Annotated in this window: 56 protein-coding genes, 1 pseudogene and 1 riboswitch (2 of these 58 only partly in view); of the genes and pseudogenes, 37 read left to right on the top strand and 20 right to left on the bottom strand. The window is 45.8% G+C overall.

Annotation, left to right across the window (positions count from 1 at the left end):
• Both LZG75_RS00865 and LZG75_RS00860 read right to left on the bottom strand, forming a co-directional pair.
• Positions 1-680: the 5' portion of a lipid A biosynthesis acyltransferase gene (locus LZG75_RS00865; protein ID WP_233934787.1), read on the bottom strand. It extends 226 nt beyond the left edge of the window; only the first 680 of its 906 coding nucleotides appear in the window; the start codon lies at positions 678-680; the stop codon falls past the left edge of the window.
• Between the two features lie 12 nt (positions 681-692).
• Complete coding sequence (locus LZG75_RS00860) at positions 693-1,553, bottom strand: lysophospholipid acyltransferase family protein (RefSeq protein WP_233934786.1); 861 nt, start codon at positions 1,551-1,553, stop codon at positions 693-695.
• A gap of 235 nt (positions 1,554-1,788) precedes the next feature.
• Between LZG75_RS00860 and metK the strand changes: the two genes are divergently transcribed.
• From metK to metF, 3 genes and pseudogenes are all read left to right on the top strand, one after another.
• Positions 1,789-2,955, top strand: coding sequence for a methionine adenosyltransferase (gene metK, locus LZG75_RS00855; protein ID WP_233924421.1), 1,167 nt, complete (start codon positions 1,789-1,791; stop codon positions 2,953-2,955).
• Between the two features lie 91 nt (positions 2,956-3,046).
• Positions 3,047-3,140, top strand: a riboswitch (S-adenosyl-L-homocysteine riboswitch).
• Positions 3,141-3,202: 62 nt separating this feature from the next.
• Positions 3,203-4,654: an adenosylhomocysteinase gene (ahcY, locus tag LZG75_RS00850; RefSeq protein ID WP_233924422.1), complete on the top strand. Its 1,452-nt coding sequence runs from the start codon at positions 3,203-3,205 to the stop codon at positions 4,652-4,654.
• Between the two features lie 33 nt (positions 4,655-4,687).
• Positions 4,688-5,527: pseudogene (gene metF, locus LZG75_RS00845) on the top strand (methylenetetrahydrofolate reductase [NAD(P)H]); the annotation flags it as partial.
• A gap of 25 nt (positions 5,528-5,552) precedes the next feature.
• Here the strand turns inward: metF and LZG75_RS00840 are convergent.
• Positions 5,553-6,170, bottom strand: coding sequence for a 5-formyltetrahydrofolate cyclo-ligase (locus tag LZG75_RS00840; protein WP_233924424.1), 618 nt, complete (start codon positions 6,168-6,170; stop codon positions 5,553-5,555).
• A gap of 147 nt (positions 6,171-6,317) precedes the next feature.
• Here LZG75_RS00840 and LZG75_RS00835 point away from each other — a divergent pair, with 147 nt between their 5' ends.
• Genes LZG75_RS00835 through LZG75_RS00825 form a run of 3 tightly spaced genes read left to right on the top strand, consistent with a single transcriptional unit; the run spans position 6,318 to position 10,293 of the window.
• A complete protein-coding gene (locus tag LZG75_RS00835) occupies positions 6,318-8,234 on the top strand; it encodes a transglycosylase SLT domain-containing protein (RefSeq protein WP_370635391.1) in 1,917 nt (638 codons plus the stop codon).
• Positions 8,231-9,142: a complex I NDUFA9 subunit family protein gene (locus LZG75_RS00830; RefSeq protein WP_233934784.1), complete on the top strand. Its 912-nt coding sequence runs from the start codon at positions 8,231-8,233 to the stop codon at positions 9,140-9,142. The genes LZG75_RS00835 and LZG75_RS00830 overlap by 4 nt, the downstream gene beginning before the upstream one ends.
• A complete protein-coding gene (locus LZG75_RS00825; protein ID WP_233934783.1) occupies positions 9,139-10,293 on the top strand; it encodes a polynucleotide adenylyltransferase in 1,155 nt (384 codons plus the stop codon). Before LZG75_RS00830 ends, LZG75_RS00825 begins: the two co-directional genes overlap by 4 nt.
• A gap of 19 nt (positions 10,294-10,312) precedes the next feature.
• Here the strand turns inward: LZG75_RS00825 and LZG75_RS00820 are convergent, their stop codons facing one another.
• Positions 10,313-11,494, bottom strand: a complete 1,182-nt coding sequence (locus LZG75_RS00820; protein ID WP_233934782.1) for a class I SAM-dependent methyltransferase — start codon at positions 11,492-11,494, stop codon at positions 10,313-10,315.
• Positions 11,495-11,537: 43 nt separating this feature from the next.
• Between LZG75_RS00820 and LZG75_RS00815 the strand changes: the two genes are divergently transcribed.
• The 8 genes from LZG75_RS00815 (at position 11,538) to LZG75_RS00780 (ending at position 23,086) form a co-directional block, all read left to right on the top strand.
• Positions 11,538-12,362, top strand: coding sequence for an SDR family oxidoreductase (locus tag LZG75_RS00815; protein ID WP_233924429.1), 825 nt, complete (start codon positions 11,538-11,540; stop codon positions 12,360-12,362).
• Between the two features lie 9 nt (positions 12,363-12,371).
• Positions 12,372-12,767 carry a dihydroneopterin aldolase gene (locus LZG75_RS00810; protein WP_233924430.1) on the top strand — a complete coding sequence of 132 codons (396 nt, stop codon included), beginning with the start codon at positions 12,372-12,374 and terminating at the stop codon, positions 12,765-12,767.
• A gap of 20 nt (positions 12,768-12,787) precedes the next feature.
• On the top strand, positions 12,788-13,693 hold the full coding sequence (gene ttcA / locus LZG75_RS00805) for a tRNA 2-thiocytidine(32) synthetase TtcA (protein ID WP_233934781.1): 906 nt from the start codon (positions 12,788-12,790) through the stop codon (positions 13,691-13,693).
• Positions 13,690-15,135, top strand: coding sequence for a bifunctional UDP-N-acetylglucosamine diphosphorylase/glucosamine-1-phosphate N-acetyltransferase GlmU (gene glmU / locus LZG75_RS00800; RefSeq protein WP_233934780.1), 1,446 nt, complete (start codon positions 13,690-13,692; stop codon positions 15,133-15,135). The genes ttcA and glmU overlap by 4 nt, the downstream gene beginning before the upstream one ends.
• Positions 15,136-16,968, top strand: a complete 1,833-nt coding sequence (glmS, locus tag LZG75_RS00795; protein WP_233924433.1) for a glutamine--fructose-6-phosphate transaminase (isomerizing) — start codon at positions 15,136-15,138, stop codon at positions 16,966-16,968.
• Positions 16,969-17,026: 58 nt separating this feature from the next.
• The gene (locus LZG75_RS00790; protein ID WP_233924434.1) at positions 17,027-18,676 is read left to right on the top strand and encodes an efflux transporter outer membrane subunit; all 1,650 of its coding nucleotides are present in this window, start codon (positions 17,027-17,029) and stop codon (positions 18,674-18,676) included.
• 176 nt (positions 18,677-18,852) lie between these two features.
• Positions 18,853-19,995 (top strand): efflux RND transporter periplasmic adaptor subunit, encoded by a 1,143-nt coding sequence (locus LZG75_RS00785; RefSeq protein WP_233924661.1) that lies wholly within the window; start codon positions 18,853-18,855, stop codon positions 19,993-19,995.
• Between the two features lie 49 nt (positions 19,996-20,044).
• The gene (locus tag LZG75_RS00780) at positions 20,045-23,086 is read left to right on the top strand and encodes an efflux RND transporter permease subunit (RefSeq protein WP_233924435.1); all 3,042 of its coding nucleotides are present in this window, start codon (positions 20,045-20,047) and stop codon (positions 23,084-23,086) included.
• Between the two features lie 10 nt (positions 23,087-23,096).
• Here the strand turns inward: LZG75_RS00780 and LZG75_RS00775 are convergent, their stop codons facing one another.
• The 3 genes from LZG75_RS00775 to LZG75_RS00765 are packed head-to-tail and all read right to left on the bottom strand — an operon-like array spanning position 23,097 to position 24,580.
• Positions 23,097-23,765, bottom strand: coding sequence for a glutathione S-transferase family protein (locus LZG75_RS00775; protein ID WP_233934779.1), 669 nt, complete (start codon positions 23,763-23,765; stop codon positions 23,097-23,099).
• A 36-nt stretch (positions 23,766-23,801) separates the two neighbouring features.
• On the bottom strand, positions 23,802-24,314 hold the full coding sequence (locus tag LZG75_RS00770; protein WP_233934778.1) for a flavin reductase family protein: 513 nt from the start codon (positions 24,312-24,314) through the stop codon (positions 23,802-23,804).
• Positions 24,315-24,337: 23 nt separating this feature from the next.
• Complete coding sequence (locus tag LZG75_RS00765; protein ID WP_233934777.1) at positions 24,338-24,580, bottom strand: hypothetical protein; 243 nt, start codon at positions 24,578-24,580, stop codon at positions 24,338-24,340.
• A 147-nt stretch (positions 24,581-24,727) separates the two neighbouring features.
• Between LZG75_RS00765 and LZG75_RS00760 the strand changes: the two genes are divergently transcribed.
• Positions 24,728-25,711, top strand: a complete 984-nt coding sequence (locus tag LZG75_RS00760; protein ID WP_233934776.1) for an MDR family oxidoreductase — start codon at positions 24,728-24,730, stop codon at positions 25,709-25,711.
• Between the two features lie 45 nt (positions 25,712-25,756).
• Here LZG75_RS00760 and LZG75_RS00755 read toward each other — a convergent pair whose 3' ends face one another.
• Complete coding sequence (locus LZG75_RS00755) at positions 25,757-25,951, bottom strand: DUF1289 domain-containing protein (RefSeq protein ID WP_233924440.1); 195 nt, start codon at positions 25,949-25,951, stop codon at positions 25,757-25,759.
• On the bottom strand, positions 25,951-27,735 hold the full coding sequence (gene aceK, locus LZG75_RS00750) for a bifunctional isocitrate dehydrogenase kinase/phosphatase (protein WP_233934775.1): 1,785 nt from the start codon (positions 27,733-27,735) through the stop codon (positions 25,951-25,953). The genes LZG75_RS00755 and aceK overlap by 1 nt, the downstream gene beginning before the upstream one ends.
• Between aceK and LZG75_RS00745 the strand changes: the two genes are divergently transcribed.
• The gene (locus LZG75_RS00745) at positions 27,727-28,827 is read left to right on the top strand and encodes an MBL fold metallo-hydrolase (protein ID WP_370634753.1); all 1,101 of its coding nucleotides are present in this window, start codon (positions 27,727-27,729) and stop codon (positions 28,825-28,827) included. The genes aceK and LZG75_RS00745 overlap by 9 nt on opposite strands.
• Here the strand turns inward: LZG75_RS00745 and LZG75_RS00740 are convergent.
• A complete protein-coding gene (locus LZG75_RS00740) occupies positions 28,742-29,230 on the bottom strand; it encodes a PhaM family polyhydroxyalkanoate granule multifunctional regulatory protein (protein ID WP_233924443.1) in 489 nt (162 codons plus the stop codon). The two genes, LZG75_RS00745 and LZG75_RS00740, sit on opposite strands and share 86 nt — an antisense overlap.
• A 77-nt stretch (positions 29,231-29,307) precedes the next feature.
• Between LZG75_RS00740 and LZG75_RS00735 the strand changes: the two genes are divergently transcribed.
• Positions 29,308-30,411 (top strand): homocysteine S-methyltransferase family protein, encoded by a 1,104-nt coding sequence (locus tag LZG75_RS00735; RefSeq protein WP_233934774.1) that lies wholly within the window; start codon positions 29,308-29,310, stop codon positions 30,409-30,411.
• Entirely contained in the window at positions 30,408-33,143 is a 2,736-nt protein-coding gene (metH, locus tag LZG75_RS00730) for a methionine synthase (RefSeq protein ID WP_233924445.1), read from the top strand. Before LZG75_RS00735 ends, metH begins: the two co-directional genes overlap by 4 nt.
• 30 nt (positions 33,144-33,173) lie before the next feature.
• Here the strand turns inward: metH and LZG75_RS00725 are convergent, their stop codons facing one another.
• On the bottom strand, positions 33,174-33,506 hold the full coding sequence (locus tag LZG75_RS00725) for a DUF1840 domain-containing protein (protein WP_233924446.1): 333 nt from the start codon (positions 33,504-33,506) through the stop codon (positions 33,174-33,176).
• 41 nt (positions 33,507-33,547) lie between these two features.
• Here LZG75_RS00725 and argS point away from each other — a divergent pair, with 41 nt between their 5' ends.
• From argS to LZG75_RS00710, 3 genes are read left to right on the top strand one after another with little or no spacing between them, the layout of a single operon-like run.
• Positions 33,548-35,299 carry an arginine--tRNA ligase gene (gene argS, locus LZG75_RS00720; protein ID WP_233934773.1) on the top strand — a complete coding sequence of 584 codons (1,752 nt, stop codon included), beginning with the start codon at positions 33,548-33,550 and terminating at the stop codon, positions 35,297-35,299.
• A 9-nt stretch (positions 35,300-35,308) separates the two neighbouring features.
• Positions 35,309-35,899, top strand: a complete 591-nt coding sequence (locus tag LZG75_RS00715; RefSeq protein WP_233934772.1) for an SPOR domain-containing protein — start codon at positions 35,309-35,311, stop codon at positions 35,897-35,899.
• Complete coding sequence (locus tag LZG75_RS00710; protein ID WP_233934771.1) at positions 35,896-36,639, top strand: thiol:disulfide interchange protein DsbA/DsbL; 744 nt, start codon at positions 35,896-35,898, stop codon at positions 36,637-36,639. Before LZG75_RS00715 ends, LZG75_RS00710 begins: the two co-directional genes overlap by 4 nt.
• A 16-nt stretch (positions 36,640-36,655) precedes the next feature.
• Here LZG75_RS00710 and LZG75_RS00705 read toward each other — a convergent pair whose 3' ends face one another.
• The 5 genes from LZG75_RS00705 to LZG75_RS00685 are packed head-to-tail and all read right to left on the bottom strand — an operon-like array spanning position 36,656 to position 41,522.
• Positions 36,656-37,438, bottom strand: coding sequence for an SDR family NAD(P)-dependent oxidoreductase (locus tag LZG75_RS00705; protein WP_233924450.1), 783 nt, complete (start codon positions 37,436-37,438; stop codon positions 36,656-36,658).
• On the bottom strand, positions 37,435-38,742 hold the full coding sequence (locus LZG75_RS00700) for a cyclopropane-fatty-acyl-phospholipid synthase family protein (protein WP_233934770.1): 1,308 nt from the start codon (positions 38,740-38,742) through the stop codon (positions 37,435-37,437). Before LZG75_RS00700 ends, LZG75_RS00705 begins: the two co-directional genes overlap by 4 nt.
• Complete coding sequence (locus LZG75_RS00695; protein WP_233924452.1) at positions 38,739-39,524, bottom strand: DUF1365 domain-containing protein; 786 nt, start codon at positions 39,522-39,524, stop codon at positions 38,739-38,741. The genes LZG75_RS00700 and LZG75_RS00695 overlap by 4 nt, the downstream gene beginning before the upstream one ends.
• 13 nt (positions 39,525-39,537) lie before the next feature.
• Entirely contained in the window at positions 39,538-40,947 is a 1,410-nt protein-coding gene (locus LZG75_RS00690; RefSeq protein WP_233924453.1) for an NAD(P)/FAD-dependent oxidoreductase, read from the bottom strand.
• Between the two features lie 5 nt (positions 40,948-40,952).
• Positions 40,953-41,522, bottom strand: a complete 570-nt coding sequence (locus LZG75_RS00685; protein ID WP_233924454.1) for a glutathione peroxidase — start codon at positions 41,520-41,522, stop codon at positions 40,953-40,955.
• A gap of 90 nt (positions 41,523-41,612) precedes the next feature.
• On the opposite strand from LZG75_RS00685, the gene rfaE2 reads away from it, so the two are divergent.
• Positions 41,613-42,104: a D-glycero-beta-D-manno-heptose 1-phosphate adenylyltransferase gene (gene rfaE2, locus LZG75_RS00680; protein WP_233934769.1), complete on the top strand. Its 492-nt coding sequence runs from the start codon at positions 41,613-41,615 to the stop codon at positions 42,102-42,104.
• On the opposite strand, the gene LZG75_RS00675 is transcribed toward rfaE2, so the two are convergent.
• Together LZG75_RS00675 and LZG75_RS00670 are read right to left on the bottom strand one after the other, a co-directional pair.
• Complete coding sequence (locus LZG75_RS00675) at positions 42,101-42,913, bottom strand: type III pantothenate kinase (protein WP_233924456.1); 813 nt, start codon at positions 42,911-42,913, stop codon at positions 42,101-42,103. The genes rfaE2 and LZG75_RS00675 overlap by 4 nt on opposite strands.
• Positions 42,910-43,698: a biotin--[acetyl-CoA-carboxylase] ligase gene (locus LZG75_RS00670; protein WP_233934768.1), complete on the bottom strand. Its 789-nt coding sequence runs from the start codon at positions 43,696-43,698 to the stop codon at positions 42,910-42,912. The genes LZG75_RS00675 and LZG75_RS00670 overlap by 4 nt, the downstream gene beginning before the upstream one ends.
• 37 nt (positions 43,699-43,735) lie before the next feature.
• Between LZG75_RS00670 and LZG75_RS00665 the strand changes: the two genes are divergently transcribed.
• The 7 genes from LZG75_RS00665 to LZG75_RS00635 are packed head-to-tail and all read left to right on the top strand — an operon-like array spanning position 43,736 to position 48,432.
• A complete protein-coding gene (locus LZG75_RS00665; RefSeq protein ID WP_233924458.1) occupies positions 43,736-44,827 on the top strand; it encodes a VanZ family protein in 1,092 nt (363 codons plus the stop codon).
• A 28-nt stretch (positions 44,828-44,855) separates the two neighbouring features.
• Positions 44,856-45,164, top strand: coding sequence for a ferredoxin (locus LZG75_RS00660; RefSeq protein ID WP_233934767.1), 309 nt, complete (start codon positions 44,856-44,858; stop codon positions 45,162-45,164).
• Positions 45,165-45,180: 16 nt separating this feature from the next.
• Positions 45,181-45,879, top strand: coding sequence for an alpha/beta hydrolase (locus tag LZG75_RS00655; protein ID WP_233934766.1), 699 nt, complete (start codon positions 45,181-45,183; stop codon positions 45,877-45,879).
• A gap of 25 nt (positions 45,880-45,904) precedes the next feature.
• The gene (locus tag LZG75_RS00650; protein ID WP_370634754.1) at positions 45,905-46,168 is read left to right on the top strand and encodes a YbeD family protein; all 264 of its coding nucleotides are present in this window, start codon (positions 45,905-45,907) and stop codon (positions 46,166-46,168) included.
• A 14-nt stretch (positions 46,169-46,182) separates the two neighbouring features.
• On the top strand, positions 46,183-46,842 hold the full coding sequence (lipB, locus tag LZG75_RS00645; RefSeq protein WP_233924461.1) for a lipoyl(octanoyl) transferase LipB: 660 nt from the start codon (positions 46,183-46,185) through the stop codon (positions 46,840-46,842).
• Positions 46,843-46,850: 8 nt separating this feature from the next.
• Positions 46,851-47,837, top strand: a complete 987-nt coding sequence (lipA, locus tag LZG75_RS00640; RefSeq protein WP_233934765.1) for a lipoyl synthase — start codon at positions 46,851-46,853, stop codon at positions 47,835-47,837.
• Positions 47,830-48,432, top strand: a complete 603-nt coding sequence (locus tag LZG75_RS00635) for a hypothetical protein (protein ID WP_233934764.1) — start codon at positions 47,830-47,832, stop codon at positions 48,430-48,432. The genes lipA and LZG75_RS00635 overlap by 8 nt, the downstream gene beginning before the upstream one ends.
• Positions 48,433-48,434: 2 nt before the next feature.
• On the opposite strand, the gene LZG75_RS00630 is transcribed toward LZG75_RS00635, so the two are convergent.
• Together LZG75_RS00630 and LZG75_RS00625 are read right to left on the bottom strand one after the other, a co-directional pair.
• A complete protein-coding gene (locus tag LZG75_RS00630; RefSeq protein ID WP_233934763.1) occupies positions 48,435-49,994 on the bottom strand; it encodes a YifB family Mg chelatase-like AAA ATPase in 1,560 nt (519 codons plus the stop codon).
• A complete protein-coding gene (locus tag LZG75_RS00625) occupies positions 49,995-50,255 on the bottom strand; it encodes an accessory factor UbiK family protein (RefSeq protein WP_233924465.1) in 261 nt (86 codons plus the stop codon).
• A 249-nt stretch (positions 50,256-50,504) separates the two neighbouring features.
• Here LZG75_RS00625 and LZG75_RS00620 point away from each other — a divergent pair, with 249 nt between their 5' ends.
• The 8 genes from LZG75_RS00620 to ptsP form a co-directional block, all read left to right on the top strand.
• Complete coding sequence (locus LZG75_RS00620; RefSeq protein ID WP_233934762.1) at positions 50,505-51,410, top strand: TorF family putative porin; 906 nt, start codon at positions 50,505-50,507, stop codon at positions 51,408-51,410.
• Positions 51,411-51,431: 21 nt separating this feature from the next.
• The gene (locus LZG75_RS00615) at positions 51,432-51,770 is read left to right on the top strand and encodes a P-II family nitrogen regulator (protein ID WP_233924467.1); all 339 of its coding nucleotides are present in this window, start codon (positions 51,432-51,434) and stop codon (positions 51,768-51,770) included.
• Positions 51,771-51,783: 13 nt separating this feature from the next.
• Positions 51,784-53,277 carry an ammonium transporter gene (locus LZG75_RS00610; RefSeq protein ID WP_233924468.1) on the top strand — a complete coding sequence of 498 codons (1,494 nt, stop codon included), beginning with the start codon at positions 51,784-51,786 and terminating at the stop codon, positions 53,275-53,277.
• Between the two features lie 125 nt (positions 53,278-53,402).
• Positions 53,403-54,701 carry a glutamate--cysteine ligase gene (gene gshA / locus LZG75_RS00605; RefSeq protein ID WP_233934761.1) on the top strand — a complete coding sequence of 433 codons (1,299 nt, stop codon included), beginning with the start codon at positions 53,403-53,405 and terminating at the stop codon, positions 54,699-54,701.
• Positions 54,702-54,704: 3 nt separating this feature from the next.
• Positions 54,705-55,646, top strand: a complete 942-nt coding sequence (gshB, locus tag LZG75_RS00600; protein WP_233934760.1) for a glutathione synthase — start codon at positions 54,705-54,707, stop codon at positions 55,644-55,646.
• A 17-nt stretch (positions 55,647-55,663) separates the two neighbouring features.
• Positions 55,664-56,110 carry a PTS sugar transporter subunit IIA gene (locus tag LZG75_RS00595; protein WP_233924471.1) on the top strand — a complete coding sequence of 149 codons (447 nt, stop codon included), beginning with the start codon at positions 55,664-55,666 and terminating at the stop codon, positions 56,108-56,110.
• A complete protein-coding gene (locus LZG75_RS00590) occupies positions 56,110-56,379 on the top strand; it encodes an HPr family phosphocarrier protein (RefSeq protein WP_233924472.1) in 270 nt (89 codons plus the stop codon). The genes LZG75_RS00595 and LZG75_RS00590 overlap by 1 nt, the downstream gene beginning before the upstream one ends.
• Positions 56,380-56,764, top strand: the start of a protein-coding gene (gene ptsP, locus LZG75_RS00585) for a phosphoenolpyruvate--protein phosphotransferase (RefSeq protein WP_233924473.1). Its footprint extends 1,361 nt past the window's final position; the window shows 385 of its 1,746 coding nt (coding positions 1-385); its start codon is at positions 56,380-56,382; its stop codon lies off the right edge, out of view.

The following is a 56,764-nucleotide window of genomic DNA, read 5'->3' as shown; positions in this document are numbered from 1 at the left end:
TCAGCACCAGCCATTTTTGCTAAGCGTGATACGGAAGTAACCGTACTCGTTGGTATTCCAAAAAAAGGTACAAACACACTGTCTTTAGGCCCCAAGTCAATATCAGGCGCAATAAAAACAAAATTACCAGCTCGAATTTCACGTAATAGATCACGTAAGCGGTTTTGCCGAGCAATCGATCTGCCGCCAAAACGCTCGCGCCATTGAATAATTTTTTGATTAAAAAAAGGATTTTTCATGTTTTGAAATAAACCAGTCCCTTTTGGTAGGTCGTGGTCAAGCGCTAGCACGGAGAGCGCTAAGATGCCACCCTCAATGCCAACAAAGTGTGGAGTGATTAATAAGCGAGGTTTACGATCACCCAATTCAATGGCTGCTTTGATGTCCACCATTGCGCTTATTTGCTTGGGGCTACCCATCCAAATTCGACTGCGCTCGATGACACTTCGTCCCAAGAGGCGCCAATGAGCTATAGCTAAGGCATCAATTTGAGCGGGTGAAAGCTGCGGAAAGCATAAGCGCAAATTGGTTTTAACCACATGTTTTCTTTCGCTGGGTAGGCGCGCTGCCAGCGATCCAAGTGCATAGCCGGTATGCACGGTGAGGGCATAAGGCATCACAGAAAAAAAACGCAAAAGACCAAGGACCAAAAAATGAAGTGTGGTTTGTAGCCAATGCATGATGAAATTTTTTTACTGAGTTGGGGGCAGTTCTGCGCCACTAGGGTGCTTGAAGCGGTTATAGGCCCAAATATATTGATTGGGAGCACGGCAGATGATTTTTTCCAAAGCTAAATTTAATTCTGCTGCAGCGAGCGTAGCGTGATCAGAAAATGTAGGTAAGCGTTCTGCATGAATAAGCCAGCCCTGCCCAAAACCCTTACGTTGCGCAGAAAATAGCACGACCGGAATCTGCTTGCGACCCGCCAGCCGAGCAGGCAAGGTAGTTGTGTAGGCGTAGCGACCAAAAAAAGGCGCCCACACACCTTCGCCTCCGCTTGGCACTTGATCTGGCAAAATGCCGATGGCCTCACCACGACTCAAGGCCCTAACCATTTGCCGAACACCATGCAGATTGGTCGGTACAAAATGCATATTGGGGTAAGCGCGCCACGATTCAATCACTTTATTCAACCAATCTTGTCTGGCAGGGCGGTACAAAATAGTGGCTGGAAAATGGTTTGCCAAAATGCGCGGAATAATTTCAAAACCACCTAAATGGGGACAGAGCATGATGAGGCCATGACCCTCGTCGATCGCTGCCTCAACTAGACTCCAGTTGCTAACCTCAGCCAAAGCAAGGGCTTTTTTGGGGTTATGCCAGATCCACAGACTGTCGGAAAGCAGCATTCCAGAACCCGGAATAGCCTTTAAATATTGGCATTTGAGCTGGCTTGCCGCTAAGGCCTCAGCATAATTAGCCTTAAAAAGGGCGCGATACTTAGCAGAGGCTAGATAAGCAACATAGCCCAAAAAGCCACCAAAACCTTGCGCAACTGCTAAAGGCAGGGCAGCCACAATGCGGAGCATGAGGTTAATTAATGGAGAAAGCATTTGATAATGATATTCATAAAGTCCGAACACAGACAAAATCAGGCTGAACTTCAGACCCATCTACTGGAGGATCAACCCCTTTAGTAAGTAGGCATTTTTTCAGTTAAAATAGCACTATCGCCGAGTTAAGACAACTTGCGGGGCGATTCAAAAATTCTGCTAAAGCGTCGCCGTTGTATTTCCGGCACGTCTGTTGTCATTTAAGTCGTGTTTATTTTTTAATAAGGAAAATGCAATGGCAAACGAATATTTCTTTACCTCAGAGTCAGTTACTGAGGGCCACCCCGATAAAGTTTCTGATCAAATTTCTGATGCCATCTTAGATGCCATCTTGACCCAAGATCCGACCGCGCGAGTCGCTGCAGAAACACTTTGCAACACGGGTTTAGTGGTGCTTGCGGGTGAAATTACCACTCACGCCAATGTCGATTACATTCAAGTTGCGCGGAATACCTTGCGCGAAATTGGCTATGACAATACCGAATATGGCATTGATTACAAGGGCTGCGCGGTTTTGGTCGCCTACGATAAACAAAGTCCCGACATTGCTCAGGGCGTCAACCATGCGGCCGATGACGGCTTAGATCAAGGCGCTGGCGATCAAGGCTTAATGTTTGGATATGCTTGTGATGAAACCCCTGAGCTAATGCCTATGCCAATACACTTGGCCCATCGTTTAGTCGAGCGTCAATCGCAATTACGCCGAGACGGCCGTTTAAATTGGTTACGCCCCGACGCCAAATCGCAAGTTACTTTACGTTACGTTGATGGCAAGCCAGACTCAATCGACACGGTCGTACTCTCGACGCAGCATGCTGAGGATATTTCCTTAGAGCGCTTGCGCGAAGGGGTGATTGAAGAAATTATTAAGCCTGTCCTGCCTAAGCATTTAATTAAAGGCGCGATTAAATACTTGGTCAATCCGACTGGCCGCTTTGTAATTGGTGGCCCGCAGGGAGATTGCGGCCTGACAGGCCGAAAAATTATTGTAGATACCTACGGTGGCTCAGCGCCGCACGGCGGTGGCGCATTTTCGGGCAAGGACCCTTCTAAGGTAGATCGCTCAGCAGCCTATGCAGGGCGTTACGTGGCAAAAAATATTGTTGCTGCAGGGCTAGCGACGCGTTGTCTCATTCAAATTTCGTATGCAATTGGAGTGGCGCACCCCACATCCGTGATGGTGAGCACGTATGGCACCGGCAAAATTGCCGATGAAAAAATTGCCCAATTGGTAGCTGAGCACTTTGATTTACGTCCTAAAGGGATTGTCAAAATGCTCGATTTATTGCGACCGATTTATCGTAAAACTGCTGCTTATGGGCATTTTGGGCGCGAAGAGCCCGACTTTACGTGGGAGCAGCGTGATAAAGCTGCCGCTTTGAAAGCCGCAGCAGGAATTTAATGTACGCTTGAAAGTCTGTTCTGATAAGGCTTTCAAGCGAACTTAGCTGAAGTTATGCAGGAAGCTAAAAAAGTGTTTACAATTTAACCAGATCTTCAAGGAGCGTTGCAAGGGGCTAATTGAATTGCCTCCCCAGGCTTGAAGAGGGCAGACCTAGTCTGCTTTTGCAACTGCGCTCGCTAACCCGTGGTCAATGGTTGGCGAGTTTACTTGCCCCAGCATTGATCTCTATTTAGCTGGAGCAGGAATGAATACCGTAGCTGATTTCAATTTAAATGATTTTGTCGCAACTCGCTGCGCAATCGCTGATATTTCCTTAGCAAGTTTTGGCCGTAAAGAAATTGCGATTGCTGAAACCGAAATGCCCGGCTTAATTGCAATTCGTAATGAATTTGCGGCAGGTCAACCACTGCGCGGAGCTCGCATTACCGGTTCTTTGCATATGACCATTCAAACCGCTGTGCTCATTGAGACCCTAGAAGCGCTTGGCGCTGAAGTGCAGTGGGCCTCATGCAATATTTTTTCCACCCAAGACCATGCTGCAGCTGCAATTGCCGCTAATGGCACTCCTGTATTTGCCATTAAGGGTGAATCACTCGAGCAGTATTGGGATTACACCCACCGTATTTTTGAGTGGGCTGATGGCGGCTTCACCAATATGATTCTGGATGATGGTGGCGATGCCACCTTGCTGCTACACCTAGGCGCAAAAGCCGAAAAAGATCAGGCAGTCTTAAACCACCCGACTAGCGAAGAAGAGACTATTTTATTTGCTGCCATTAAACAGAAACTGGCGAGTGACCCAACTTGGTACTCAACCCGTTTAGCTAAAGTTGAGGGCGTTACTGAAGAAACAACTACCGGTGTACACCGTTTATATCAAATGTTCGCTAAGGGTGATTTACGTTTTCCAGCTATTAATGTCAACGATTCGGTCACGAAAAGTAAATTCGATAATTTATACGGTTGCCGTGAGTCTTTAGTTGATGCGATTAAACGCGCTACTGACGTGATGATTGCCGGCAAGGTGGCAGTTGTATGCGGTTATGGCGATGTCGGTAAAGGTTCTGCTCAAGCCTTACGAGCATTGTCCGCGCAAGTTTGGGTAACTGAAGTCGATCCTATTTGCGCCTTACAGGCAGCCATGGAAGGTTATCGGGTTGTGACGATGGACTATGCTGCCGACAAGGCCGATATTTTTGTTTCGGCAACGGGTAATTACCATGTCATTACCGAAGAACATATGAAGCTCATGAAAGACCAAGCGATTGTTTGTAATATTGGCCACTTTGATAATGAAATCGATATTGCCGGCATTGAAAAATATCAGTGGGAAGAAATCAAGCCACAAGTCGATCATGTGATTTTCCCAGCTGCGAATGGTAAGCCAGAAAAGCGCTTAATTATTTTGGCTAAAGGGCGTTTAGTTAATTTAGGTTGTGGTACTGGTCACCCTTCTTATGTGATGAGTTCTTCTTTTGCAAACCAAGTGATTGCCCAAATTGAATTGTGGGGCGCTGTCGGTACCAAGAAATATCCGATTGGCGTTTATACCTTGCCTAAGCATCTAGATGAAAAGGTCGCCCGTTTACAGCTGAAAAAATTAAACGCGCAATTAACTGAACTTTCTGCTCAGCAGGCAACGTATATTGGTGTAAGCAAAGAAGGCCCATATAAGCCTGAAAATTATCGTTATTAAGCGAGCAAAACTTCTCAATTTGCAGAACAGGCCAAGATTATGGAACTGAGCGTCGAATTTTTTCCGCCAAAAACAAACGAGGGTGAGGAAAAATTACGGCTCGTACGCGAGCGTTTAACCGCCGAGCTTAAGCCCGCTTTTTACTCGGTAACTTTTGGCGCTGGCGGTTCGACACAGGCAGGCACTTTAAAAGTCGTCAGTGAAATTCACACGGCTGGCCAAATGGTTGCACCTCATTTATCTTGTGTCGGCAGCTCTAAAGAAAACGTTCGAATGATGTTGATGCAATATCGTGATTTAGGCATTCATCGCCTCGTCGCCTTGCGTGGCGATCTGCCTTCAGGAATGGGGCAATATGGTGAGTTTCATCATGCCAATGAGTTAGTAGAATTTATACGTGCCGAAACAGGTGATTGGTTTCATATCGATGTCGCCGCCTATCCTGAAATGCATCCGCAAGCGCGCTCACCAGCCAGCGATGTTGCTTTCTTTGCGCAAAAAATGCAGGCGGGTGCAAATTCAGCCATAACCCAGTATTTTTTTAATAGCGATGCCTATTTTCGTTTTGTCGATGAGGCTTTTGCGCTAGGTGTGACTCAACCCATTATTGCGGGCATCATGCCCATTACCAATAGTAGTCAGTTAATTCGTTTCTCTGATTCTTGTGGCGCAGAGGTACCGCGCTGGATTCGTCTACGGCTTTTATCTTACGGCGATGATGTTGCATCGATTCGCGCATTTGGTGAGGAGGTCATTACCGATCTCTGCGATCAACTGCTTGTAGCGGGAGCGCCCGGTTTCCATTTTTATGCTTTAAACCAGGCAAATGCTATTTTGGCAATTGCCAATAATTTAAGTCTCGGCCAACAATAATACGCACTCAAGTAAGCCCCAGCACTTATTGGTGCAGTCCCGATTCGGTGAGCAAATAAGTTAAGGCTTGATCGTGGGCTTGAGGCTTCCATTGAGACGGGCTTAATTCTTGCCAATCGAAGCCAACCCCAATATTCATCGTGCTTGGCTTGCGGGTTTTGAGGGCTAGCAGGGTGCGATCAAAGTAGCCGCCGCCATAGCCAAGACGCCAATAACGTGAGTGACCATTTTCTTGTGATCGCGACCATCCTACAACGGGCAGAAGAATGCAATCGGGATCTATTTTCGGGCGCTCTAGGTTGTGGGGGTTAGGCTCGAGAATGCCAAAATTATTTTTAATCAATGCATCGCCACTGCGCCATTCATAAAAATCAAGTTGCTTATTGGCTAGCCCTAAAGGCAGGGCTAACTTTCGAGAGCTAGCCTGTTGTGCCCAATGTATTAGGGCGGGACGAAAATCAACCTCATTGCGGATGGGGCTATATAGTGCAATGGATTCAATACCTGCTCCCGGCCCAGCTAGAAATTGATTTAGCGCCAAAATCAGCCTATCCTTTAAATCAATGTAGTCATTCGCGCGCGTGAAAGCGATACGCTGCCCAAGCAAATCTTTGCGGAGCTCTTGGAAGGGATCAATTGTCATGGTAAACAGTATTATGTTGAAAGAATAGAAAGTCAATTTAACATGCAGCAATCCAATCGGCTTGTCGACCAGCCAATGCAAGAGTTAGTACCAAAGCAGAATTTAAGTAAAAAATGGCTACTAGACCTAGTAGCAGGGCTTTTATGCATGGCTTTATTAGGTGTTACCGCTGTCGAAGCGGCAACTAAAAAGTCTAAGTTACCGCAATCCTATGCCAGTAAAATAAATGCGGATGAGCTAAGTCCGGCTGACAAGGAATTTATTGATTTACGTGAAGCAGCTAAGCGTAATGATGTTTTTCGTGCCCAGCAATTGGCTAGTAGTCTCGCCAATTACGAGTTTGACGATTATGTCACCTACTTTAGAATAAAGCCGCAACTTTTTGATGTTGGCGGCGCTGCCCGGGCCGATACTTCAGCTGACAACCAGGTTAAGGCCTTTTTAAATCAATATCAGGGAACTGCGCTAGCCGATCGGATGCGCAATGACTGGCTATTGGTTTTGGGGCGTAGAAAAGATTGGAGTAATTTTGATGCTGAGTATGCCAAGTTTGTCTTGGATGACGATACTGCGGTGAAATGCTATGCCCTTCAATCTCGCTTAGCAAAAGGAGAAAGCGCAGAAAAAGTCAGCATCGAAGCAAAAGCCGTGTTGATTGATCCCCGTTATTTTGGGCAAGCCTGCCAAGAATTAGTACCGCTCTTAGTGGCAGCGAATGGCCTGAGTATTAGTGAGGCAAAGGCAGTTGGGCGGGCGGCTGCAGAAATGGGTTATGACACGATGTCGCGGCGTATTGGCGGAGAAGATCCCATTGCCGAGATAGTGAAGAGTGCGAGCAAAGATCCGCGTAAAACATATAACGACTTTTTGCAAAATAGCAGCCGCTTCAACAAAGAAAATCAAGCCCTTGCCTGGGGTGTTATTGGTCAATTTTTAGCTAAAAAATTAGACCCCAAAGCAGATGATGCGTATCGTGAACAACAAAATTTAGGTTTTAATGAATTACTTTCAACCGAATCACAAGAATGGAAAGTACGCGCGGCACTGCGCGCCCAAGACTGGGTCTTGGTTAAAGAGGCCATTGAGGGGATGAATCCGGCAGTGCGCCAGCGAGACCCCGCTTGGACCTATTGGTATGGGCGTGCACTGAAAGCAACGGCCGCCCAAGATCCTAAAATTGAGCAGCGGGCGCGTGAGCAGTTTGAAGCCATTCAAGATCAATTTAATTTCTATGGGCAATTAGCGCGTGAAGAGCTAGGCAAAGGTGCGCATAGCGCCACGGTGCACTCCAAGATTGCCGAGCAAGATGTCAAGGCATTATCAGAGCGCCGGGGTTTTAATAGGGGTGCGAAGCTTTATGCCATGAATTTACGCTTTGAAGGCAATCGCGAGTGGAATTGGGAGTTGCGGGGCATGACAGATAAGCAACTCATCGCTGCTGCTGAATACGCCAAACGAGTACAACTGTTTGATCGGGTTGTTAGTTCAGCCGATCGAACCAAAATCGACCATGATTTGAGTTTACGTTACCCCATGCCTTTTCGTGATGAGCTAACGCCAATTGCCCGTGAAATCAATTTAAATTTAGCTTGGGCTTATGGGCTGATCCGACAGGAATCCCGTTTTATCATTAATGCTGCCTCCTCAGTCGGCGCATCTGGACTAATGCAGGTCATGCCAACTACGGCCAAGTATGTGGCAAAAAAAATTGGCATGAATTCATTTACCGCTGAACAATTAAAAGACTCTAATACCAATATGATCTTGGGAAGCAATTATTTAAATATGGTTTTACTAGACCTCGACGGTTCTTGGGTATTAGCCTCGGCAGCTTATAACGCGGGCCCATCAAGGCCAAAACAATGGCGTGAAAAATTAGAACGACCTGTAGAGGGGGCGATTTTTATTGAGACGATTCCGTTTAATGAAACGCGTACCTATGTTAAAAATGTCCTAGCCAATGCTAACTATTACACCACGGTGATCTCAGGACAAACACCATCTCTTAAGCAACGCCTTGGGGTGATTGCGCCTAAAACTGCAAATCAAAGCGAGTTACCATGAAATATCAAATTTTATTAATTGGTGGTAATGGATTTGTGGGGCGTGTACTCGCTCGTAAACTGCAAACGGCAGGCTATTCAGTCTTATTGCCAACCCGTCATTTAGCTGCCGCGCGCGATCTGCGCTTGTTGCCCAATATTCATCTCCAAGAAGCCGATGTCAATCAAGCCCAAGTAATTCAGGCGCTTTGTTCCCAACTCACTGAACAGGGCGCGGTGATTAATTTAATCGGCATGTTGCACGATCGGCCCGCCCAGCCCTACGGCAAGTTTTTTCAGCAGGCGCATGTCGATTTACCCCGCAACATCATTGCCGCAATGAAGGCAAATAAGTTAAAACGCTATTTACACATGAGTGCCCTAGGCGCAGATACTAATGGCCCCTCAATGTATCAACGCAGTAAAGGCGATGGTGAAAAATTAGTGAAAGAAAGTCATTTAGATTGGACTATCTTTCGACCCTCCGTAATTTTTGGGGCAGAGGATCAATTTATTAATCTCTTTGTTAAGCTAACTAAAATTTTTCCGGTCATTCCCTTAGCCCATTCGACGGCTTTATTTCAACCTGTAAGTGTGGATGATGTCGCCACGGCTTTTATTCAATCGTTACAGCGCCCGCAGACCATTCATCAGGTTTTTGATTTAGTCGGCCCAGAAATTTTCTCGATGGCCGACCTAGTTCGATTTGCTGCTCGTAAAGCGGATGCCCCAGGCTGGATTATTCCTCTGCCAGCGGCAATCGGCTATTTGCAGGCTTTGGCTTTTGAATATGGTCCAGGCCCCACCCTCATGTCGCGCGATAATATTGCTTCAATGCGTTTACCTAATGTATTACCTAGCAATGGGCGCGATGCCCTCACCCTCGATTTTGGCCTTGCTCGTAAGCGTCTAGAAAGTATGCTGACGTGAAAATATATGCTGTCGGCGGCGCCATTCGCGATGCTTTATTAGGCTTGCCAGTGCATGATATTGACTATGTTGTAGTGGGCTCTAGCCCTGCTGAAATGAGTGCTTTGGGGTATCGACCAGTAGGCAGTGAATTTCCGGTGTTCCTGCATCCGACTACGCAAGCAGAATATGCTTTAGCGCGCACCGAACGTAAAACAGGTCGAGGTTATCAGGGCTTTACATTTCATGCTGAACCCGATGTCAGCTTGGAGGAAGATCTGGGGCGACGTGACTTAACAATTAATGCGATGGCACAAGCGCTGGATAGCGCGGGGCAATTAAGTGGGCCGATTATTGATCCATATGGCGGCCAAGCCGATTTAGCAGCCCGCATATTGCGCCATGTTTCGCCTGCATTTGCCGAAGATCCTTTACGTTTATTACGGCTGGCGCGGTTTGCAGCAGCGCTGCCTAGCTTTGCAATTGCACCAGAAACAATGCAGGTAGCGCAAACCATTGTCCGCTCTGGCGAGTTACAAGATTTATCGGCTGAGCGAGTTTGGCAAGAAATATCACGCGGTTTTGGGTCTACTCAGCCCTTACGGATGCTTGAGGTGTTTCAGGCAACGGGGGCAGCGGCAATACTGCTGGCTCACGGCACAGAGGAGCAGCTCGCCGATGTGCAGGCGGCAAAAGCCTTAGCAATAGCGCTGAATTTAATTTCGCTCAGTGAAAATAAAGCCGCCGATGTTTGTGCAGTCGTATTAAGTAATTTATCTTCTGCCGATATTACCCAATGGGCCGAACACGTGCGCATGCCGCATCGAATTCGTGACTATGCCATTCTTTTTTCTGCTTTACGGAATTTAGTATTGGCAGGCCCGCTGAGCGCACATGGGGTAATGACTTGGTTTAATCGGGCTGATGTCTGGCGCAAACCCGAACGTACCCATGCACTCTTGCATTTACTGCAACAATTGAATTATCTTACCGAGCCTTTACGATTAGCATTAGAGGCCGCGCAAGCGGTTGACGCTGCACAAATTGCGCAGGCGAATACGCGCCTGCAAGACCTCAATACTCAGTCAGTTGGCGCCCAGAACAATCCGGGGGAGGCGATTCGAATCGCCATCGAGGCAGCTCGCTTAAAGGCCATTGAGCCTTATTGCTAACTCGCCTTAACTTATTTAACTAGAGGCGATTGCGTCCACCTAAACCTGGCAATATCGATAAATCCTTTGCTAAGGGAAAAAAAGTGCGTAGGTTTTTGGTAAAAGCAAAGACTTTAAAAAGCTCACCCATTTCTGCTTCCGATAATAATTTTTGGAGTGCTTGAGAAATGGGTAAAAATTGTTTTGGATTATTTGGATTGCCAGCTTGTAAAGCTAAATCGCTAATGCCCGCCTCCAGCAGAAAACTGGCCTGATTATTTAGATAAAGCGCATCTGCGCCAGCATCTATTGCTGTGTTACTAACGCCACTCCATTCAACATGGCTAGTTAAATCACATAAACCTGGCAGATAAAAGGGATCAGTAATGCTATGGTGGCGATGGTGAACCATAAGCGACCCCGCTTGACGCTGCGGGTGATAAAACTCATGAGCCGGAAAGCCATAATCAAAACTTAAAAATAAGCCGGTTTGTAAGCTGCTAGCGAGCGTGTGAATCCAGGCATTTGCTTGGGGATGAATTTCCGTGGTGTAGTCTTCAGGAAAGTTATCGGTATTTTGCAAGTTTTGGGGTAGCCAGTCCGTCGGCACCTCTCCACCAGTTGACCACTGCAACTGCTCAGCTACAACACCAACGCCTTGAAAAAACCAGCGACCTTGCTGCAGCTTGATGACTTCACAAGATAAAGCATCTAAAACTTCATTCGCTAAGATGATGCCAACAAATGCATTGGGCATTGCTTGTAACCAACCTAGTTCAGTGTGCCAAGCATGCTGCTTTTTGGCTTCTGCTAAGCGCGCTTGTTGGCGTTTTGCCAGATCGGGCGAAATTTCCAGAAAGTCATAGTGCGCCAGCGGCGCCCCAAGTTGGGTGAGCTGCTGCACAAGGGTTTCTGCCAGTTTTCCGCTGCCAGCACCAAACTCTAAAATACGGGTTGGTAAGCCGGCTTGCTGCAGGGTATGCAAGCAGGGAGCTAAACATGCGGCAATGGTTTGGCCAAATAGGGGTGTTAGTTCGGGAGCGGTAATGAAATCGCCCGCAGGGCCAAATTTAGGCAAACCAGCACTGTAATAGCCATATTCCGGGGTATATAGCACCATTTCCATGTAATTTGAAAATGGAATCCACCCCCCATTTTGGCTAATTTTGGCCTTAATTTTTTGCTGGAGTAACTGGGTGCGCTCCATTTCTGATCTGCTCAAGGTAATATCCATAACTCACAAGTCTAAGAGAGTTTCAGTTTGCATGAGCATTAGCCCTTCCAACCAACACCCAAATCGGCCCGTATTAATTACCGGTGCCGCTAAACGCTTGGGTCGCGAGATCGCCCTTGAGTTTGCTCGGCAGGGCTGGGATATTGCTTTACATTACGGTCATTCGCATGCTGAAGCCCAGGCTACCCAAGCTGAAATTACGTCACTCAACCGTCGTTGCTTAATCTTTCAAGCCGATTTAACCATGGAAGCCGACATACAGCAGTTATTTACGAGCGTTGAGACGGCTTTTGGTCCATTAGCGTGTTTAGTTAACAGCGCCGCTAGCTTTGAATACGATCGGCCCAGTTCGCTTGAAAATCCTTTGCGAACCCCATTTTTGCTTGACACTATGAAGTTGAATTTAGCAGCGCCCATTTTATTAACCCAGTTAATGTATCTGCAGCAAAAAACCCAATCTAGCATTACCAGCAATACAGAGCGCACTTTTATACCGGCCGCTATTCAATTACTTGATCAAAAATTAATCAATCCCAATCCCGATTACTTTTCCTATACGCTTTCAAAATATGCACTACAAGGCGCAATCCAATTATTAGCCTTAGATTTTGCTCCGCAACTGCGTGTTGTCGGTCTAGCTCCTGGTATTACGATGCCTTCGGGCGACCAAACTCCATTGGGATTTTCTCAGGCACATCAAATGACGCCCTTAGGAAGATCATCAAGTGCGGAAGATATTGGCAAAGCAGCGGTATTTTTAGCCACCGCTAAAGCGATAACTGGCACTACACTTTACGTTGACGGGGGCCAACATTTATTCCCCTCTACCCGCGATATTATGTTTACCACACCTTAGGTCAAATTTATGCAAGTCACTCATCCCCTCCTAAATCTAATGGAGTACCGACGTTTATTTTTAGAAGATTACGAGGTATATATCAACATTGGCGTGCATGATCATGAAAAGAAAGCCGAGCAGCGCGTGATTCTCAATGTCGATTTGTATATTCCAATTCAAATCAATACGCCTAAAGAAGATCGCTTAGAGGAAGTCGTTGATTATGACTTTATGCGGGAAACCATACGCTTACGCACCCAAAAGGGCCATATTCATTTACAAGAAACTTTATGTGACACGATAGCCGATGCGATGCTGGAGCACCCGAAGGTGGTTGCAGTGCGCATTTCTACTGCAAAGCCCGATGTTTATCCCGACTGCGCTTCGGTGGGGGTTGAAATTTTTCGTATCAAGCCAACTTAATAAGTTATAGGCCGAATAAAATGGATGCCCGCAAAGTTGTATTTGAGGAAAATAAGCTAGAAAAGAAATTAACTCGCATGGTTGGCCAAGCGATTGGTGACTTTAATATGATCAGCCCTGGCGACACGGTAATGGTCTGCGTCTCTGGCGGCAAAGATAGTTACAGCTTACTTGATATTTTGTTGAAGCTCAGAGAGCGAGCACCAATTCAATTTGACATCATTGCGGTTAACTTAGATCAGAAGCAACCTAATTTTCCGACCGCTACATTACCTAATTATTTGGCTAGCCTACCTGTCCCATTTCATATTGAGACACAAGACACCTATAGTATTGTGAAGCGTGTGATTCCCGAAGGGAAAACAACCTGTGGCTTGTGTTCGCGTTTGCGGCGTGGCATCTTATACCGCGTTGCGAGCGAGTTAGGCGCAACTAAAATTGCTCTAGGACATCATCGTGACGACATTTTAGAAACCTTCTTGCTGAATATATTCTATGGCGGAAAATTAAAGGCGATGCCGCCTAAATTGCGTTCTGATGACGGTAAACATATTGTGATTCGTCCACTGGCCTATGTGCCAGAGCGCTTACTTGAGCGTTATGCTGGCGTCATGCAGTTTCCGATTATTCCCTGTGATCTTTGTGGCAGCCAACCCAATTTGCAACGCGGTGCAATGAAGCAAATGTTACGCGATTGGGAGAAAAAAAATCCTGGTAGAGTCGAAAATGTGTTTCGCGCACTGCATCAAATTGTGCCTTCGCATTTACTTGATAGCACCGCATTTAACTTTAAAAATCTTGAATTAGCCGAAGCGCTAGCAGGCTTCATGCCCGAACGTGATGGGGATAAAGCGTTTGATGAGAGCACTCCAGCACTGCCTACAAATATAAGCGGCCCTCTAGGCACTTATACTGCAAGCTTATGAATATCGTTATTCTGGCAGCCGGACAAGGTCAGCGCATGCGCTCTGCCTTGCCTAAAGTAATGCAAAGATTGGCTGGTAAGCCCATGTTGCAGCATGTACTTGAAACTGCCTTGAGTATTAGCCCCAAAACAGCTCCACTGGTAGTCATTGGCCACGGTGCGCCGCTCGTAAGCCAATTTTTAATGACTTTTGCAGAACAAAATAAAGCCACCTTAAAACTCGCCACCAAAATAGATACCGTTTTACAGGCCAAGCAAAATGGAACGGGACATGCCTTATTGCAAGCCTTGCCCAAATTAAACCCAGCTGTGCCAACCCTAGTTTTATATGGTGATGTACCTTTAATTAGCCCCTCGACCTTAAAGCGCTTAATTCAATTGGCCGATGGTGTTGCGGGTCAAGATTCAGCTTTAGCCCTATTGACGCAAGACATGGTAGATCCTCAGGGGTACGGCCGCATTATGCGCAATTCTGCAGGTGAAGTAACGGCTATTGTTGAAGAAAAAGACGCCACTCGGCAGCAACGCACAATTCAAGAAATTAATACCGGCATGATGGTGTTGCCAAGCCAGCATCTAAAGCATTGGCTCAAGGCTTTAAAGGCTAGTAATGCGCAGGGAGAATATTATTTAACCGATGTAATTGCGATGGCCGTTAAAGATGGCGTACCGATTCGCACTACCCAGGCCACGAATGTATGGGAAACGCTTGGCGTTAATGATCGCGCTCAACTAGCCGCCTTAGAGCGGATTGCTCAGCAGGAAATTGCGAGCAATTTATTAAGTAATGGCGTTTCTCTCGCCGATCCTACGCGCCTTGATGTGCGGGGTAAATTAACATGTGGTCAAGATGTCTTCATTGATATTGGCTGCGTGTTTGAGGGCGACGTTTCCTTAGCAACAGGGGTTCAGGTCGGGCCTAACTGTGTTTTAAGAAATACCCAAGTTGGCAAGCGCGTAATAATTCAAGCCTTTAGCCATCTAGATGGGGCAATAATTAGTGATGATTGCAGCATTGGCCCCTACGCACGTTTACGGCCTGGCGCTAATTTAGCTAACGATGTTCATATTGGTAATTTTGTCGAAGTAAAAAATAGTCAATTGGGTGCGCACAGTAAAGCTAATCATTTAGCGTATGTGGGTGACGCCACCGTGGGCAAGCGCGTGAACATTGGGGCGGGCACAATTACTTGTAATTATGATGGGGTTAGCAAGCATCAAACCATTATTGAAGATGATGTCTTTATCGGCTCAGATACGCAACTGGTTGCTCCAGTTAAAGTAGGGCGCGGAGCTACATTAGGTGCGGGCACCACCTTAACTAAAGATGCTCCTGCAAATCAACTGACCGTATCACGCACTAAACAAGTTTCAGTGCCATGGCAACGTCCAGAAAAAAAAGTACTTGCAAAGAAAAAATTATCAAGCAAGGGAAAAAAATAAATGTGCGGAATAGTTGGTGCAGTGTCAGCACATAATGTCGTTGAAATTCTCATTGAGGGTTTACGCCGCTTAGAGTATCGCGGCTACGACTCTTGTGGGTTTGCCCTGATTAATGCAGCAAACCCCCTGCATCCAATTGAGCGGGCCCGCACTACTGCGCGCGTTGCCGATTTAGCTGCGCAAGCCAATCAATTTTCAGGCACGCTAGGTATTGCACACACCCGCTGGGCCACTCACGGTAAGCCAGATACGGAAAACGCGCATCCCCATATTTCACAAAATTTGATTGCGGTAGTGCATAACGGCATTATTGAAAATTATGAAAGCTTACGCGCTGAATTAATGCAAGCAGGCTACATTTTTACTTCAGAAACTGATACCGAGGTCATTGCCCATTTAATTCACCAAGTTTATGCCGCACAAGTCGAACGAAATTTAGCTTTGGCAGTACGGTTGGTGTTGCCCCGTTTGTATGGCGCTTATGCGATAGCGGTAATAGCGCAAGACAATCCGCAAACCCTGATTGGCGCCAGAGCGGGATCGCCCTTGGTTGCAGCATTTGGCCGGCAAGAAAATTTCTTAGCATCAGATGCGCTAGCACTAGCGGGTAAAGCTGAATCGATGCTTTATTTAGAGGAGGGCGATATTGCTATCGTCACAAGCAGCACCATTCAAATAATAGATCATGACGGGGTAATTTTAACGCGTGAAAGTAAGCCCATGCCAGCACAGGCTGAGGCCGTTGATTTAGGCCCTTATCGCCATTTCATGCAGAAAGAAATTTTTGAACAACCCCGCGCTATTGCAGATACCTTGGCGAATGTGAGCAGCTTTGGTCCAGAATTATTTGGCGCTAACCCGCAGCAGTGGTTAGAGTTTGAGCAAATTTTAATTTTGGCTTGTGGCACGAGTTATTATGCCGCCTGTGTTGGTAAGTATTGGCTTGAAGACTTAGGTGGTATTTCAACGCAAGTTGAAATTGCTAGTGAGTATCGTTATCGAAAAACGGTTTCCAAGCCAAATACCTTGGTAATCGTGATATCTCAATCGGGGGAAACTGCCGATACGCTCGCTGCTTTACGTCACGCTAAAAGTTTGGGACAGCGTTTTACGTTGGCAATTTGTAATGTGGCTAGTAGTGCAATGGTGCGTGAAACACCATGGCATTTTATTACTAAAGCGGGTACTGAAATTGGCGTAGCCTCAACCAAGGCCTTTACCACGCAGTTAGTGGCGCTGTATATATTAGCTGCCTCTATTGCCAAGCGTGCTGGGGCCTTAAATCCCGAGGCAGAAAAAGACTTACTACGTCGCTTGCGCCGATTGCCTAAAGCCTTATATGCGGTTTTGGCTCTCGAGCCACAAATCATTGCTTGGAGCGAAGCATTTGCGAAATGTGAAAACGTGCTTTTTTTAGGACGTGGTTTGTACTATCCCATTGCCCTCGAAGGTGCTCTTAAGTTAAAAGAAATTTCTTATATTCATGCCGAGGCTTATCCTGCTGGTGAGTTAAAGCATGGGCCGTTGGCGCTAGTAACCGAAAAAATGCCGGTTGTTACGGTTGCGCCCAATGATGCTTTATTGGAAAAATTAAAATCGAATATGCAGGAAGTCAAAGCCCGGGGCGGGGTGTTGTATGTGTTTACCGACCGCGATACACAAATGAAAAGTAGTGACGGTATTCATGTCATCGGCCTGCCCGAGTACTATGGCGATCTCTCGCCCATCTTGCAGGTGGTCCCCCTGCAATTATTGGCTTACCATACTGCTTGTGCGCGGGGTACCGACGTCGATAAACCCCGTAATTTAGCTAAAAGCGTGACGGTGGAGTAGTTCATTTAATCCCTTTAAGAATCAGGGGAAAATGCACATTTGTGTTTAAATAAGCTTGGTGAATATTTTGTTTAGCCCCCCCTCTATTGGCCCTCATAATCAAGTTCGCTATTTAGCGCGCCTGCTATTAGCAGTATCTCTGCTAGGTATTTTGGCTGCCTGTGCGGTGGGGCCCGACTTTAAGCAACCCGATGCGCCTAAAGTGGGCACGTTAACTGAAAAGCCTCTTCCTGCTAAATTAGCAACGACCCCAGATGTTCCGGGTGGTAGCGAGCAAACTTTAGTTGAAAGTAAAGACATCCCGGCAAAGTGGTGGGAGCTATTTAAATCCCCCGAGTTAGATGTATTAATTCGCAAAGCCCTAGAGCAAAACCCAAACTTAGCTGCAGCTGATGCCGCCTTGCGCGCAGCAAAAGAAAATGTTAGCGCTCAAATTGGCGGTCAGTATTTTCCTAAAATTGGTGGCAATGCAAGTGCCACTCGCGAACAATTGCCGTATGCGGTGTATGGACTGCCGCGCGGGGATCCCATTTATGATCTCTACAACACCACAGTGAATATTAGTTATGTGCCTGACTTTTTTGGCCGGGCGCGCAGAACAGTAGAAAATGCTCGTGCTCAAGCTGAGATTAGTCAATACCAACTTGAGGGCGCATACCTGAATTTAACGTCGAATTTAGTAACTGCTGCAGTACGCGAGGCTCAATTGCGTGCGCAATACCAAGCTACTAAAGAAATTTTAGAAGCACAAACTTATTTTGCTAATATTATTAAACAGCAACTCGAAATTGGCAGCGTATCTAAAGTAGACCTCACTTCTCAGCTGGCTTTAGTGGCAAGCTCGCAGGCAGAATTATTGGTGTATGAAAAAAATGTTGCTTTTGCGCGTAATCAACTCGCTGCTTTAACGGGCGAATTTCCGGGAAGTGCAGTTATTAAAGGTTTTAATTTAAGTGATTTGCATCTACCAGACCAGCTACCACTGTCATTGCCTTCAAGTTTAGTGCGTCAACGCCCCGATATACTTGCCGCTGAGTCGGTAATGAAATCAACCAACGCTTTAGTTGGCGTAGCCACTGCCAACTTGCTGCCACAAATTACTTTGAGTGGCGCTGAGGGTAGCGCAGCCTTAACCACCGGCGCTTTATTTGGGCCCACTGCTGCGCTTTGGTCCATTGCTGGCGGATTATTTCAGCCACTCTTTCAGGGCGGCCAATTATTAGCGCAGCGCCGCGGTGCCATGGCCAATTATGAGCAAGCCGTATTTCAATATCAAGCCGCAGTGATCACTGCCTTTCAGCAGGTTGCGGATGCGCTCCAGGCTTTAGATGCTGATGCAAAGGCTTTAACTGCTGCTACCGATACTGAACGCTATGCCAAAGAAACACTCAATTTGGTACAACATCAATATCGTCTTGGAACCGCTAGTTATTTGCAGGTGCTGTACTACCAAACCCAATATCAAAATGCCAAAATTCGCTCTTTGCAAGCGCAAGCACTCCGTTTTTCTGATACCGCAGCTTTATTTACAGCATTGGGCGGGGGCTGGTGGAATCGAGAAGGACCTGCTTATCAAGCTAAAACAATTGCTAGTAGCGAGAGTGCCCTAGGCGCGTCTGTCGAAGGTACTCCCACAGCCACTTCGGCAGCCTCTCCACTTACTTCGGCTGAGTTACCCATTGCAAATGCCAACCTGATCGTTAAATAATGAAGCTTCTTGAAACCCTTAAAACTAAAGTACTGCTGTTACTAAAGACTTGGCAAGTGCGCGAAAAATTGTATCTCTTGTGGACCAAAATAAAAAATACCTATGCGCGTATAGCTCAGAAACTGCGCCCCTATCAGCGCTTTAAAAATACGCGTGCCTATGCCAAATTAATGGCGATGACAGAAATGCGCCGCCGCATGACGGTGATGTTGGTGGGTGTTTTTTTACTGCTGGGGTTAATTTTTGTCTTTAATCAGACTAAAACGATGCTAATTAAGCATTTTATTTCCAGTGCAGGTTTGCCGCCTGCCGCTGTTTCTACTACGGTTGTTCAATACGAGGAGTGGCAACCCATGCTAAGTAGTGTGGGTAATATGCGCGCCTATCGCGGGGTTGAATTGAGCACAGGAGTAGAGGGCTTAGTCGAGCAGGTGCCGGTGAAGTCGGGCATGGATGTGAAAGAAGGTAGCTTGTTAATCAAGTTAGTCGATGCTGCTGAAGTAGCCCAATTGCAATCATTAAGGGCCCAAGCTGAATTAGCTAAAGTGATTAATGAGCGCGATAAACAGCAATTGGCAATTCAGGCTATCAGTAAAAATGTTTTTGATACCAGCGCAGCCGACGCGAAGTCAAAACGGGCACTGGTACAGCAACAAGAGGCACTAATTGTTAAAAAGAATTTAAAGGCCCCTTTTAGCGGCCGCGTTGGAATTGTGACGCTGAACCCAGGACAGTACGTTGGCGCTAGTGAGAAGTTAATGACCTTACAAACGATTGACCCGATATTTGTTGACTTTACTTTGCCACAAAGCGCAGTTAGTACTATTGCGGTTGGCCAATCGATTGCGCTATCGACTGATGCATATAAAGGTATTGCATTTGCTGGAAAAATTACAGCAATTAGTCCTAAGGTCGATTTAAATACGCGCAATATTCAAATTGAAGCCTTGTTAGCTAATCCGGATAAGAAAATTTTGCCGGGCATGTTTGCTAATGTAAATATTAATTTAGGCGATAAAGTCAAACTACTTACTTTGCCTTTAACCGCTGTAAGCTATAACCCTTATGGCTCTACTGTATTTATAGCCAAGAAAACTGAGCGCCTTGGAAAAGATGGCCAGCCCGTGATTGAAGCCCAGCAAGTATTTGTCACAACTGGCTCAACTCGGGGTGATCAGGTCGCGATTACCAAGGGTATAGAGGCGGGAGCTACCATTGTCACTAGCGGCCAACTAAAATTAAAAAACGGCACGCCTTTAATCATTAATAATAAAGTACTCCCCGCCAATTCTCCTAATCCAAAGCCTCAGGAAAATTAGTGTTGATGAATGCAATTAGTCATTATTGTCTACGCTGGTGGCTAGCGTGATGAATTGGACCGATCTCTTCATTCGCCGGCCCGTTCTATCGGTGGTGGTAAGTAGCCTGATTTTAATTTTTGGTTTGAAGGCTGTAACGACTTTGCCAGTTAATCAGTTCCCGCAAACCCAAAATGCGGTTGTTACCATCACTACGGCATATTTTGGAGCAGATCCAGAAACCATTGCAGGATTTATTACTCAACCGCTTGAATCAGCTATTGCTCAGGCGCAGGGTATTGATTATTTATCCTCAGCCAGCATCAGCGGCATCTCTACCATTACCGCAACCTTGCGGCTCAATTACGACTCCAATAAAGCCTTAACTCAAATTAATACTCAAATTGCCTCAGTGCGTAATCAATTACCACCGCAGGCACAACAACCTGTTTTAACAGTGCAATTGGGGCAATCAACTGCCGCCTTATATATGGGTTTTTATAGCGATGACATACCCAACAACAGTATTACGGATTATTTATTGCGGGTTGTCAAACCGAAACTCGATTCCATTGCTGGCGTGCAAAACGCTGAAATTTTAGGTGGTCGGAAGTTTGCCTTAAGGGCTTGGTTAGACGCTGATCGGATGGCCGGTTTAGGGGTTGGGCCAGATGATGTATATAACGCTCTAGCGGCCAATAACTATTTATCTGCCGTTGGCAGCACAAAAGGCTCGATGGTTGCGGTTGACTTAGTTGCGGGTACCGATTTACATAATTTAGCTGAATTTCGTAAGCTCATCATTAAACGTAATGGCGTAGACCTAGTTTATTTAGATCAAGTTGCCAATGTCAGCTTAGGTTCTGAAGATTACAACACCAATGTGGCTTTTAGTGGTAAAAAATCAGTCTTCATTGGAATCAAAGTAGCGCCAGAGGCCAATTTATTAGATGTGGCTGCACGAATTCAAGCAGCCTTCCCACCTATTCAAAAACAATTGCCTACTGGCTTGACCGGCAAAATTGTGTACGACTCTACTGCCTTTATTAATACCTCAATTGATGAAGTTATTAAAACATTAGTCGAGGCATTAGTCATCGTAACGGCAGTGATTTATTTATTTTTAGGTAGCTTTCGGGCAGTTTTGGTACCCCTTATTGCTATGCCGCTGTCCTTAATCGGCGCATTTTTTATGATGCAAGTATTGGGCTATTCGATTAATTTATTAACCCTCTTAGCCTTAGTTTTGGCGATCGGCTTGGTCGTTGACGACGCTATTATTGTGGTCGAAAACGTCGATCGCCATATGAAAGAAGGTAAATCGCCACTCGAGGCAGCATTGATTGCAGCAAGAGAATTGGGCAATCCCATTTTAGCCATGACCATTGTATTAATTGCGGTCTATATTCCCATTGGCTTTCAAGGTGGCTTAACCGGTGCGCTGTTTACAGAATTTGCCTTTACTTTAGCCGGAGCGGTGGCTGTTTCGGGCGTGGTTGCCTTAACGCTTTCGCCGATGATGTGCGCACAAATTTTTACTGAACAGCAAGAGGCCTCACCCTTTGTTCAAAAAATCGATTTGGTATTTGAGCGCTTTCATCATCGATATCAAGCGCTGCTTCGTAGTTTATTAACAACTTGGCAGGTCGTCATTGTCATGGGCGCATTTTTATTAGTAGGTGTAGCTTATTTATATGCTACAGCTTGGTCTGAATTAGCGCCTACAGAAGATCAGGGCATTGTCTTAATGCAAGCTGCAGGCCCGCCCAATTCAACGGTTGATCAAATGCAAATGTATGCAAATCAACTATATCAAATTGCTAGCGCCGAACCAGAGTATGCGCAAATGTTTCAAATTACTAGTCCGACATCTAGCTTTGGCGGCGTACTTTTAAAAGATTGGGCGCAACGCAGTCGAAGTGCTAGCGCCTTTCAGCAAGATATGCAAAAAAAGTGGAATAGCATTGCTGGTGCACGAGTGGCTGTGTTTCAGTTTCCCGCTCTTCCTGGCGCCCAAGGGCTACCAGTTCAAGTGGTCATTAATACAACCGAATCATACGAAAATTTAAATGAAGTATCGCAGGCCGTACTCGATAAAGCCCGCAAAAGTGGGATGTTTTTCTTTGTTGATACCGATTTAAAAATTGATAAGCCACAAGACGTACTCGAGATAGACCGAGAAAAAGTTGCTGCTTTAGGAATGACCCAAAAAGATGTTGGTAGCGCACTTTCAGCCGCATTGGGCGGAGGATTTGTCAACTATTTTTCTGTGGCTGGCAGATCTTATCGGGTCATTCCTCAGGTAAAACAAGTAGATCGCTTAAACCCCGAGCAAATTTTAGATTACTATATTCGCACTCCCAGCGGCAATATGATTCAGGCGCGTACGATTGCGTCGATTCGACAACGGGTTGTGCCGCAGTCAATTAATCATTTTCAGCAATTAAATTCTGCCACGATCTCGGGAGTTAGCACCCCATTCGTTTCACAGGCCGAAGTATTAACCTTTTTACAAAATGCCATCAAAGAAGCTGGACCTAGTGGCTATAACATTGATTATGCAGGCCCATCACGGCAATTTATTGCCGAGTCAGGCGGTTTCTTGGTAACCATGTTCTTTGCGATTTTGATTGTATTTTTGGTGCTTGCAGCTCAGTTTGAAAGCTTTCGCGATCCCTTGGTGATTTTAGTTTCGGTACCGCTTGCTTTATTTGGCGCCTTAATTTTTATTAATCTTGGCTTCACCACTGTCAATGTTTATACCCAGGTTGGTTTAGTGACTTTAATGGGCTTAATTAGTAAGCATGGTATTTTAATTGTGCAATTTGCTAATGAGTTACAAATGGCCGGCCGCAATAAATTAGAAGCCATTATCGAAGCAAGCAGTGTGCGGTTGCGGCCAATTTTAATGACCACTGCAGCGATGGTTTTGGGTGTAGTACCGCTGGTAATTGCTTCTGGGGCTGGGGCAGCAGGTAGACAATCGATGGGAATCGTAATTTTTACTGGCCTATCGATTGGCACCTTGTTTACTTTATTTGTCGTGCCAGCGATGTACCTCTTTATTGGCGCCGATCACCACGCGAATAAATTTAAACAAAGCGCTATTTAAATTTAGGTAATTAGGGTTTACTCACCATTAATTCAGTTTCTGCAATAGTGGCAAACTGAGTTTCGGTTTGAATGCGCTTAAACCATTTTTCTAAATGTTCATATTGTGGGCGCGCCGGCAATTGCTCAGGAAATGTCTCTGCTAATAAAATCCAGCGATTAACGCAAATGGCTAAAGGAATATCGCCTAAATTAAAGCGTTCACCCGCACAAAAAGCGTGCTCTTGTAAGCAAGCGTTAAGGATGCCAAGATATTGATGGGTATCGGCAAAGCCTTTACTAATGGCGGCATAGTTACGTTCCGCTTCTGGCACACGCGTCAGCCCCAGAAAGGGCAGACGTAAGGCGGGCCAAAGAGTTGAAATTTGCCAATCTAACCATTTATCTGAGCTGGCTTGACTAAGATTGTCGTTAGGAAAATAAGTTCCAGCCGCATCATAAGTGCGAGCCAAGTAGCGCAAAATTGAATTCGATTCCCACAGAGTGAGCTGGCCATCTTGTAAGGTTGGGACCAAACCATTGGGATTCATTTTGAGATAGTCGGGGGTCGTATTAATACCAAAATGTAAGCCCGCATCAATACGTTCATAGTCACGCTGCTCTTGTCGTTGGAGCTCAGCTAAGCACCATAATACTTTTTGAACATTGATTGAACTTTTCCTACCCCAGAGTCGCATCATGAAATAATTATCCTTATTGTGATTGGCACTATTTTTTTATTCCTTGGCCACGTGTTTAATACCTGATAGCTCGCTACGATGAAACAGCAGCGGGGCTTTAGCAGGGTCATGGGCAAGATCATGAATTTGGGCAACAATAATAAGGTGGTCGCCACCAGGGTAAACAGCCACGGTTTCACATTCAAAGTGGGCTGCACAGCCTTGTAAAAAGGGGATACCACTGGCATTAAGTAGATGATTTACTGTGGCAAATTGACCGGTGCGGCGTTTGGCAAAGGTGATTGCGAGATCTTCTTGAGCATGATTCAGTACATGAATAATATGTTGAGCACCCACCGAAAAAGCAGCCGCTAATGGGGATTGTTTCGCAATCGACCATAAAACTAACGGGGGATTCAGCGAAACGGTATTGAAGGAGCTAATGGTGATGCCGATTGGCGCTTGCGTAGCATCAAGCCCAGTAATTACCGTGACGCCAGTGGGAAAAGCAGCGAAACCCTGACGTAAATCCTCGGATGAGATCGGCTTATTAATTACAGAACTGGGCATGCAGATTATCTTGAGCTAGCCATTTATGATTTATTGACTGCGGCGGGAGTGGGCGTAGCGCCGCCAGTAGGGATAACAGTTCCTGGTATGGGGGTTAGCACTTCATTGTCTTCAGCCTTCACGCACTTAAACCGATACTCTTTACTATTTTTAGAGAGAAAACTTGCGCCTAGATAAAAATCGTTTTTACATACTTTAGTTGCAAAATTCATGACTTCTTGCGGGTCTGCGCTGGAATTAATGAGTCGCATATTTCCCATTGACATACTTAATTCCGTTGAAAAACAAGCGCTTAGCAAGAGGCAGCTAAAAGTAGCGGTGAAGAGTAGAATTTTTTTCATGGTAAACCTCATATGCAATCGTGCTCGTAGAATAAACCGTTTAAGTAAAGTTGTTAATTTTAAGGAATTTTAATGTTTAAAGCGATCTTGATTAATAAAGACGAAAAAGGCTATCGTGCCGACTTGGCCGAACTCGACGAGACCGATTTACCCGCTGGCGAAGTGTTGGTTAAGGTACTGTATTCCACCTTAAATTATAAAGACGGCCTTGCCATTACTGGCAAAGGCCCTGTTGTCAGGGCATTTCCGATGGTTCCAGGCATCGATTTTGCTGGCGAAGTACTCGACAGTAGTAGCCCAGATTATCAGCCTGGAGATCAGGTTATTTTGAATGGCTGGGGGGTGGGAGAGGGGCATTGGGGCGGTTTAGCCCAAAAGGCGCGGGTTAAGGCCGAATGGCTGATACCCCTGCCCAAGGGCTTGACCCCGAAGCAAACCCTGGCAATTGGTACGGCTGGCTATACCGCCATGTTGTGTGTCATGGCCCTGCAACAGCATGGCTTGCAGCCTAGCGCTGGTGAAGTTTTAGTCACCGGGGCAGCAGGGGGGGTGGGTAGTTTTGCCACGATGCTCATGAGCAAACTGGGTTTTACGGTAGTCGCTAGTAGTGGTCGACCAGAAGAAAGCGCATATCTACATCAGCTGGGCGCTAGCGAGGTCATTGAGCGGGCCAGTTTATCAACTCCAGGTAAACCCCTTGCTAAAGAGCGCTGGGCTGCGGTTATCGATAGCGTGGGTAGTCATACCTTAGCTAATGCATGTGCGGCAGTTAAAAGCAATGGTGCAGTTGCTGCGTGTGGTTTAGCCCAAGGCATGGATTTTCCAACTACCGTAGCCCCATTTATTTTGCGCGGCATTACTTTGTATGGCATCAATAGCGTTACCGTAGATAAGGCGAAACGTATTTCAGCTTGGGAGCAATTAAGTCAGCTTTGCGACTTCACCATCGTCAACGCAATTGCCCACGAAATTAGCTTGGCCGAGGCTATTCCGCTAGCGGCTGATTTAATTGCTGGCAAAATTCGTGGACGTTTAATTGTGGATGTGAATCGCTAAGAATGCGCTTTTACTCTTAATATAGCGGCTATCGTGAAGCCGTTTTTAATTGATAACATCGTTGGCTTTGCGCTCAGGTAAGCGCAGACAAATGAGTTGTCTCTCAGTTTCATTGGCGCTCGACCATGCTGCAATTTCTTCAAGCGTACGATAGCAACCGCGACAAAAGCCATTGTCTGGATTAATCTCACACCAATTAATACAGGGCGAAGCAATGGGTGCAATGGGATTCAATTTCATTAAGACGTTTTAAACCGATTGATAAAACGTTTATCAGCATCATATTCAATAAAATGGGGATAGGCCCCAGCCCTTAAATGGGTTTGGTGCGAGCGCCACATTTCAGGATCAAAAAAATCGGGATGATGTTTAAGAAAATAGTGTTTGACCCGCTGATCGCCCAGTAAAAAAACCCGAAAGGTTTCTGGAAAAATATCTTTCGACCCAATTGGATACCAAGGTTCGCCCGATAACTCCTCCTCCTCGGTGTGAGCCGCTGGAACATGACGAATTTCACAGGCAGTTAAATATTCAATTTCATCGTAGTCATAAAAAGCAACCCGGCCATAGCGAGTGACGCCAAAATTTTTGTAAAGTAAGTCACCTGGAAAAATATTAGCGGCAATTAATTCCTTAATAGCATTGCCATATTGCAACACTCCATGCTCTATTTCGGCATCGCTACCATCCTGCAGCCAAAGGTTTAACGGCGTCATCCGCCGTTCTATATAGACATGTTTAATAACTAATTCATCTAGACCATCTAGGCCTGGTCTAATTTGCAGTAATGACGGACATTGCACTTGAATTTCGGCAATTAATTCAGGCGTAAAACGCTCAAGGGGGAAAACCACATCAGAAAATTCGAGTGAATCAGCCATTCGCCCTACCCGATCATGCTGTTTAACCAATTGATATTTGGCCATGATGATTTCACGGGTTGTTTCCTTGGGGGGCGGAAAGGAATCCTTGATCATCTTAAAAACATAGGGGTAGCTAGGTAAATCAAATACCAGCATCACTAAACCTTTAATGCCAGGCGCAATGCGAAATAAATCAGTAGAGTGCAGTAAGTGATGTTGAAAGTCGCGGTAAAACAAATTTTTACCGTGCTTTTGTAGTCCTAACATGTTGTAAAGTTCCGCACGGGGTTTGTGGGGTAACAAATTGCGCAAAAAAGTAACGTAGGCTGAAGGCACTTCCATATCGACTAAAAAATAACTATGAGTAAAACTAAATATTAGGCGTAAATCGACTTCAGATAATAATGCGCCATCTATATATAGTTGACCAGCTGCGTTATGCATTAGCGCAATTGCTAAGGGGATCACTTTTTCGCCATCAATAATGCGGCCAATAATAAAGGCAGTTTTATTACGAAAAAAAAGGCCAGTTAAGATATGAATTTGAAAATCTGCCTGTGTCGTAGCGCCATGTAATTCCTCGTTCACGCATTGATTTAATAATTCAATATCCCGCGTTAAATTTTCAAATGGTGTTTTAAATTGAAAACTCAGTAGCAAATCTGCAAGGACTTGTTTTAAGCCAGCACGATTTTCTGGATAGTAAGTGCGGTAGGTGGGCTTACTTGGGGCTTCGTCGTTCTCTAGGTATTCGGTAGAAATGGTAGGGCGGACAAAAATAAAATCATTATGAAAATAATCACGGCGTAAGATGCGGGTACATACTGAATTAAAAAATGTTTCCGCTAACTCAGGTTGGTGTAAATTAGAAACTAAACCAATGTAATGTAATTTCACTTGCTGCCACACCTCATCGGAACAATTTTCTGCATCAAACTCATCTTCCAAAATTTGCACAGTTTCTTGTACGCGTTGATCATAATAATCAATGCGATTCCGCTGCAATTGACTTACCCCAAACCAATCTTGCGCCTCAAAGCAGGCTTTTGCCGCTGTTCCAGCCTCGCGGAAGATGCGGTAATGGCGTTGAAATCCGGCCAACAGCGTTTGCGCCATATCGAAAGCAACCTGCGATGACAATAATTTGGGAAAATGGTTCATGCCACTAAGCTTAATCGAAGCGTGCAGAACTTGACTAATCCTCAAATCCACTACCCCTTGGGGGACGCCCTTCCACCGCTGGGTGAAGCTAGGGAAGTGGTTCCTGGGGTGCGCTGGATAAGAATGCGCCTGCCCTTTGCCTTAGATCACATTAATTTATGGCTTTTACGCGATGAAATCGATGGTGTAGAGGGGTGGACCATCATTGATTGTGGTATTTGTAATGCTGAGACGCAGACCGCATGGGAAACTATTTTTGCCACTCAATTGGCCAATTTGCCAGTATTAAGGGTGATTGTGACCCATATGCATCCCGATCATGTGGGGTTGGCAAAGTGGTTATGCGAGCGGTGGCAGGCGCCCTTATGGATGTCGATGGCAGAGTATTTAACTGCTCAGTGGTTAAGCAATAAAGAGGGGGGCGCAGCAATTGGCGCCAAAATGGGAGGAGGGGGATCGGCCGATCATCTGGAGCGCCATGGGCTTAATTCCGCCGAAGACTTGGCTTTAATTCGGGGCCGTTCTGACTATTACAGCAAGATGGTGCCAGGGATGCCGCAGCGCTATCGGCGTTTGATGGACGGGGATGTCATTTCTATTGGCAGGCATCTGTGGCAGGTAAAAATGGGCTATGGGCATGCGCCTGAACATGCCACCTTGTATTGCGCAAAATTAGGGGTTTTTATTTCAGGCGATATGGTCTTACCACGTATCTCTACCAACATTAGTGTTTATGATGCCGATCCCGATGCCGATCCCTTGGGATTGTTTTTACGTTCCTTGGCGTTATTTGCCCAATTACCTGTCGATACCTTAGTTTTACCCTCCCACGGTAAGCCCTTTAATGGCCTTCATTTACGTGTTCAGCAATTACAAGATCACCATGTTGATCGCTTAGCCGATACCATGGAAGCGTGCAACCAGCCGATTACAGCGCGCGACTTAGTGCCTATTTTATTTAAGCGCTCACTGGATACGCATCAAATGACCTTTGCCATGGGCGAAGCTATTGCCCATTTGAATCATCTTTGGCGCTTGGGAAAGCTGACGCGGAAGGCTTCCGCCGGGGTTTGGCAGTTTTCCGTCCGCTAGACCCTGCATTCCCTGCAGATGCAGCAGCATTTGTTGCCGCCGCGGTTGCTGCCGCGGTTGCTTTATTCACATTGTCCATGGCAGCTTCCTGTGCCGAGCCCATCGCCTCGCCAAAAGAGCGCAGCGCTAAAAGCGTGGCTTGCTGAACTTCAAGCCCTTGAATAGTCGACTTCAAGACGTTTAAATTCAGGTTTAACCAATTCTCAACGCTTTTAAGATCTTTAATCCGCTTTTCAATTTCAACGACATCAAGACCTGCAAAAGCATTATTAAATCCGCTAGCTGCCTTGTTCATATCGGTAGTAAAGGGAAATTGGCCGGCATTTTGCCCGGCCACACCTTGCCCCCACATGTTCTTCAACATCTCAAGGCTTTGATTAAATTCTGGGATAGTTCCAAACATAAATTCTCCATTTTGGCTAAAGACAAGCAATACCGATAAAATACGGGATTCTAAAGATTAATCCTCTTAACCTCACAATGCAATCAAATGGTTCAGTAGCACCCACTTCAACAGTACCTGCCTTTTTCGGTTCGGCAAGGTATACGCGTGGCGCCCTTTTACCCCAGCTCTTGCAAGAGCGCATTTTAATTTTAGATGGCGCAATGGGCACCATGATTCAGCAGCGGAAGCTTTCTGAAGCCGACTATCGCGGCTTGCCAGCGAGTCAGCGTTTTGCGCAGCATGCCAGCGATGTTAAGGGGAATAACGAGTTATTAGTTTTAACGCAGCCACAAATTATTCGCGACATCCACGATCAATATCTTGCGGCGGGCGCCGACATTATCGAGACCAATACCTTTGGCGCCACCACCGTTGCGCAAGATGATTACCGCATGCCCGAGCTAGCTCGTGAAATGAATGAACAAGCCGCGCGTATTGCTCACGAGGCTTGTGTGGCCTATAGCACAGCAGATAAGCCGCGGTTTGCAGCTGGTGCCATTGGCCCAACTCCTAAAACTGCGAGTATATCTCCTGAAGTGAATGACCCTGGCGCGCGAAATGTAACCTTTGACATTTTACGCAAAGCCTATCGCGAACAAATTGAAGGTTTGTTTGCTGGAGGTGTCGATTTATTTTTAGTTGAAACTATTTTTGACACTTTAAATGCTAAGGCAGCGTTATTTGCGCTCGATGAATTTTTTGAAGAAACTGGAGAACTTTTACCAGTGATGATTTCTGGTACCGTCACCGATGCGTCGGGGCGCATTTTATCTGGCCAAACGGTTGAGGCATTTTGGAACAGTTTACGTCATATTAAGCCGCTGACTTTCGGCCTTAATTGTGCTTTAGGAGCGGCTTTAATGCGCCCTTATATCGCCGAATTAGCGCGGGTTTGCGATACGGCAATTTCCTGCTATCCGAATGCCGGCTTACCGAACCCCATGAGCGATACGGGCTTTGATGAAACCCCCGCAATGACTTCCGGATTAATTGATGGTTTTGCAGCCGATGGTTTAGTCAATTTAGTAGGCGGCTGTTGCGGCACTACGCCAGAGCATATTCGAGCTATCGCCACCGCAGTAGCCCGCCGTAAACCCAGGGCGTTTTATCGTGAAAATTCACCTGAAGTCTTGTCATGAGTGATATTAAGCCGATGCGCTTAGCTGGCTTAGAGCCCTGCAATATCACTCCTGCAGTGGGCTTTGTCAATATCGGTGAGCGTACCAATGTAACGGGCTCAAAAGCTTTCGCGCGCATGATTTTGAATAATCAATTTGATGAAGCTTTGGCGGTCGCCCGCCAACAAGTTGAAAATGGTGCGCAGGTAATTGATATCAATATGGATGAGGCGATGCTGGATTCCGAGGCGGCAATGACCCGCTTTTTGAATTTAATTGCCTCAGAGCCAGATATTGCTAGAGTTCCCATCATGCTTGATTCATCGAAATGGACGGTGATTGAAGCTGGCCTAAAGTGCGTGCAAGGCAAATCCATTGTGAATTCTATTTCCCTTAAAGAAGGTGAAGACGCATTCCGTAAACAAGCGCGTTTAGTTAAACGCTATGGCGCGGCTACTGTAGTAATGGCTTTTGACGAGCAAGGTCAAGCTGATACCTTTAAGCGCAAAACTGAAATTTGCCAACGCTGCTACAACTTGTTGGTCGGTGAGATGGGCTTTCCTGCTGAAGATATTATTTTTGATCCGAATATTTTTGCGATCGCCACCGGCATTGAAGAGCATGATAATTATGCGGTTGATTTTATTAACGCCACTCGCTGGATAAAAGCCAATTTACCCGGCGCAAAAGTTAGCGGCGGGGTTTCTAATGTCAGCTTTTCTTTCCGCGGCAATGATCGCGTTCGCGAGGCCATTCATACCGTATTTCTCTATCATGCCATTCAAGCTGGCATGGACATGGCGATTGTCAATGCCGGGCAACTAGGTGTGTATGCTGATCTTGACCCAGAGTTACTCGAACGTGTTGAAGATGTCGTACTCAATCGCTTTAAAGAAAAAGATGGCCAAACCCCTACTGAACGTTTATTAGCGATAGCCGCAACTTTTAAAGGCGATGCTAGTAAGCAAGTAGAAAATTTAGTTTGGCGAGAGGCGCCAGTTCGCGAGCGCTTAACCCATGCTTTGGTCCACGGCATCACCACATTTATTGTTGACGATACCGAGACTTTACGCGCAGAAATTATGGGGGCGGGTGGCAGGCCAATTGAGGTAATCGAAGGCCCACTAATGGATGGCATGAATGTGGTTGGCGATTTATTTGGTGCTGGAAAAATGTTTTTACCGCAAGTCGTTAAAAGCGCGCGCGTTATGAAGCAGGCTGTTGCGGTATTAATTCCCTACATTGAAGAAGAAAAACGTTTGCATATCGCTGGTGGTGGTGAAGCGAAGGCCAAAGGCAAAATTGTGATGGCCACAGTTAAAGGCGATGTACACGATATTGGTAAAAACATTGTTACTGTGGTTCTGCAGTGTAATAATTTTGACGTTATTAATATGGGCGTGATGGTGCCTTGCGCCGAAATTTTAAAGAAAGCCAAAGAAGAGCAGGCCGACATTGTTGGCCTGTCTGGCTTGATTACACCTTCACTTGAAGAGATGACCTATGTAGCCCAAGAGATGCAACGCGATACCTATTTTCGCGACCGTTTATTACCTTTAATGATTGGCGGCGCGACCACTTCTCGGGTACATACTGCCGTCAAAATTGCCCCGCACTATGATGGTCCAGTGGTCTATGTACCCGATGCTTCGCGCTCAGTTTCGGTAGCGTCAAGTTTACTTTCCGATGAGGGCGCAAAAAAATTCATTTCTGAATTACAGGAAGATTATGTCCGTATCCGCGACCAACACGCGAACAAACGCAAGACGCCTCTCATTTCTTTAGAGGCGGCACGCAAAAATCAGGAATGTATTAATTGGCAAAATTGGGTTCCACACAAACCCAAATTTATTGGTCGGCGGCTCTTTAAAAATTACTCACTTGCTGAAATAGCCCCCTTTATTGACTGGACTCCCTTTTTTCAAACTTGGGATTTGGCAGGTAAGTTTCCAGCAATATTGGATGATGAAGTTGTTGGCGTGGAAGCGCGCAAAGTATTTGCAGATGCACAGGCAATGTTGGAAAAATTAATTAAAGGCCAATGGTTGCAGGCAGATGGCGTAATGGCTTTTTATCCCGCCAACACGGTTGGCGACGATATCGTTTTATATACTGATGAAGCCCGCAATCACCCCTTATTTGTTTGGCATAACTTGCGCCAACAGAGCGAACGACCCGTAGTCGATGGCCAACGGCGCCCGAACCGCAGCTTAGCCGACTACGTTGCACCGCATGCCACTGGCATTGCTGATTATGTAGGTTGTTTTGCGGTGACTACAGGCCACGGGGTCGAGAAAAAAGTGGCGCAATTTCAAGCGCAACATGATGATTACAGTGCAATTATGCTTAAAGCACTAGCCGATCGTTTAGCCGAGGCATTCGCTGAATTAATGCATTGGCGGGCGCGTACCGATTTATGGGGTTACGCCACGAACGAACAACTTAGTAATGAGCAAATGATTGCTGAGCAATACCAAGGTATTCGCCCAGCGCCAGGTTACCCGGCTTGTCCTGCCCATGAGGTGAAGTTAGATTTATTACGTGTACTCGGCTCAGAAGATATTGGGATGAGCTTAACAGAATCATTCGCGATGAACCCTGCTTCGAGTGTTAGTGGCTTTTATTTAGGTCATCCCGAAGCCCGTTATTTTAATGTGGGCAAAGTAGGTCAAGATCAATTGGCAGATTTAGCTAAAAGACGCAATGAAACAATTGAAGTGGTACAGCGCTCCTTAGCAAGTCAATTCGACTAGGACAGTACCTGCAACTGATTGCAACGCAGTTTAGATGTCCCACACCAGAGGTTCTTGCGCCGCCGCCGCCTGCTTCATGAGCTCTAAAAATGGAAAGGCCCGCCTGCCGAGAGGATCGCCTTTTGCCATTGCCGAGCTAGAGTGAGCTCCTTGGGATTGGGTTTGGGGCTGAGTTTGGGATTGGCGTTGTTGTTGATCTTGAATAATAGCGCTTTCAAGGAGCCAAATTAAATTTGGCAGTTCAGCGGCAGTCAAAATGCCGCGTTGCTCAAGGGGCTTGCCCAAGATTGTAAAAATGCGTTCACTCAGATCACTTAACATGATCACCTCGGGGCCGGCTTTAGAATGAAAATGGTAAATCATCTGTCGAGCTTACCATTGCTGCCTGATAAACTCATTAATCTATGTTGACAACCCAAAAGAACCATTTAATTCAGCTCTTAAGTGAAGCTTTAAAACAGACAGCACTCGCTCACGGTTTGTCGCCAACTGACATACCAGTACCCCAGCTCGAACGGCCAAAATCGACTGATCATGGTGATGTGGCTTGCAATATTGCCATGCAAGTAGCAAAGCTATGGCAGCTTAAGCCGCGTGATTTAGCGCAAACCTTAATTAGCCATTTAACAAACCAAGCCAATTATGCCGACTTCATTGCTGCTGCTGAAGTTGCTGGGCCTGGTTTTATTAATTTTCGCCTTACCAATCAAGCTAAAACAGCGGTTATTAAAGAGATCTTAGTTGAGCAAGCGCGCTTTGGCTTAGTCAAGTTAGCGCCCTCAGCGGGAAATGCAAAACCAGCCAAAGTGATGATCGAATTTGTTTCAGCTAACCCTACTGGCCCATTGCATGTAGGGCATGGGCGACAGGCAGCCCTAGGAGACGCCATTGCTAATTTACTCAGCACCCAAGGATTAGCAGTTCACCGCGAGTTTTATTACAACGATGCAGGTGTGCAAATTGCCAACCTAGCCCTCTCAGTGCAGGCGCGCTTAAGTGGGCTCAAGCCAGGCGATAGTGCATGGCCAGAGTTAGCATATAACGGTGAGTACATTGCCGATATTGCAACAGCATATCGCGCTTTACCAGCGCATCACTCAGAGACCGATCTTGAATCAATTCGTCAATTTGCGGTTGCTTATTTACGGGCAGAACAAGACCTGGATTTAAGTATTTTTGGGGTGCAATTTGATCAGTACTACTTAGAGTCTTCTCTATATGCCGATGGCAGCGTGGCCCACATTGTCGCTGACTTAGAGGCCGCTGGTAAAACCTATGAGACCGATGGTGCTTTGTGGCTCAAAACGACTGCAGACGGCGATGATAAAGATCGGGTGATGCGAAAGTCTGACGGCAGTTATACCTATTTTGTACCCGATGTTGCCTATCATGCGAGTAAATGGCAGCGGGGTTATCAGCAGGTCATCAATATTCAGGGTAGTGATCACCATGGCACCATCATGCGCGTCCGCGCAGGTTTACAGGGGGTGGCACAGCAACGTCAGTGGGCCATTCCCAGTAATTACCCAGCCTATGTTTTGCATAAAATGGTTACGGTGATGCGCAATGGCGAAGTCGTGAAATTATCGAAACGCGCTGGATCTTATGTCACGGTGCGCGATTTAATTGAATGGTCGGGTGGTATTCATGACGCCATGACAGCGGAGGAGCGTGAGTTGGCGTTACAACGCGGACGTGATGCAGTCCGCTTCTTTTTAATTTCGCGCAAAGCCGATACGGAGTTTATTTTTGATGTTGATTTAGCCTTGCAACAAAACGACGAAAACCCAGTTTTTTATGTCCAGTATGCTCACGCCCGAATTTGCTCCATTCTGGCGCAATGGCATGGTTCTCCTGCTGATTTAGCTACAGCAAACTTCAGTCTATTAAGTAGTAAAGCTGCCGATCATTTGCTGCGGCGATTAGCTGAATATCCAGAATTACTTGCTACGGCCGCGGCCGATTTAGCCCCCCATGCACTCGCCTTTTATTTACGCGATTTAGCCGGCGATTTTCATACCTTTTACAATGCAGATCGTGTCTTAGTGGATGATCTCGAGTTAAAAAATGCTCGCTTAGCTTTATTAGCGGCGACCCGTCATGTAATTCAGAATGGCTTGGCTGTTTTGGGGGTATCAGCCCCGAGCAAAATGTAAGATGAGGGGATGAAAGTGAAATCGACAAGAGAATTTGGGGGTACCTTATTGGGTTTAATTCTCGGGCTAACATTAGGCCTTGCTTTAGCTTTGGGGGTAGCTTTTTATTTATCGAAAACGCCCCCGCAAGAAAAGCCCGGAATTCGGGCGCCGAACTTACCATTAACGATTAAACCCGCCGTTCCAGTTGAAGAAGAGGGCGCCCCAGCTGCCACCCCATTAGATTTGAATAAGCCCTTGCAAGGAAAAAAACCACCTAGCAATGCGGAAGCTAGCCCCGATCCGATTCGCGATATTGCCAATGGCAAAAAACCTGAGCAAAAGCCAGCAGATGTCAAAGCCCCAGAAGCCAAGAATACCGAACCCATTTTCTTTGTCCAAGTAGGCGCTTACAGCAAAAAAGCTGAGGCCGATGCACAAAAGGCAAACTTAGCAATTCAGGGTATTGAGGCGCAAATGAGTGAAGCATCAGTCGAGGGTAGTGTCGTATGGCGTGTGCGGATTGGCCCATTTGTCTCAACTGAAGATACCAAAGCAATTACTAATAAATTAAGTAGTCTTGGCATGAAACCCACTATTATTCGAGCAAATAAATCATGATTTCACCCCTTTCTTTTTATCGTCAACTTTGTGTTCGTGGCTTATTAGTAGCCTTTAGTCTTTTGCCCTTGGGGCAGCTGAGTGCGCAAATCATAGGCCAAACTGCAGGCCAAACCGCAGGCCAAGCAGCAGGTAGCGCAGCGTCTAATATTAAGCCTCAGCCTGGCAATCAAAAAATTCAAGAGGGTATTGACTACCGCATTTCAACTGCCCCGCAACCCGTCGAAACCAAAAACAAAGTCGAGGTAATTGAATTTTTTTGGTACGGCTGCCCGCATTGTTTTGAGTTTGAACCCGAACTTAGTGCTTGGGCTAGTCGCCAAGGTAAAGACGTAGTATTTAAACGTATACCAGTGGCATTTAGAGACGATTTTTTAGTGCATAGTCAGCTATTTTTTACGCTCGAAGCCATGGGCAAAGGGGATGCCTTAAATAATAAAGTCATGACCGCGATTCATAAAGAAAACAAACGACTACTAACGGAAAATGACATTGCCGATTGGGCAGTCAGTCAGGGGCTCGATCGCAATACCTTTCTTACCACCTTTCGCTCATTTGCTACCGTATCAAAAGCACGGAATGCCAATCAACAATCGACTAACTATCGTATTGACGGTGTGCCAACGGTGGTTATTCAAGGGCGCTATGTTACTTCTCCATCGATTGCAGGAACCAAAACAAAAGCCATTCAAACAATGGATTATTTAGTCGACAAAGTGCGCAAAGAGAAGTACAAATAAATACTGAAGAACAGCATTAAATTTTGACAAAGTGACGCAAAATCCAAAAGTAAATTGGGTACGGTAACAGGCGTAAGAATTTTAAAAATCGCGAGAACCGTTTAGGAAAGTGAATGTCAAATTTACCCTGTTGAATACCGGCTAAAATTTCTTGCGCTGCTGTTTCTGGGCTGATTAGTGCGGGCATCACAAAATCATTTTGGGCGGTTGCTGGGGTTTCTACAAAACCAGGCGAGATCATGTGCACACTTAATCCGCGGGGTTGCAAATCATAGAATAAAGCTTCACAAAAATTAATCATTGCCGCTTTGCTGGGACCGTAAGCGAGCGCTTTGGGTAAGCCACTATAGCCGGCTACGCTACCCACAATGGCAATATGGCCAGCATGTTGTTCAAGCATATCGGGCAGAACTGCAGCTACAGCCCGCATGGGGCCGAGTACATTTGCTTGTACGGTTTGCTCAGCAGCAGCAAGCGCAAAATTATCAGCCCGCAGCGGAATATATATCCCAGAAACAAAGAGTAATAAATCGAGCCCATGCCAAGCGCGCACAATTGCTTGATAGGCCAGATCAATTTGTTCTGCCTTAGTAACATCAAGGGGTAAGCTTAAACATTGATTAACTTGACCTAAGGCACAAAGGGTCTCTAGGCGCTCAAAGCGGCGTCCTGATAAGGCGACTCTTGCTCCTGCCGTAATGAGTGTTTTTGCACATGCTTCACCAATTCCACTGGTGGCACCAATTACCCAGACCCGTAGGCCTGTAAATTGAGTAATTCCGGGTTGCTGCATGCTCATGGCGACGGAATTGTGCTTGGCTGATGGCTTAACGTAAATTGCACGACATCAATGTTTTGCTCTGAAAAGCCAGCAGCACAATACATTAAATAAAAATTCCATAAGCGAATAAAGGCCTCATCAAAGCCAAGTTGTTTTACCTCAGGCAATTTAGCGTTAAATTGCTCAAACCAGATGCCTAAGGTTTTGGCGTAATCTTTACCAAAAGCAAATTCGCTGTCAATTTGTAACCCCGCTTGGTTAGCTTGAGCAATAAAAGCGTCACGTGATGGCAACATTCCACCGGGGAAAACGTATTGCTGAATGAAGTCGGTACTATTGCGATAGCGCTCAAATAAGTCAGGGGCAATCACAATAGTTTGCACGCAGGCCTTGCCATTGGGTTTCAGGCAGGCTGCAATACTTTGAAAATATTCGGGCCAATGACTTTCACCTACTGCTTCAAACATTTCAATTGAAGCAATGCCATCAAACTGAGTATGACAGTCGCGATAATCTTGTAGGCGCACGACAAAACTAATCGGCTGATGGCTAGCGCGAGTGGAATTAACCGCATCAGCTTGACTGACCTGAGCGATACGCTCATGTGCAAATTTAGCTTGTTCGCTCGAGAGAGTTAGCCCAGTAATATTCAGGCCTGCGCGGGCAGCTACGGACATAAAGCCACCCCAGCCACAGCCAATTTCAAGAACGCTATCACCTGCTTTACATTGTAAGGAATCGAGAATGCGTTGATATTTAGCATTTTGGGCTTGAGCTAACGATGCTTGCCCCTGGGACTCAAACCATCCGCTGGAATAGGTCATCGTTTCATCTAGCCAGAGTCCATAAAACGCATTACCTAAATCATAGTGCGCATGAATATTCTTGCGGCTACCCGCTTTTGAGTTGCGTCTTAACCAATGTTTAAATCGGTAGGCTAAGGATCCCACCCAGCTGCCATAAATTGCTTTTTCTAAAATAGTTCGATTTCGTATGGCTAACTCAAGTAGGAGCTTAAGGTTGGGCGTCTCCCATTTACCGCGAATATAACTTTCAGCAAAACCAATATCCCCATGGCGTAGGACATCTCTAAACAAACCCCAATCAAGCACATGAATTTCAGCATGTAGAGCCTCGCTTACTTGCCCGAAGTGTTGAATTTCTCCATTTGGCAGAGCAATCGAAAGGTGACCGGCACTTAAATGTCCAAGCATTTTTAAAATGGTTCTGGCGGCCAGCGGAATATTACGATAGCTAGCCGTATCGGCCCGTGCTTTTGAGAAATTGAGTTTAGCCAGTAAAGGCTGTCCAGGTCGATTCATCGGCTTACTTCAAATTCCGGTGGTTGGGGTTTTGAGTGAAAGGGCACGCCTTTAAGCCACAGCTTAATTGCTTGCCAATGAATTCGGGCAATCACGCCAATACTCATTAAAGGATAACTCAAGATGGCCAAGCGTAAATTGCGCCGATTTAAAGGTCGCTCAGTTCCGCTAATGCTTGTATTAATAAGGGCCTGATCATCTTCAAGTAGCTCAATGCGATAAAGGGTACGATTTTTTGCTTGGCTATCTTGGGCAAATAAAAAGCGAAAATGGTAATTGCCCTGCACTTCACAAAATGGTGAGACATGAAAGACTTTGCGACTCGCTAAGGTTTCACCAGAGCGAATCGATTCGCCGGAATCTTTAGCCAGCAAATAACAATGCCGCTCGCCAAAGGTATTGTTGACTTCCGCCACAACGGCACGTACTTCACCGTTTGTGCGGGTACAAATCCAAAAACTCACGGGATTAAAGGTATAACCCAAAACCCGTGGAAAAGTTTGGAGCCAAATCTCGCCATCAACCCCATTAATCTGATATTGAGTTAAGAGTGCCTCTACCCAAGCCAGCGAATCTGCATTACCTTGACCATGATCTTTATCATAAAAGGAAATAAAGCGAAATTGATTGTCACCCAAGCCATGACGGCTTAATACTTGTGCATCAGTGCGCCGTAAGCGCAGCGGAATTTTGAGAGTAAAAACCCGATATCCAAATGAATTATGCTTAGGTCGAAAGCGGGTGTGTTTAACTACGCCGAAAGTGAGTTGAGCTTCTTTCATGTAGTTTTCTCAATTAGGCCGTGCGCTGAACGGGCGCTGGTAAGGCAAACGAATGTAGGTGCTCCAGTAAATCGGCCGCTACTAATTCACCCGAACGTAAGCCATCTTCATGAAAGCCGTAGCCTGCCCAAGCGCCGCAATACCAGACTGACGATTTACCCTGCATCAAGGCTAGATCATATTGGGCTTGAATAGCACTAGCATCGAAAATGGGATGTGCATAGTGAACCACCGCATGAATCGTTTCTGGTTTAGGTTCCCGCAGCGGATTTAAACTGACGATGATGGGTATTTGCTCAAGTTGCACTGGTAACGGTTGGAGTTTATTAATTAAATAATTGACACTAACAGCAGTTGCTTGATGGGCTGTATGCCCCATTTCTGTAACGTAATTCCAGGAGGCCCAGCAGCGTTTTGCGGTGGGCAAAAAAGAGCTATCAGTATGGAGGATGGCGCGGTTCTGCTGGTAGGGAATGCTCGCTAGGACTGCTTTCTCGGCTGCGCTATTTCCATGCACCAAGCGCAAACTTTCATCACTATGACAGGCCATGACCACTTCATCAAAATACGCTATACCCTGTGCGGTTTGAATAGCAATCTTACTGCCACTGTTGGTATTCTCAGGCACGGTAACCCGTAATACCTTTTCCCGCGTAATGGTTACTGCGTGCAATTCTAGTGCGCTAACTAAGCGTTTTACATATTCACGAGAGCCGCCTTGTACGGTTAGCCACTGGGGGCGCCCTTGTATTTTTAATAAGCCATGATTATGACAAAAACGAGCCATTGATAAAATGGGAAACGCTAGCATCTGCTCAACTGGGCACGACCAAATAGCGCCAATCATTGGCAAAAAATACCATTGACAAAAATGCTCACTAAAGCGATGGCGCTTTAAAAAAACCGCAATACTTTCTTCTCTACCGAGGTTGGTATGGGGTTCATGTTTTTGCTTTAAAGCTAGGGCAGTAGCCAAGCGATTAAAACGCATAATGTCATAAGCCATTAACCAGAAAGCGGGCTTAAATATATTTTTCCGCTGCCCAAAAAATGCATTGAGATTTGTGCCTGCCCATTCTAGTGCACGCTCTGGATTGCCAGCGGGAGATACTTTCGTTGGTGTTTCAAGTGCAACTGAAAAGGACATTTCTGAAGCCACAATGGGAACCGCCAACTCTTCAAATAAACGTAATAAACGGGGATAGGTTTGCCGATTAAAAACTAAAAATCCGGTATCAACGCCATGGCGAACTAGCCCCGTAGGGGTGTTAATTTCGATATCGATAGTATGGCTATGGCCACCAAGGTGATCGCCGCCTTCAAATACGGTGAGTTCCAATAAAGCCGATTGACGTAAGGCATACGCACAGCCTAGACCAGCTATGCCGGCACCAACAATGGCTACACGCTTTTTTGTCGTCATTAAAATTACAACACTTTCTCTTTAAGTAGTTTTTCTACTTCACTGGTAATCGATTTACTCTCGGGCTTAGTCATGCTGTTGAAAGAATCAATCACTTTCCCATTACGGTCAATGACATATTTATAAAAATTCCATTTTGGGGTGGTTCCGGTTTGGGCCACTAGCATTTTGAATAGCGGATTAATATTTTTTCCACTGACAGCTGTTTTAGCAAACATAGGAAATTTTACGTCATAGGTATTTTTGCAAAAATCGGCAATTTCTTTATTGCTGCCAGGCTCCTGTTGGCCAAAATCATTTGATGGAAAGCCCAGTATCACGAAGCCTTGATCTTTAAAAGTAGCATACAATTTTTCTAGACCTTCATATTGGCTCGTAAAACCACAATAACTCGCAGTATTCACTACCAAAATGACCTTACCTTGATATTGACATAAGTTTTGTGGTGCCTCGTCTTGCAGGCGTGGAAAAGTATGCGAAAGTAGGGGGCTGCATTGGCTAGACGCTGCCTGCGCCAGAGCAAAAGAACCGCCTAAAAAGAAGCAAATAAATGCCAGTAATTTCAACTTCAACATGCTTATTAGCCTCAGGGTAAAAACGCGTGGGCGGTTTAGGTGGGAACCGCAAAAGTGCAAGTCTAAGACATTCCAGCTTAATATGCTGGTATGCCCTTACCCTTACCCCCTTTTGAGGCCAAAATTGTTCAGCCAAAAGACCTTTTGCTGGCCTTGGCCAAGCTGCCGCGACCATTAGTCTTTACCAATGGTGTTTTCGATATTTTGCATCGGGGTCATGCCAGTTATTTGGCACAGGCGCGTCAATTGGGGGCTAGTTTGGTGGTTGGCGTGAATTCTGATGCCTCTGTCAGGCTGCTGGGAAAGGGTGATGATCGGCCAATTAATGTCGAGGCAGATCGTCAGGCATTACTCGCAGCATTAGCCAGCGTTGATTTGGTGGTGTTATTTGAGGAAGCTACCCCGGTAGATTTAATTGCCCAAATTCGCCCCGAAATTTATGTAAAGGGGGGCGATTATCACATCGATACGTTAGAGGAAGCGCGCTTAGTGAAAACCTGGGGCGGCAAGGCAATAGCAATTCCATTCTTGTTCGAACGTTCAACCACAAATTTATTGAGGAGAATTCGTCAAGCGCATTAAGTATTTTGTTGTAAGTAAGCCCACAAACCTCTAAGGGCTAAGCGATCGACTACCTCAAGGGGGCGATTTTTTAAGGTTGGATGTGAATGGATCGCTTCAACCAATAAGCCTGCATTACCACCGTCAATAAAAATGTGCTCGATGGGGTGATGCAATTCAGCAGCCAAAGTAATCGCTTCATGGAGGGCGCCGACTTGTGCCGCCATACAACCATTCTGAATAGCTGCTGCACTGCTTAAGCCAAACTCACGACTGGCGCTTAACTCTTTTGGGGCTTGCAGTTGCGCTGTGCCATCGACCAAGCTATTCGCCATTAAAGTAAAGCCGGGCAAAATCCAGCCACCGTAATGAATCCCATTGCTACCCAATAAATCAATAGTACTGGCAGTCCCTGCGCTGACCACCAAAGCATTCCCCCCAAAGAGGGTGCGCGCCCCGATCAGTGCCGCCCAGCGATCAGCGCCCAAGGACAGTGGTTTTGCATACTGCGTGCGTAAGCCAGTAAAAGGACTATCGCCTTGTAAATTGATCCATGGCGTCGATGACCATGCCGTCAAGAGATTTTGTAAATTGTTTTTTGCTTGTGAGGATGCCACACTGCAGATCGCAATAGCTGTTGGTTGGGGGACGGTCTGCAAAATATATTGAGCGAGCTCTTGACCATGCTCGGGCGAGAGTAAAAGTTTGGTATCTATCGTGCCACTAAAGGCCCAGACTTTTTTATTGCGTTCACTAGGAAGGCTATCTTGCTCAACCGCCGCCCATTTTAGGCGGGTATTGCCAAGGTCAAATAAGAGCAAGAGACTCACTTTTGCCCCCGTAAAGAAACATCACCCGCATGAATCAGGGTTTGTTGCGAGCCTTGTTGCAGTATGAGGGCGCCAAGCTTATTAACCCCTAAGGCGATACCTGTTTGTGGGTTCATACCAGGGCTAGTAATAATGACAGCTTGATTTGCATAGGCATCCCATTCCAACCAGATTTTTTGTAGTGCGGCGAAACCTTGTTCTTCAAATTCGCTTAATATAGGCTGCAGTTGGTCAAGAATTTTGAGCCAGATGATATCTAGTGCGGGCAATTGCGCTGGCTTGATTAGTAGCTCTTCGAGCCCTGCGATGCTTTTGCCAACCGCGCTTTCTAGCATCGTTGTTTTTACTGCATTCAGACCAACCCCAATGACCATCCAAGTTGCTTGATCAGGCTGAGTTTGTCCCCCCTCAATTAGAATGCCGCCAAGTTTTCTTTCGCCCAACACAATATCGTTTGGCCACTTTAGTCGTAAGCCCATTTCATAGAGCTTGCTTAAGGGTAGATTAAGCGCAGAACTAATACCGTTAATAACCCCGATGCCAACGGCTAAGCTCAGCCCGCTTAACTGAGCAGGCGAACATTGAAATGGATAGGCTAACGAAAAACAGAGCGAGTCACCCAATTGGGTTTGCCAATCCCTTCCGGCCCTACCTTTACCGGCAGTTTGCACACTAGCCATTCTGGCAATTGGGTCTATTAGCTCGCCAGCTCGCCAACGAATCAGTAAATCGTCATTGGTAGAAGTAGTTTGGGCCACTTGTTCTAAGATGCAATTCCAGTTCATTCTGCTATTGTAGAAAGGTCTGACCTAGAATGGGAAGATGAAATCTCCCGGGCGTTTACCACGAAAGCTAGCATGGCCATTAAGGGCAATGCCATTGGCGCGGGCTTTTGCCATTATTTATGGATTATTGGTCATTTATGCCAGTCTCAATCCCTTCGATTTTGATTTTCGAAATGGCGTCACTGCAGGGGCTTGGTGGGATGCGCCAATGCCGCGAGTTATCCCAGTATTTGATTTAATTGCCAATGTCCTAGCTTATATTCCGCTTGGATTTTTAATCGTGTTTGCAGTTTTTCCACGTTGGCGTGGCCTCACTGCCTTAGCTTTCGCAGTAGGATTTTCAGCGTTGCTGGCAGGTACTGTTGAAACAGCGCAAATTTGGTTGCCAACCCGTATTCCCAGTAAAACCGATTGGTGGGCTAACGTATCAGGCGGGCTGATCGGTTCGCTGTTAGCGATACCTTTAGGCCCGAGGTGGCTTTCAGGCAGCATTCTTAGGCGACAGTTCGATCGTTGGTTTGGCGTGAATTGGGCCCTCTGTGTTTTATTTTTACTATTTCCTTGGGCCCAAATTTATCCGCAAAGCTCATGGCTGGGAATGGGCGCCTGGAGTAATCAGGCTTTTATTAGCGCCGATTGGGGGCTCTTGATACTCAATCCCGCCTTACAAGAGATGTTGATTACGGCCATTTGTTGGGTCGGCACCGGCCTGTTGTTTTCATTGGGCATCAATCAACAAGCGCCCCTTTGGCGCTTGTTGAATGGCCTGCTATTCATTTCAGTGGTAATTAAAACGATCTTTACCGCTTTACAGTTTGGTTTTGAGTTTGGATTTACATGGCTCACCGCAGGTTCAGTCTGGGGAATGATCATTGGCGCGCTGGGCTTATATTTCGGCCTACGATTAACTACAAAAATCCGCTACATGATTGCGCTAGCCTGTTTGCTACTCATTATTTTTGCAGTAAATTGGTTCCCACATAATCCATATTTTGTTTTAACTTTAAGAGCTTGGCATCAAGGACGCTTATTGCATTTTAATGATCTAATGCAGTGGGTTTCTTGGCTTTGGTTGCCGTTTGCATTGTTATGGCTAATCCTCAACAATCGCTATTGGCACCAGAGATAATTAATAGCAGAAAGCGATATCATTTTTTATGTATTTTCAACATCATCTATTCTTTTGTTTAAATGAGCGCAGTAATGGCGAAAATTGTTGTGCTCAACACGGCGCTCAAGGTTTATTTGACTTTGCTAAAAGGCGAATCAAAGAATTAGGTCTGGCTGGGGTGGGGCAAGTACGCGTGAATAAAGCGGGATGCCTTGATCGATGTGATCATGGGCCGGTAATGGTTATCTATCCGGCAGGTGTTTGGTATACCGTTATCGATACCAGCGATATTGAGGAAATTATTCAGACCCATCTTATTCAGGGTCAAATAGTAGAACGCCTCCAACTCGTCTAAGATAAATATTAATAGCATGAATCGCCGCACCCAAGTCATAACCATCCCCGGTTTGGTGGGATCAATACAAATCGCCGTTGACATTCCGGAAGCTGTCATCCGTACCTCCAATTTTATGGTGCGCGGCTTAGCCCTCATCGCCCATCCGCATCCCTTGATGGGGGGCACGATGGATAACAAGGTTGCGCAAACTGTAGCGCGGACATTTAATCAATTAGGCTACGTTGCGGTGCGCCCCAACTTTCGTGGCGTAGGGGAATCAGCAGGTGTACACGATGCAGGTAACGGTGAAATTGATGATTTATATCTGCTTACGCAGTGGATGCGTCAGGCAGTCAGTTGGCAACCTTTGGGCTTAGAGATTGGGCAGATTGAGCAATTGCCATTGGCCCTAGCAGGATTTTCTTTTGGCAGTTTTGTCTGTAGTCACTTACTTAAGCGCTTAGTTCAAGAGGGTCAAGCCGTTGAGCGCTTAGTCATGATAGGTTCTGCAGCAGGGAAGTGGGAAATGGCGCCAGTGCCCGCCAGTACGATTTTAATTCATGGAGAACTCGATGAAACCATTCCACTGCAAGCTGTTTTTGAATGGGCTAGACCGCAAGAATTAGTCGTCCAGGTAGTTCCCGGTGCAGATCATTTTTTTCATCGACGCTTACATTGCATTCGCAATATTATTCTCGGCGAATGGCTTGGCCAGGCTGCTTGGACACAATAAATTATTTTTTAATAAAGGGGTTGTAGTGGAAGAAAAATCACTGATTGAATATCCATCCATTTTTCCGATAAAAGTGATGGGCAAAGCGAACCCAGACTTTCTGCCAGCGATTATTCATATTGCCCAGCAATTCGATCCTATTTTTGACCCGACTTTAATTGAGCAACGGCCGTCAAAAGATGGAAATTACTTGGGCTTAACTTTGCCTATTAATGCGACTAGCCGTGAACAACTCGATGAAATTTATCGAACTCTCTCAACCCATCCTTTGGTTAGTATGGTGCTCTAGTTGTTTGTCTAACCATGAATAATCCCGCCGCTATTTTGGTTAAGCAATTAGGTTTAGTCGATTATGTAACAACCTACGCAGCGATGCGTCAGTTTACGCAAACGCGGGATAAAAATACCCCAGATGAAATTTGGGTGCTTGAACATCCACCTGTATTTACCTTAGGTTTGGCAGGAGATGCAAGCCATCTGCTCGAACCCAGCCAAACCATTCCGCTAGTGCAAGTCGATCGCGGCGGGCAAATTACTTATCATGGACCAGGCCAGCTAGTCGTTTATCTCTTACTCGATTTAAAGCGTCAGTCATTGCTGGTGAAGGAACTAGTTCAACATATTGAACAGGCCCTGATTAATACCTTAGCCGACTATGGTTTTCAAGCAGAAAGGCACAAGGGGGCGCCGGGTATTTATTTGGCGAAGCAAGCAAAACTTTCGGAAACTTTGATTGGTTCTAAAATTGGCGCCTTAGGCCTGAAAGTGTCACGCCATGCCTCCTATCATGGATTAGCCTTAAATGTAGCCATGGATTTAAGTCCATTCACACAAATCAATCCTTGTGGCTTTAAGGGTTTAAAAACAGTTGATATGCAAACTCTTGGGATCGACGACAATATAGACATTGTAGGTCAGCATGTTGTTAGTCACCTGCTGCAATTGTTGCAAAATAGAAATTGATTTTAAGTATGGCCATCAATAAAACCGAAACCAACCTTCCCTACGATCCCACGCGGAAACAAAAGTCTGCCGAAAAAACGGCACGGATTCCAATTAAGATTGTTCCCTTAGAGCAGGTATTAAAAAAACCTGACTGGATTCGGGTTAAAGCCGCTTCCAATCATTCCCGTTTTGCTGAAATAAAAACCATTCTTCGGGCTAACCAATTAGTCACGGTATGTGAAGAGGCTAGTTGCCCAAATATCGGCGAGTGTTTTGGTAAAGGGACAGCAACCTTCATGATCATGGGTGATAAATGTACCCGTCGTTGCCCATTTTGTGACGTTGGTCATGGCCGACCCGATCCCCTTGATCTTGCCGAACCTTTAAATTTAGCCCGTACTATTGCTGCATTACGCTTAAGTTATGTTGTTATTACCAGCGTAGATCGTGATGATTTACGCGATGGCGGAGCACAGCATTTTGTCGATTGTATTGTGCAAACCCGCACACTTTCAGCGGCAACACGGATCGAAGTTTTGGTGCCCGATTTTCGTGGCCGCTTAGAAAAAGCCTTAGATGTTTTCTCGGCCAATACCAATAACGGCTTACCCGATATCATGAATCATAATTTAGAAACCGTGCCAAGACTTTATAAAGAAGCGCGCCCTGGTGCAGACTATGCTCACTCACTTAAACTACTGGCTGACTTTAAACACCGCTTTCCAGCAGTGGCTACCAAGAGTGGTTTGATGGTTGGCTTGGGCGAGACTGATGACGAAATTTTAGCGGTGATGAGAGATATGCGTGCTCATCAAATTGACATGCTCACCATTGGTCAGTATTTAGCCCCATCTTCTCATCATCTGCCAGTACTGCGTTATGTGCATCCCGATGCATTTAAAGCCCTTGAAGCAGCGGCTTACGCAATGGGGTTTGTGCATGCAGCCGTTGGCCCAATGGTTCGGTCAAGTTATCATGCCGATCAACAAGCACATGGGGCTGGGCTTGTCTAAGTTATTAGTTTTGGCATTACAGGTGGGCTTAATCTTGAATTTATATGGGTGTAGCCCGCCATTCGATTGGCGCACAGTACGCGTTGAGCAACAAGCTTACACAGCACTTTTTCCTGCCAAGCCTCAGCACCTCGAGCGTCAGTTGAGCTATAAAGGAGGCACCCTAAAGCAAGCGCTTGAGGTAGTTAAAGTAGCCGACCACATTTATTCTATTACGACAATTCAGGTGCCTGCCGATATTGCTAGTAGTGCTGATGAATTAATAAAGCAGTTACAGCAAGCGATTTTTACTCAAGCGAATGTAGATCCTGCAGGCGCTCTAGCGGTAAAGGGTTTTTATCTAGCCAGTGGTTCGCCTATTCGCTTCCCTACAACCGATTATTTTTTGCTGATGAAACCAGTTGACGGAGTTGAACGGATGATGCGTGTGCGCTGGATAATACGCAGTATTCCAGGCTTAGGTCTATACATTTATCAACAGTCCTTATTGAAGCCTACGCCAAAAAATAGCGGACCATTGAGTCAGACTGTACTCCAAGAAAATTTAAGCGATGATAATGGCGTACCTTTTTTTACTGATTTTCATCCAGACTAAAATTAGTTCATCATGCCATTAATAGGCTTACTTAAAGCGCTCGCTTCCAGAAGGTGAGTACGCTTTAGTTGGGTTGATGTAGAGCCCTCAAGGTCGGCAATGGTGCGGGCAATTTTTAGCAAGCGCTGTATGCCTCTACCCGATAGATTAAGACCTTTCCATACTGTTTGTAACTCACCCTCATCAGCCGCATCAATTTTTACCCAGCGCTTCATTTCCTGTGTATCTAAGGCATGATTCATTTTTCCTTGGCGACTAATTTGCAAAGCCCATGCATTAGCGATGCGCGTTGCCACTTGGCTGGAAGTAGCACTAGCTGTTGTGGTCAATTGTGTTTGAAAAAATAACTCGTGTGGCACGGGAGCAATCATCATTTTGATATCAATGCGATCGAGCAAGGGCCCTGAAATTTTATTTTGATAACGTAGTCTTTGTGCAGCCGAACAAACACAAACTTTCTCGGGGTGGCCAAAGTAGCCGCAGATACATAAATTCATCGCCGCAACCAGCATGAAGTTACAGGGAAAGTGGCTGGAAAGATGCGCGCGAGTAATTGTGACACGGCGATTTTGTAAAGGCTCGCGTAGCGCCTCGAGCGTGGGCCGGGCAAATTGTGGTAACTCATCTAAAAAAAGAACTCCTTGGTGGGCTAAGGTAATTGCACCTGGTAATGGGTGCGCTCCGCCACCCACTAGCGCTGCAGTAGTAATGCTATGGTGCGGATTTTGCCAGGGTCGCAAGCGCGATAAATCTGTTGATTCCAGAGCACTATGATGACGTGCCGCTTTCAAGCTATGTAGGGCGGCAATCTCGAGGGCTTCATCGAGCGTTAATTTTGGCAGTAATTGTGGCAAGCATTTAGCTAGCATGGATTTGCCGCATCCAGGAGGGCCTGCCAATAAGAGCGAATGAAAACCTGCGGCCGCAATTTCAAGGCCGCGTTTAGCGATCAAATGACCTTGAATATGGGCAATGTCGTGGGCGCCCGCTTCCTTTAAATCAATTGTGAGTTTCTTTGCACAGTTGCTTATTACCTCAAGCTGAATTCGGCCACACAGAAAGTCGCAAACCTGAGTTAGACAATTCGCACCTAATACGCTTAGATCAGGAATGATGCTAGTGACACTGCAATTTTCTTGCGGAATAATAAAGCTACGTAGCGATTTTTCTTTACGCATCGCCATGGCAATTGCCAAGCAGCCACTAAAGGGTCGCAATTCACCGGATAAAGAAAGTTCGCCAGCAAATTCATATTGATCTAATTGCTTGCAAGGCAGCTGCGCGCTAGCAGCCAAAATGCCTAGCGCAATGGCTAAATCAAAACGTCCAGAATATTTTGGTAAATCGGCAGGCGCTAAATTAACAGTAATGCGCCGATTCGGAAATTCAAACCCACTTTGGATGATCGCGGCCCGTACTCGATCTTTACTTTCTCTAACGCCTGTATCGGCTAAGCCAACAATGGTAAAGGCAGGCAAACCATTTGCTAAGTGAACTTCAACGCGCACCTGTGGAGCGTCAAGGCCATTAAGGCCACGACTAAAAATAACTGCAAGCGGCAATTACGAGCGCTGCTTTTCTATTTCAGTAACTTTGGCTTCAAGTGCAGCCAGTTTTTCACGGGTTTTAGTAAGCACTTTAGTTTGTAACTCAAATTCGTCGCGGGTCACTAAGTCGAGCTTTTGAAAACCTTGCGTCATCATCGTGCGCACATTTTTTTCTAAATCTTTGGCCGGCGAGTTACGAATCGCCTCGCCAACTTTATTTTGCATTTCAGTGGCAACGCGCTGCATTTGTTCCAGGATTTCGTTGGGTTTTTGCATAAAAAGGCCGATTTAAAGAAGTGAATAGCAAGAAGAATAGAACTTATTTTAAGGCTGATTGATCCCCACGATGCTTGAATGGCAATTTTATGTCAATTTGCACCAAATTAGGGCAAAAGTACTGCATGGATTTGGGGCATATGCCCAAGCAAGGGGAAAAAGGACAAAAACAGCGCGTTGCAAAAAGCGATGATTGCATTTAAGTAGATGTACCTATTTTTAATTTTTTAATCTGAATAAGGAGTTGGGATGAAAACTTTTCATAAATCGACTATCGCTTTAGCAGTTGTGGGGCTCTTAAGTGCAAATGCATATGCCCAAAATGCTGCCTCACCAAATCCAAACCCATTACCCGCAGAACCTGCTGGCGCAGTCAGTGGACCAGACATTAGTCCCATCACTGCCAACGTAACAGTAGCCAATAACTACATCTATCGCGGTATTACGCAAACTAACTTTAATCCCGCAATACAAGGCGGTTTTGATTATGCACATTCCAGTGGTTTCTACATTGGTAACTGGAACTCATCGATTACTTGGATTTCGGATGCTGCATCAAATGGTGGTACAGGCGCTAATTCCTCTAGCCTTGCAGTTGGTAATAGTAAAAACGTTTCTGCGCCAATCGAAATGGATTTTTATGCCGGCTTTAAAAAGGAATTCATTGGCGAAGGCTTTATGTCAGACCTTGGCGTACTCCAATACTATTACCCCACCACAAACTATCCATCTTCGTTTACCAATCCAAACACTACAGAAATTTACGCTGCCCAAAACTATGTGTTTGGACCCCTAAGCGGGTTTCTAAAGTTTAATTACTCGGTTACTAACATTTTCGGCTTTTCAAATAGCTCGGGATCTTATTATCCAGACTTAACCGCCAATTACGATACAGGCCTGTGGGGCTTAGTGGTCAATGCGCACGTTGGTTATCAATATATTGCCGGTCAGAAAACATCATCTACGGTACCCACCGTAAGTTATACCGACTGGAAAATTGGTTTGTCTAAAGATTTGGGCGGTGGTTTAGGCATTTCTGCGGCATATGTAGCCACTAATGCAGCAAAAGCAGGAGGTGTATACGCCTACCAAAGCCCTACCGGAAAAAATCTTGGCGGCTCGCAAGGTCTTGTTACTTTAACCAAAGTTTTCTAATTTCCCACAACGGAGAAACGCATGAAACTCATCACAGCAATTATCAAGCCATTCAAGCTTGACGAGGTGCGAGAAGCTCTATCAGAAGTTGGAATTTCTGGTATCACCGTCACCGAAGTAAAAGGTTTTGGGCGTCAAAAAGGCCATACCGAGTTATATCGGGGCGCTGAATACGTAGTTGATTTTTTGCCTAAGGTAAAAATAGAGGCTGCGGTAGAAGACGGCATATTAGAGCGAGCAATTGAAGCAATTGAAAAATCGGCTCGCACTGGAAAAATTGGCGATGGCAAAATTTTTGTCTCTTCAATTGAACACGTTATTCGCATTCGCACCGGTGAAACCGGCGCGGCCGCACTTTAAAGAGAGGTTCAAAATGTTAACTTGGATAAAACGAATTGTTGCTGGCGGCGTGATAGCGACGGCGATTGGCTTCACTGGCATGACAGTGACGTCTGTAGCTTACGCTGCTGATGATGCTAAACCTGCTGCTGCAGCCGCCGCTGCAGCACCTGCAGCAAGCCCGGCAGCCCCCGCCGCTACAGCGGCTCCAGCACCAACACCCAACAAGGGCGATACCGCGTGGATGATGGTCTCCACAGCATTAGTGCTATTGATGACGGTGCCTGGCTTAGCACTATTTTATGGCGGCTTAACGCGCAGTAAAAATGTGCTGTCCATCTTAATGCAGTGTATGGTGATTTTTTCAGTGATCACCGTGTTATGGGCAATTTATGGCTATAGCATCGCTTTTACTGAAGGTGGGGCCTTTTTTGGCGGCATGGATCGTTTGTTTTTGGCTGGCATGACACCCGACTCGAATGCAGCAACGTTTAGCAAGGGCATTGTCATTCCCGAATATGTCTTCATGGCATTTCAAGCAGTTTTTGCAACCATTACTTGCTGTTTAATCATTGGTTCATTTGCAGAGCGCGCCAAGTTTTCGGCAATTCTTCTGTTCATGATCCTGTGGTTTACTTTTAGCTATTTACCAATTGCCCACATGGTTTGGTTTTGGCCTGGTCCTGATGATATTAAAGATGCTGCTTCACTTGATGCGATTACTGCAAAAGCAGGTTGGCTCTGGCAAAAAGGGATTCTTGATTTTGCTGGCGGCACTGTTGTCCATATCAATGCAGCGATTGCAGGTTTAGTCGGCTCATATGTGATTGGTAAGCGTTTAGGTTACGGCAAAGAAGCCATGAAGCCTCATAACTTAGTGTATGTCATGACAGGCGCATCACTTTTATGGTTTGGTTGGTTTGGTTTTAATGCAGGATCAGCTTTAGAAGCAAACGGTAGCGCAGCCTTAGCATTCGTGAATACTTACCTTGCTACTGCAGCAGCAGTGATTGGTTGGTCGATAGCAGAGTGGGTTACTAAAGGTAAGCCATCGATGCTTGGTGCTGCTTCGGGTTGCGTTGCGGGTTTAGTAGCGATTACACCTGCCGCCGGCTTTGTTGGTCCAATGGGCGCATTAATTATTGGGGCATTGGCTGGTATCGTCTGCTTATGGGGTGTTACTGGGCTGAAGAAAATATTAGGCTCGGACGATAGCTTGGATGTTTTTGGTATTCATGGTGTTGGCGGTATATTGGGTGCCTTGCTAACCGGTGTATTTGCAGCGCCCTCATTAGGTGGCACAGGCATTTATGATTATGTCGCCAATGCAGTTGCCCCAGACTACTCAATCATGAGTCAGCTTTGGATTCAAAGCCAGGGCGTGATTACCACCCTAATTTGGTCTGGCATCGTTTCTTTCATTGCCTTCAAGCTCGTCGACATCATTATTGGTTTGCGGGTTACAGAAGAAGAAGAGCGCGAAGGTTTAGACATTAGCTCACATAGCGAAGAAGCCTACGAAATTTAATTTGCTTACCCCTCACTAGGCTGTATTTTTGCCTAGTTTCTAGCGCAGGATCTCAAGATCCTGCGTTTTTTTTGCCTAAATAGGCAAAAAATTGAACTTACTCATAAAAAACTTACAATGGCAAGATGGTTCCACATCTGATTACCGCTTTAAGCGGCCCCTTACTTGAGCTTGAGTCGAAAGTACTCGAAGCCACCCCGACTATTGAGCGTTGGTTTCGTCTTGAATGGCAGGAGCATACCCCGCCTTTTTACTGCTCAGTCGACCTGCGTAACTCAGGCTTTAAATTGACCCCAGTTGATACCAATTTATTTCCTGGAGGTTTTAATAATCTTTCACCAGAAATGTTGCCTCTGGCTGTGCAAGCAGCTATGGCAGCAATTGAAAAAATTTGTCCTGAAGCAAAAAATTTATTACTTATACCTGAGCGCCACACCCGCAATACCTTTTACTTGCAAAATATTGCCCGCTTATCTTCAATTTTGCGGCAAGCGGGTTTGAATGTTCGTTTAGGTAGTTTATCGGACGAGATTAAAAAGCCAACTTGGCTTGAATTGCCCGAAGGAAATCGTTTGCTACTTGAGCCATTAATGCGTTTAGGTTTAAAAAAGCAACGTCTAGGCCTGAAGGACTTTGATCCTTGCTCGATTTTATTAAATAATGATTTATCCGCGGGTATTCCACCAATTTTAGAAAAGATTAATGAACAATACCTTTTGCCTGGCTTGCACGCTGGTTGGCAAATTCGCCGTAAATCACAGCATTTTATGGCTTACGATGAAGTAGCAAAAAAGTTCGCAAAATTAATTAATATCGATCCTTGGATGATTACGCCTTATTTCGATTATTGTTCGGGAGTTGATTTTCATGAGCAACAAGGATTGGAGCAATTACAAATAAAAGTGGATGCCATATTAAAAAAAATTGCCAAAAAATATCGGGAATATGGCATTAAAGATAAGCCCTATGTCGTCGTTAAGGCAGATGCGGGTACATACGGTATGGGCGTCATGGTAGTGCGTAATGCCAGTGATTTAGGTAATTTAAATCGCCGCGAACGCAATAAAATGAGTGTCGTCAAAGATGGCCTAGAAGTGCATGATGTATTAATTCAAGAGGGTGTTTATACTTTTGAAAAAGTCAATGAAGCTGTAGCTGAACCGGTTGTTTATATGATTGATCGTTACGTGATCGGGGGTTTTTACCGTGTGCATACCGATCGTGGCCCTGATGAAAATTTAAATGCTCCAGGCATGCATTTTGTGCCCTTGGCATTCGAACAAAATGCAATGCCAGACCGCAATGCTAAGCCTGGTAGCGCTGCTCCTAACCGTTTCTACTTATATGGGGTCGTAGCGCGCCTAGCTTTATTAGCGGCTTCATTAGAGTTAGAGAGAACCGATCCTAACGCCGAGGCGCTGTAAGTAATGGATTTTTTATTCGTTGGCGATCCATTAGATGCATTAAAGTTGCCAAAGGATTCTACGGTTGCAATGATGCGCGCTACCCAAGCAGCTGGCCATCGACTTTGGTATACCGAAAGTCGCCAGTTATTCTGGCAAGCTGGTTTTACATTCGCCAACTGCTGTGCAATCACATTGCAGCCCACAAGTACTGCTTGGTATAAATTAGGTATTAGCGAAGTATGTAGCTTAGATCGTTTTACTGCGGTACTGATGCGTCAAGACCCGCCATTTGATATTGAATATTTGAATGCCACTTGGATTTTGTCAGCTGCAGTACGGCAGGGTGCGCGGGTATTTAATGAGCCGAGCGCATTACGTAATCATTCCGAAAAACTGGCTATTACTGAGTTTGCTTCATTTATTCCACCCACTTTAGTTACGCGTGAACTCGCCGCAATTTCTGCATTTCATGCCGAACACCACGATATTGTGCTTAAGCCTTTAGATGGGATGGGAGGTAGAGGTGTTTTTCGCGTTGGCCCAGATGGCTTAAATTTAGCGAGCATCGTCGAAACCTTAGGCGAAAATGGTCAACGCACTTTGATGGCGCAACAGTTCTTACCGCAGATTGTTGCTGGCGATAAACGGGTTTTATTGATAGCAGGACAGGTCGTGCCCTATGCCTTAGCCCGCATTCCGCAGGGCCCTGAAATAAGGGGAAACCTCGCGGCTGGAGGTAAGGGCGTAGCGATGCTATTGACCGATCAAGAAAAAGCGGTGGCTGACTATTTGGCGCCAATACTTTGGGATAGGGGTCTTTTTTTAGTAGGCTTAGACCTGATTGGGGGGTATCTGACGGAAATTAATGTGACTAGCCCTACCTGTTTTGTCGAAATTACGGAACAAACTGGCCTTGACCTTGCTCAGTTTTGGTTACAAGCATTAGAGAAAGAATTAACTTAAGCGAACTTTGGAGTGTTATGCCCGGAATTGTCATTGTTGCCCATACACCATTAGCCTCAGCCATGCTGGGTTTTGCAGAGCAAACTTTTGGAAACTTACCCGAAAAAATTCAGGCAGTTGACATTCCGCCCTACGAAGACGCAAAAGTCAGCTTCGACAGGGTGCTCGCAGCAGCTAAGGCAGTTGATATGGGGAAGGGCATCTTGGTATTAACCGACGTTATGGGCGCAACCCCGGCCAATGTCGCTTCCCGTTTAATCGGTCAAATTCAGTTACCTGGTAAACCACTTTCTCCACTAATTGTTTTAACCGGATTAAATTTACCGATGCTAATGCGTGCAGTCTCTTATCAACAAGACGACTTAGATGAATTGGCTAAAAAAACCTTGCAGGGTGGCCAAAATGGAATTTTACGCATTGGCGTAAATACCAATTTTCTCAACACTGCCTCTGAGGATAGGTAATGCCAAGCGTTGAAATTAAAATTATTAATAAATTAGGATTGCATGCGCGCGCGTCGGCCAAGTTATCGCAATTAGCTGGTGAATTTCCTTGTGAAGTATATTTGGCAAGAGATGGACGGCAGGTCAATGCAAAAAGTATTATGGGTGTGATGATGTTGGCTGCTGGAATTGGTAGCACGGTAACTTTGGAAACTGTTGGTGAACAGGCCGACGAAGCATTACAGGCGCTCCAAGCTTTAATTAATAATCGTTTTGGGGAGGGCGAATAGGTGACCTTCGCCTTACATGGCATTCCAGCCTCGAAAGGAATTGCAATAGGGCAGGCGGTGCTTATTTCACGCGCTGCCTTAGAGGTTAGCCATCATTTAATTGATCCTGGTAGCGCAGAGGCTGAAGCGAAAAAACTGCTTTTAGCGTTCGATCAGGTTCGTTATGAGTTACAAGAATTGCGCGCTGGCTTATCTAAGGATGCGCCCCAAGAAATGGCTGCTTTTATCGATGTTCATGCCATGATCTTGTCAGATCCCGCCTTAGTTGAAAAGCCATTGCAACTGATTCGCACCCAAGGATTAAATGCCGCTTGGGCCCTAACTAGTGAATTAAATGATTTACTCAAACAGTTTTCTGAAATAGAAGATCAATATTTAAAAGAAC

It is taken from the genome of Polynucleobacter sp. IMCC30063, assembly GCF_021395235.1.
In the GTDB taxonomy this organism is placed as follows: Bacteria; Pseudomonadota; Gammaproteobacteria; order Burkholderiales; family Burkholderiaceae; genus Polynucleobacter.
This window is presented reverse-complemented; position numbering and strand designations above follow the sequence as displayed.

Excerpts from the sequence above, each read along its gene's own strand:
- LZG75_RS00860 (WP_233934786.1), bottom strand. The coding sequence starts at position 1,553 with ATGCTTTCTCCATTAATTAACCTCATGCTCCGCATTGTGGCTGCCCTG.
- metK (WP_233924421.1), top strand. The coding sequence starts at position 1,789 with ATGGCAAACGAATATTTCTTTACCTCAGAGTCAGTTACTGAGGGCCAC.
- ahcY (WP_233924422.1), top strand. The coding sequence starts at position 3,203 with ATGAATACCGTAGCTGATTTCAATTTAAATGATTTTGTCGCAACTCGC.
- LZG75_RS00840 (WP_233924424.1), bottom strand. The coding sequence starts at position 6,170 with ATGACAATTGATCCCTTCCAAGAGCTCCGCAAAGATTTGCTTGGGCAG.
- LZG75_RS00835 (WP_370635391.1), top strand. The coding sequence starts at position 6,318 with ATGGCTTTATTAGGTGTTACCGCTGTCGAAGCGGCAACTAAAAAGTCT.
- LZG75_RS00830 (WP_233934784.1), top strand. The coding sequence starts at position 8,231 with ATGAAATATCAAATTTTATTAATTGGTGGTAATGGATTTGTGGGGCGT.
- LZG75_RS00815 (WP_233924429.1), top strand. The coding sequence starts at position 11,538 with ATGAGCATTAGCCCTTCCAACCAACACCCAAATCGGCCCGTATTAATT.
- LZG75_RS00810 (WP_233924430.1), top strand. The coding sequence starts at position 12,372 with ATGCAAGTCACTCATCCCCTCCTAAATCTAATGGAGTACCGACGTTTA.
- ttcA (WP_233934781.1), top strand. The coding sequence starts at position 12,788 with ATGGATGCCCGCAAAGTTGTATTTGAGGAAAATAAGCTAGAAAAGAAA.
- glmU (WP_233934780.1), top strand. The coding sequence starts at position 13,690 with ATGAATATCGTTATTCTGGCAGCCGGACAAGGTCAGCGCATGCGCTCT.
- glmS (WP_233924433.1), top strand. The coding sequence starts at position 15,136 with ATGTGCGGAATAGTTGGTGCAGTGTCAGCACATAATGTCGTTGAAATT.
- LZG75_RS00785 (WP_233924661.1), top strand. The coding sequence starts at position 18,853 with ATGACAGAAATGCGCCGCCGCATGACGGTGATGTTGGTGGGTGTTTTT.
- LZG75_RS00780 (WP_233924435.1), top strand. The coding sequence starts at position 20,045 with ATGAATTGGACCGATCTCTTCATTCGCCGGCCCGTTCTATCGGTGGTG.
- LZG75_RS00775 (WP_233934779.1), bottom strand. The coding sequence starts at position 23,765 with ATGATGCGACTCTGGGGTAGGAAAAGTTCAATCAATGTTCAAAAAGTA.
- LZG75_RS00770 (WP_233934778.1), bottom strand. The coding sequence starts at position 24,314 with ATGCCCAGTTCTGTAATTAATAAGCCGATCTCATCCGAGGATTTACGT.
- LZG75_RS00765 (WP_233934777.1), bottom strand. The coding sequence starts at position 24,580 with ATGTCAATGGGAAATATGCGACTCATTAATTCCAGCGCAGACCCGCAA.
- LZG75_RS00760 (WP_233934776.1), top strand. The coding sequence starts at position 24,728 with ATGTTTAAAGCGATCTTGATTAATAAAGACGAAAAAGGCTATCGTGCC.
- LZG75_RS00755 (WP_233924440.1), bottom strand. The coding sequence starts at position 25,951 with ATGAAATTGAATCCCATTGCACCCATTGCTTCGCCCTGTATTAATTGG.
- LZG75_RS00745 (WP_370634753.1), top strand. The coding sequence starts at position 27,727 with ATGGTTCATGCCACTAAGCTTAATCGAAGCGTGCAGAACTTGACTAAT.
- aceK (WP_233934775.1), bottom strand. The coding sequence starts at position 27,735 with ATGAACCATTTTCCCAAATTATTGTCATCGCAGGTTGCTTTCGATATG.
- LZG75_RS00740 (WP_233924443.1), bottom strand. The coding sequence starts at position 29,230 with ATGTTTGGAACTATCCCAGAATTTAATCAAAGCCTTGAGATGTTGAAG.
- LZG75_RS00735 (WP_233934774.1), top strand. The coding sequence starts at position 29,308 with ATGCAATCAAATGGTTCAGTAGCACCCACTTCAACAGTACCTGCCTTT.
- metH (WP_233924445.1), top strand. The coding sequence starts at position 30,408 with ATGAGTGATATTAAGCCGATGCGCTTAGCTGGCTTAGAGCCCTGCAAT.
- LZG75_RS00725 (WP_233924446.1), bottom strand. The coding sequence starts at position 33,506 with ATGATTTACCATTTTCATTCTAAAGCCGGCCCCGAGGTGATCATGTTA.
- argS (WP_233934773.1), top strand. The coding sequence starts at position 33,548 with ATGTTGACAACCCAAAAGAACCATTTAATTCAGCTCTTAAGTGAAGCT.
- LZG75_RS00715 (WP_233934772.1), top strand. The coding sequence starts at position 35,309 with ATGAAAGTGAAATCGACAAGAGAATTTGGGGGTACCTTATTGGGTTTA.
- LZG75_RS00710 (WP_233934771.1), top strand. The coding sequence starts at position 35,896 with ATGATTTCACCCCTTTCTTTTTATCGTCAACTTTGTGTTCGTGGCTTA.
- LZG75_RS00705 (WP_233924450.1), bottom strand. The coding sequence starts at position 37,438 with ATGAGCATGCAGCAACCCGGAATTACTCAATTTACAGGCCTACGGGTC.
- LZG75_RS00700 (WP_233934770.1), bottom strand. The coding sequence starts at position 38,742 with ATGAATCGACCTGGACAGCCTTTACTGGCTAAACTCAATTTCTCAAAA.
- LZG75_RS00695 (WP_233924452.1), bottom strand. The coding sequence starts at position 39,524 with ATGAAAGAAGCTCAACTCACTTTCGGCGTAGTTAAACACACCCGCTTT.
- LZG75_RS00690 (WP_233924453.1), bottom strand. The coding sequence starts at position 40,947 with ATGACGACAAAAAAGCGTGTAGCCATTGTTGGTGCCGGCATAGCTGGT.
- LZG75_RS00685 (WP_233924454.1), bottom strand. The coding sequence starts at position 41,522 with ATGTTGAAGTTGAAATTACTGGCATTTATTTGCTTCTTTTTAGGCGGT.
- rfaE2 (WP_233934769.1), top strand. The coding sequence starts at position 41,613 with ATGCCCTTACCCTTACCCCCTTTTGAGGCCAAAATTGTTCAGCCAAAA.
- LZG75_RS00670 (WP_233934768.1), bottom strand. The coding sequence starts at position 43,698 with ATGAACTGGAATTGCATCTTAGAACAAGTGGCCCAAACTACTTCTACC.
- LZG75_RS00665 (WP_233924458.1), top strand. The coding sequence starts at position 43,736 with ATGAAATCTCCCGGGCGTTTACCACGAAAGCTAGCATGGCCATTAAGG.
- LZG75_RS00660 (WP_233934767.1), top strand. The coding sequence starts at position 44,856 with ATGTATTTTCAACATCATCTATTCTTTTGTTTAAATGAGCGCAGTAAT.
- LZG75_RS00655 (WP_233934766.1), top strand. The coding sequence starts at position 45,181 with ATGAATCGCCGCACCCAAGTCATAACCATCCCCGGTTTGGTGGGATCA.
- lipB (WP_233924461.1), top strand. The coding sequence starts at position 46,183 with ATGAATAATCCCGCCGCTATTTTGGTTAAGCAATTAGGTTTAGTCGAT.
- lipA (WP_233934765.1), top strand. The coding sequence starts at position 46,851 with ATGGCCATCAATAAAACCGAAACCAACCTTCCCTACGATCCCACGCGG.
- LZG75_RS00625 (WP_233924465.1), bottom strand. The coding sequence starts at position 50,255 with ATGCAAAAACCCAACGAAATCCTGGAACAAATGCAGCGCGTTGCCACT.
- LZG75_RS00620 (WP_233934762.1), top strand. The coding sequence starts at position 50,505 with ATGAAAACTTTTCATAAATCGACTATCGCTTTAGCAGTTGTGGGGCTC.
- LZG75_RS00615 (WP_233924467.1), top strand. The coding sequence starts at position 51,432 with ATGAAACTCATCACAGCAATTATCAAGCCATTCAAGCTTGACGAGGTG.
- LZG75_RS00610 (WP_233924468.1), top strand. The coding sequence starts at position 51,784 with ATGTTAACTTGGATAAAACGAATTGTTGCTGGCGGCGTGATAGCGACG.
- gshA (WP_233934761.1), top strand. The coding sequence starts at position 53,403 with ATGGTTCCACATCTGATTACCGCTTTAAGCGGCCCCTTACTTGAGCTT.
- gshB (WP_233934760.1), top strand. The coding sequence starts at position 54,705 with ATGGATTTTTTATTCGTTGGCGATCCATTAGATGCATTAAAGTTGCCA.
- LZG75_RS00595 (WP_233924471.1), top strand. The coding sequence starts at position 55,664 with ATGCCCGGAATTGTCATTGTTGCCCATACACCATTAGCCTCAGCCATG.
- LZG75_RS00590 (WP_233924472.1), top strand. The coding sequence starts at position 56,110 with ATGCCAAGCGTTGAAATTAAAATTATTAATAAATTAGGATTGCATGCG.